General features: G+C 63.2%; 47 protein-coding genes. 32 read left to right on the top strand and 15 right to left on the bottom strand.

Going from position 1 to position 57671, the window contains the following annotated elements; translation table 11 throughout:
- The first annotated feature begins 352 nt into the window (after window positions 1–352).
- From BN2476_RS28560 to BN2476_RS47300, 3 genes are all read left to right on the top strand, one after another.
- Entirely contained in the window at window positions 353–1459 is a 1107-nt protein-coding gene (locus BN2476_RS28560; RefSeq protein ID WP_087737601.1) for an ABC transporter substrate-binding protein, read from the top strand.
- Window positions 1459–3288: a diguanylate cyclase domain-containing protein gene (locus BN2476_RS28555; RefSeq protein WP_087737602.1), complete on the top strand. Its 1830-nt coding sequence runs from the start codon at window positions 1459–1461 to the stop codon at window positions 3286–3288. The genes BN2476_RS28560 and BN2476_RS28555 overlap by 1 nt, the downstream gene beginning before the upstream one ends.
- A 107-nt stretch (window positions 3289–3395) precedes the next feature.
- Complete coding sequence (locus BN2476_RS47300; protein ID WP_162849270.1) at window positions 3396–3569, top strand: hypothetical protein; 174 nt, start codon at window positions 3396–3398, stop codon at window positions 3567–3569.
- Here BN2476_RS47300 and BN2476_RS45760 read toward each other — a convergent pair.
- On the bottom strand, window positions 3564–3755 hold the full coding sequence (locus BN2476_RS45760) for a hypothetical protein (protein ID WP_143326067.1): 192 nt from the start codon (window positions 3753–3755) through the stop codon (window positions 3564–3566). The two genes, BN2476_RS47300 and BN2476_RS45760, sit on opposite strands and share 6 nt — an antisense overlap.
- Before the next feature lie 41 nt (window positions 3756–3796).
- Here BN2476_RS45760 and BN2476_RS28550 point away from each other — a divergent pair, with 41 nt between their 5' ends.
- The 11 genes from BN2476_RS28550 to BN2476_RS28495 all read left to right on the top strand — a co-directional run bounded on the left by BN2476_RS28550 (window position 3797) and on the right by BN2476_RS28495 (window position 15733).
- Window positions 3797–4879 (top strand): hypothetical protein, encoded by a 1083-nt coding sequence (locus tag BN2476_RS28550; RefSeq protein ID WP_087737600.1) that lies wholly within the window; start codon window positions 3797–3799, stop codon window positions 4877–4879.
- Window positions 4880–5302: 423 nt separating this feature from the next.
- The gene (locus BN2476_RS28545) at window positions 5303–6625 is read left to right on the top strand and encodes a GH1 family beta-glucosidase (protein ID WP_235851002.1); all 1323 of its coding nucleotides are present in this window, start codon (window positions 5303–5305) and stop codon (window positions 6623–6625) included.
- A 124-nt stretch (window positions 6626–6749) separates the two neighbouring features.
- Complete coding sequence (locus BN2476_RS28540) at window positions 6750–7994, top strand: ABC transporter substrate-binding protein (protein ID WP_087737575.1); 1245 nt, start codon at window positions 6750–6752, stop codon at window positions 7992–7994.
- A gap of 6 nt (window positions 7995–8000) precedes the next feature.
- Window positions 8001–8975: a carbohydrate ABC transporter permease gene (locus BN2476_RS28535; protein WP_087737574.1), complete on the top strand. Its 975-nt coding sequence runs from the start codon at window positions 8001–8003 to the stop codon at window positions 8973–8975.
- The gene (locus BN2476_RS28530; RefSeq protein ID WP_087737573.1) at window positions 8975–9883 is read left to right on the top strand and encodes a carbohydrate ABC transporter permease; all 909 of its coding nucleotides are present in this window, start codon (window positions 8975–8977) and stop codon (window positions 9881–9883) included. Before BN2476_RS28535 ends, BN2476_RS28530 begins: the two co-directional genes overlap by 1 nt.
- Window positions 9884–9902: 19 nt before the next feature.
- Entirely contained in the window at window positions 9903–11024 is a 1122-nt protein-coding gene (locus BN2476_RS28525) for an ABC transporter ATP-binding protein (protein WP_328590409.1), read from the top strand.
- Window positions 11025–11060: 36 nt separating this feature from the next.
- A complete protein-coding gene (locus BN2476_RS28520; protein WP_087737572.1) occupies window positions 11061–12074 on the top strand; it encodes a LacI family DNA-binding transcriptional regulator in 1014 nt (337 codons plus the stop codon).
- A 100-nt stretch (window positions 12075–12174) separates the two neighbouring features.
- Window positions 12175–12555: a PaaI family thioesterase gene (locus tag BN2476_RS28515; RefSeq protein ID WP_087737571.1), complete on the top strand. Its 381-nt coding sequence runs from the start codon at window positions 12175–12177 to the stop codon at window positions 12553–12555.
- Between the two features lie 206 nt (window positions 12556–12761).
- The gene (locus tag BN2476_RS28510) at window positions 12762–14210 is read left to right on the top strand and encodes an NAD-dependent succinate-semialdehyde dehydrogenase (RefSeq protein ID WP_087737570.1); all 1449 of its coding nucleotides are present in this window, start codon (window positions 12762–12764) and stop codon (window positions 14208–14210) included.
- 529 nt (window positions 14211–14739) lie between these two features.
- A complete protein-coding gene (locus tag BN2476_RS28500) occupies window positions 14740–15228 on the top strand; it encodes a hypothetical protein (protein ID WP_087737568.1) in 489 nt (162 codons plus the stop codon).
- 73 nt (window positions 15229–15301) lie between these two features.
- Window positions 15302–15733, top strand: a complete 432-nt coding sequence (locus tag BN2476_RS28495) for a DUF302 domain-containing protein (protein ID WP_087737567.1) — start codon at window positions 15302–15304, stop codon at window positions 15731–15733.
- 75 nt (window positions 15734–15808) lie between these two features.
- On the opposite strand, the gene BN2476_RS28490 is transcribed toward BN2476_RS28495, so the two are convergent.
- Window positions 15809–16744 carry a LysR family transcriptional regulator gene (locus BN2476_RS28490; protein ID WP_087737566.1) on the bottom strand — a complete coding sequence of 312 codons (936 nt, stop codon included), beginning with the start codon at window positions 16742–16744 and terminating at the stop codon, window positions 15809–15811.
- Between the two features lie 160 nt (window positions 16745–16904).
- Here BN2476_RS28490 and BN2476_RS28485 point away from each other — a divergent pair, with 160 nt between their 5' ends.
- Genes BN2476_RS28485 through BN2476_RS28470 form a run of 4 tightly spaced genes read left to right on the top strand, consistent with a single transcriptional unit; the run spans window position 16905 to window position 21144 of the window.
- Window positions 16905–18113, top strand: coding sequence for an amino acid aminotransferase (locus BN2476_RS28485; RefSeq protein ID WP_087737565.1), 1209 nt, complete (start codon window positions 16905–16907; stop codon window positions 18111–18113).
- A gap of 22 nt (window positions 18114–18135) precedes the next feature.
- Window positions 18136–18918: a class II aldolase/adducin family protein gene (locus BN2476_RS28480; RefSeq protein ID WP_087737564.1), complete on the top strand. Its 783-nt coding sequence runs from the start codon at window positions 18136–18138 to the stop codon at window positions 18916–18918.
- Between the two features lie 12 nt (window positions 18919–18930).
- Entirely contained in the window at window positions 18931–19914 is a 984-nt protein-coding gene (locus tag BN2476_RS28475) for a 2-dehydropantoate 2-reductase (protein ID WP_087737563.1), read from the top strand.
- Between the two features lie 30 nt (window positions 19915–19944).
- A complete protein-coding gene (locus tag BN2476_RS28470; protein ID WP_087737562.1) occupies window positions 19945–21144 on the top strand; it encodes a cytochrome P450 in 1200 nt (399 codons plus the stop codon).
- A gap of 64 nt (window positions 21145–21208) precedes the next feature.
- On the opposite strand, the gene BN2476_RS28465 is transcribed toward BN2476_RS28470, so the two are convergent.
- The 5 genes from BN2476_RS28465 to BN2476_RS28445 all read right to left on the bottom strand — a co-directional run bounded on the left by BN2476_RS28465 (window position 21209) and on the right by BN2476_RS28445 (window position 26110).
- Window positions 21209–22129: a serine/threonine dehydratase family protein gene (locus BN2476_RS28465; RefSeq protein WP_087737561.1), complete on the bottom strand. Its 921-nt coding sequence runs from the start codon at window positions 22127–22129 to the stop codon at window positions 21209–21211.
- A gap of 235 nt (window positions 22130–22364) precedes the next feature.
- Entirely contained in the window at window positions 22365–22943 is a 579-nt protein-coding gene (locus BN2476_RS28460; protein ID WP_143811063.1) for a hypothetical protein, read from the bottom strand.
- On the bottom strand, window positions 22940–23575 hold the full coding sequence (locus BN2476_RS28455) for a hypothetical protein (RefSeq protein ID WP_087737559.1): 636 nt from the start codon (window positions 23573–23575) through the stop codon (window positions 22940–22942). The genes BN2476_RS28460 and BN2476_RS28455 overlap by 4 nt, the downstream gene beginning before the upstream one ends.
- Complete coding sequence (locus BN2476_RS28450) at window positions 23576–24049, bottom strand: Hcp family type VI secretion system effector (RefSeq protein WP_087737558.1); 474 nt, start codon at window positions 24047–24049, stop codon at window positions 23576–23578.
- Between the two features lie 183 nt (window positions 24050–24232).
- On the bottom strand, window positions 24233–26110 hold the full coding sequence (locus BN2476_RS28445; protein WP_087737557.1) for an ABC transporter ATP-binding protein: 1878 nt from the start codon (window positions 26108–26110) through the stop codon (window positions 24233–24235).
- A gap of 500 nt (window positions 26111–26610) precedes the next feature.
- Between BN2476_RS28445 and BN2476_RS28440 the strand changes: the two genes are divergently transcribed.
- From BN2476_RS28440 to BN2476_RS28420, 5 genes are all read left to right on the top strand, one after another.
- Complete coding sequence (locus BN2476_RS28440; RefSeq protein WP_087737556.1) at window positions 26611–27666, top strand: phytoene/squalene synthase family protein; 1056 nt, start codon at window positions 26611–26613, stop codon at window positions 27664–27666.
- Window positions 27667–27766: 100 nt separating this feature from the next.
- Window positions 27767–28105, top strand: coding sequence for a DOPA 4,5-dioxygenase family protein (locus BN2476_RS28435; protein WP_087737555.1), 339 nt, complete (start codon window positions 27767–27769; stop codon window positions 28103–28105).
- An 81-nt stretch (window positions 28106–28186) separates the two neighbouring features.
- Window positions 28187–28918 carry an FprA family A-type flavoprotein gene (locus tag BN2476_RS28430; RefSeq protein ID WP_087737597.1) on the top strand — a complete coding sequence of 244 codons (732 nt, stop codon included), beginning with the start codon at window positions 28187–28189 and terminating at the stop codon, window positions 28916–28918.
- A 194-nt stretch (window positions 28919–29112) separates the two neighbouring features.
- The gene (locus tag BN2476_RS28425) at window positions 29113–29766 is read left to right on the top strand and encodes a glutathione S-transferase family protein (protein WP_087737554.1); all 654 of its coding nucleotides are present in this window, start codon (window positions 29113–29115) and stop codon (window positions 29764–29766) included.
- A gap of 73 nt (window positions 29767–29839) precedes the next feature.
- Window positions 29840–30550, top strand: a complete 711-nt coding sequence (locus tag BN2476_RS28420; RefSeq protein WP_087737553.1) for a DUF899 family protein — start codon at window positions 29840–29842, stop codon at window positions 30548–30550.
- Window positions 30551–30650: 100 nt separating this feature from the next.
- Here BN2476_RS28420 and BN2476_RS28415 read toward each other — a convergent pair whose 3' ends face one another.
- Window positions 30651–31016 (bottom strand): hypothetical protein, encoded by a 366-nt coding sequence (locus tag BN2476_RS28415; protein ID WP_087737552.1) that lies wholly within the window; start codon window positions 31014–31016, stop codon window positions 30651–30653.
- Window positions 31017–31245: 229 nt separating this feature from the next.
- Entirely contained in the window at window positions 31246–32382 is a 1137-nt protein-coding gene (locus BN2476_RS28410) for an MBL fold metallo-hydrolase (protein ID WP_087737596.1), read from the bottom strand.
- Window positions 32383–32855: 473 nt separating this feature from the next.
- Here BN2476_RS28410 and BN2476_RS28405 point away from each other — a divergent pair, with 473 nt between their 5' ends.
- The 8 genes from BN2476_RS28405 (at window position 32856) to BN2476_RS28370 (ending at window position 47838) form a co-directional block, all read left to right on the top strand.
- Entirely contained in the window at window positions 32856–35099 is a 2244-nt protein-coding gene (locus BN2476_RS28405) for an NADP-dependent isocitrate dehydrogenase (RefSeq protein ID WP_087737551.1), read from the top strand.
- 124 nt (window positions 35100–35223) lie between these two features.
- On the top strand, window positions 35224–36462 hold the full coding sequence (locus BN2476_RS28400) for an MFS transporter (RefSeq protein WP_087737550.1): 1239 nt from the start codon (window positions 35224–35226) through the stop codon (window positions 36460–36462).
- Between the two features lie 55 nt (window positions 36463–36517).
- The gene (locus BN2476_RS28395; protein ID WP_087737549.1) at window positions 36518–37348 is read left to right on the top strand and encodes an alpha/beta fold hydrolase; all 831 of its coding nucleotides are present in this window, start codon (window positions 36518–36520) and stop codon (window positions 37346–37348) included.
- A gap of 906 nt (window positions 37349–38254) precedes the next feature.
- The gene (locus BN2476_RS28390; protein ID WP_143811062.1) at window positions 38255–38578 is read left to right on the top strand and encodes a hypothetical protein; all 324 of its coding nucleotides are present in this window, start codon (window positions 38255–38257) and stop codon (window positions 38576–38578) included.
- Window positions 38579–38963: 385 nt separating this feature from the next.
- Complete coding sequence (locus tag BN2476_RS47590; protein WP_175607937.1) at window positions 38964–42752, top strand: T-complex 10 C-terminal domain-containing protein; 3789 nt, start codon at window positions 38964–38966, stop codon at window positions 42750–42752.
- An 87-nt stretch (window positions 42753–42839) separates the two neighbouring features.
- Window positions 42840–44990, top strand: coding sequence for a type I secretion system permease/ATPase (locus BN2476_RS28380; protein WP_160111766.1), 2151 nt, complete (start codon window positions 42840–42842; stop codon window positions 44988–44990).
- A gap of 18 nt (window positions 44991–45008) precedes the next feature.
- Window positions 45009–46430: an HlyD family type I secretion periplasmic adaptor subunit gene (locus BN2476_RS28375; RefSeq protein WP_087737545.1), complete on the top strand. Its 1422-nt coding sequence runs from the start codon at window positions 45009–45011 to the stop codon at window positions 46428–46430.
- Window positions 46420–47838, top strand: a complete 1419-nt coding sequence (locus tag BN2476_RS28370) for a TolC family protein (RefSeq protein ID WP_087737544.1) — start codon at window positions 46420–46422, stop codon at window positions 47836–47838. Before BN2476_RS28375 ends, BN2476_RS28370 begins: the two co-directional genes overlap by 11 nt.
- Window positions 47839–48210: 372 nt before the next feature.
- On the opposite strand, the gene BN2476_RS28365 is transcribed toward BN2476_RS28370, so the two are convergent.
- From BN2476_RS28365 to BN2476_RS28345, 5 genes are read right to left on the bottom strand one after another with little or no spacing between them, the layout of a single operon-like run.
- A complete protein-coding gene (locus BN2476_RS28365; protein ID WP_087737543.1) occupies window positions 48211–49695 on the bottom strand; it encodes an efflux transporter outer membrane subunit in 1485 nt (494 codons plus the stop codon).
- Window positions 49692–50720 carry an efflux RND transporter periplasmic adaptor subunit gene (locus BN2476_RS28360; protein WP_087737542.1) on the bottom strand — a complete coding sequence of 343 codons (1029 nt, stop codon included), beginning with the start codon at window positions 50718–50720 and terminating at the stop codon, window positions 49692–49694. The genes BN2476_RS28365 and BN2476_RS28360 overlap by 4 nt, the downstream gene beginning before the upstream one ends.
- Window positions 50717–50926 (bottom strand): DUF1656 domain-containing protein, encoded by a 210-nt coding sequence (locus BN2476_RS28355; RefSeq protein WP_087737541.1) that lies wholly within the window; start codon window positions 50924–50926, stop codon window positions 50717–50719. The genes BN2476_RS28360 and BN2476_RS28355 overlap by 4 nt, the downstream gene beginning before the upstream one ends.
- 34 nt (window positions 50927–50960) lie before the next feature.
- Window positions 50961–53114 carry an FUSC family protein gene (locus BN2476_RS28350; RefSeq protein WP_087737540.1) on the bottom strand — a complete coding sequence of 718 codons (2154 nt, stop codon included), beginning with the start codon at window positions 53112–53114 and terminating at the stop codon, window positions 50961–50963.
- Between the two features lie 5 nt (window positions 53115–53119).
- On the bottom strand, window positions 53120–53650 hold the full coding sequence (locus BN2476_RS28345) for a MarR family winged helix-turn-helix transcriptional regulator (RefSeq protein WP_235850998.1): 531 nt from the start codon (window positions 53648–53650) through the stop codon (window positions 53120–53122).
- 744 nt (window positions 53651–54394) lie between these two features.
- On the opposite strand from BN2476_RS28345, the gene BN2476_RS28340 reads away from it, so the two are divergent.
- Window positions 54395–56089, top strand: coding sequence for a hypothetical protein (locus tag BN2476_RS28340; RefSeq protein WP_173819679.1), 1695 nt, complete (start codon window positions 54395–54397; stop codon window positions 56087–56089).
- A gap of 399 nt (window positions 56090–56488) precedes the next feature.
- On the opposite strand, the gene BN2476_RS28335 is transcribed toward BN2476_RS28340, so the two are convergent.
- Window positions 56489–57499: an IS110 family RNA-guided transposase gene (locus tag BN2476_RS28335; protein WP_087737539.1), complete on the bottom strand. Its 1011-nt coding sequence runs from the start codon at window positions 57497–57499 to the stop codon at window positions 56489–56491.
- Window positions 57500–57671 lie beyond the last annotated feature (172 nt).

Here is a 57671-nt window from a genome sequence, read left to right as displayed (position 1 = left end):
GTTTAAAACACTCGCGAAATATCGCGCCGTTAAAATCCTCTGAAAATAGCGCTTGAAAAGATGGAGCGCTCTAATCGTTAACGACGGGTTAAAGATGCGCTCGCCTGCGCCGTTATCAGCGTGTAGACGCCGACAAGCCTATTTTTGGCGCGCGCGATTCCGGCTAGACTGCTGTTCCTTCACCTGAAGATTTCGTCATGCGTCGTTCGCAAGCGACGCGACGCCGTGTTCCCTCGACGCTCGCCGGTGCAACGCCGACAACGAGCGCATCGCGTGGGGCCGCGTCGGACGAAAGCCGGTTTGAAGCGTGGTTTGGAGTGCATCGAACACGGATCGCAAAAAGGAAAACGAAATGCGGTGGTGCTACTCATGTGTCTCACGGCGAAGCGTGCCTTCTGGCATCGCATGCCCCGACGCGCATCGAAGGCATTTCATTGACTCCGTCATCCTTTTTGTTTGCAGCTTTCTGCTGATCGCGCACGCGAGCGCCGGCGAGAACGTGCTGCGCGTGCTCGCGTGGCCAGGCTATGCCGATGCCGACGTCGTCAAGGCATTCGAGGACCGCTATCACGCGAAAGTCGAAGTCACGCTCGTCGATTCCGACGAAGCGCTCTGGGACAAGATGCATCAAGGCTCGCAGCCGCAATTCGACGTGCTCGCGGCGAACACGGCCGAAATCCAGCGCTACGCGCACGACAAGCTGCTCGCGCCGCTGGACCTTGCACGCTTGCCGAACACGAGCCGTCAGTTGCCGCGCTTTCGCGCGCTCTCCTCGATCGAAGGGCTCACGAATCAAGGCAACGTCTACGCGATTCCGTTCACGTATTCGACGATGGGCCTCATCTACGACCGCAAGCAGGTGAGCGTCGCGCCGCATTCGATGAACGAATTGTGGAATCCTCGCTATCGCGGCAAGGTGCTCGACTTCAACAGCGCGCAGCACAATTTCTCGTTCACGGCGCTCGCGCTCGGCTATCCGAATCCGTTCCAGCTGAACGGCGCGCAGATCCAGAACATCACCCGAAAGCTGGTCGATCTGCGGCGCAATCTGCTCACCTACTACAACCTGCCCGAGGAAGCCGCCGCGTATTTCGTGCAGCACAAGGCCGCGCTGATGTTCGGCAACTACGGCACGCAGCAGGTCGAGCTGCTGCGCCGCGCGGGCGCGGACGTCGGCTATGTGATTCCCGACGAAGGCGTGCTCGCATGGCTCGACTGCTGGTCGATGACGAGCGCGGCCGCGAACCGGCCGCTCGCGCTCGCGTGGATCAACTACATGATCGAGCCCGGCGTCAGCCAGTTGCTGACGCAGCGCCAGGGGCTCGCGAACACACTCACTGAGCCGCCCGAGAGCACAGGCAAGAGCCACATCATCTGGATCGAGCCCGTCGAGGACATCCAGAAGCGCGAGGCGCTGTGGAGCCGCATCGTATCGGGCGACCGCCCGGAGCGTTTCTGATCATGCGCCAGGGCCTCACGTTCAAGCTCTCGGTGCTGCTCGCGCTGATCGGCGTGCTCGCGTCGGGCACGACGGGCTTCTACGCGTATCAGGCGAACCGCACGATGCTCGTGCGCGAAGCCGAGCGCAGCCTGCTCACGTCGACGGAACTGCTCGGCCAGCGCTTCACGGTGGCCATCAGCGACATCGCCGCCGATGCGCTGGTGCTGTCAACGATGCCATCGGCGGCGGCCGTCGCGATCAGCGACGACGGCACGTCACCGGAAAACCCGATGCGCGACCGGCTCGCGCAGGTATTCACGAGCTTCATCGCGCAGCATCCCGAATATCTGCAAGTGCGGCTCATCGCGCGCAATCACTTCGGGCTGGAGCTGATCCGCATCGACCGCGAAGCGGGCGGCACCGTGCGCGTGCAGGAAAGCGCGCTACAGGAAAAAGGCCAGTTCGCGTATGTGTTCGATACGCTCGCGCTGACGCCGGGGCGCATCTACATTTCGCCGATCGCCGTGAATCACGAGCACGGCGCGCATGCGGCCGAGGGCAAGCCGACGCTGCGGGTCGGCACGCCCGTCGCCGATCCGCATGGCGACGTGGTCGGCGCAGTGGTGATCGACGTCGATCTTGCGAGCCTGCTGCGGCTCTCGCAGGCCGATCTGCCCGCCGACTATCAGGTGTATCTCGCGAACGAGTGGGGCGATTTCCTCGTGCATCCCGACCCGTCGCAAACCTTCGGCTTCGACAAGGGCCGGCGCGTGTTCATGCAGGACAGCTTTGCGGCGACGAAACCGCTATTCGATCAGTCGACACAGCCCGTGCTGATGAACGGCCTGTCGCAGCCGAAAGAAGCGCATGGACATGTCTATGCATTCGTGCGCCGGCCGTTCGGCGAATCGCAGGGCAACCGCTTCATCGTGCTCGGACTCGCGAAGCCGCTGCACCACGTGCTGACGGGCGCGAACATGCTCGGCGACAGCATCGTGCGCATGGTGCTGATCTTCAGCGCGTTCGCGATCCTGCTCGCGATTCTCTTTGCGCGTGCGCTGACGCGGCCGCTGCATCTGCTCGCGGATGCGGCGACACACTTCTTCTCCGAGCACGCGATGGTGGCGCTGCCGCTCAAGCGCACCGACGAAATCGGCGTGCTCGCGCGCTGCTTCGACCGGATGCGGCGCGAAATCCACTTGCAGATGGACGAGCTGCACAGCAAGCAGCACGAGCTGACGCATCTCGCGAGTCACGACGGACTCACGGGGCTACCGAACCGGATGCTGTTCATGCAGAAGCTGCAGGAAGCGATCGACGAGGCGAGGGCGAACGGCAGCGAGCGGCTCGCCGTGCTGTTTATCGATCTGAACCGCTTCAAGCAGATCAACGATCAGTACGGCCACTCGGTCGGCGACGACGTGCTCGCAATCGTCGCGCGGCGTTTGCAGCATGTGCTGTATAGCGGCGATATGGTCGCGCGGCTGGGCGGCGACGAGTTCATCGTGCTCGTGAAGGGCGAGCGCTCGGCCGACGCGGCGCCCGCGATCGCAGCCCGCATCGTGCGCACGCTCGACGACGAAGTGATGGTCGGCGATCGGCAGATGGCCGTCGGCGCGAGCATCGGCATCAGCCAGTTTCCGACGGACGGCGATTCGGCCGAAACACTCCTGCTCAACGCGGATGCCGCGATGTACGCGGCGAAATCGGGCGGCTCGGGCGCATGGATCTCGTATCAGGAAGTGCTCGCGCTGCAGCGCGCGCGAGCCGGCCGCGACATGTCTCCTGGCCAGAGCGAGCCCGCCAGGGCCGAGCGCGCCGCAGACGGGGCTGACGTGATCGCTTGAGCCTTTGCTCGAGCCCTTGCACGGCGTAAATCACGGAATCTCCGCTCCGCCTTGCGGCACGCTTCTTGCGAAAACGCCTGCATGTCGAAGCGAAAAGGAGAACCCGGATGACCCTGGTCATTTATCTGATCGGCTGGCTGATTTTTATTGGCGGCGTCTCGTGGGCTCTCATCACCATGCACGTCGCGCAACATTACGTCGCGATCGTCGACGTTATCCTGCTGGGCATCGGCGTCGTCACGGGCGCGACCCGCGCGCGCGGACGCGACCGCTCTTCATAGCGCGACGATTTTCACAGCCTTTTTAAAGCCTTTTTCACGCGCCGACGCGCGCGAGTCCATTGATGTCGCGGCGGTCACGACGGCCACCGCGCGCGGGCAGTTTTTGCACGCCGCCATGACATTTTTCGACATAGTTTTTGAACTGACTCGGCGGGCAGGTTCTCCTACAGTTTCATCCGTCGCCACGCTGCATCTGCGAAGTGGCCCGAACCGTGAAGGACACCGCCGTGAAAATCCGCTCGCAAGTCTTCTCCTCGTTTTCTGATCTGCTGAAGCGCTCGTCGTCCGCGACGATGGCGCGCGGCGTGTCGCGGCGCATCGCGTTCGCGGCGGCCGCCGCCGTGGTCGGCGCAAGCGCATCGCTCGTCAGCGTGCCGGCGTGGGCAGGATGGTACGGCCACGGCACGGCGTACACGTCGCACGGCACGTATAGCGGCGCGCATGCGGCGTCGTGCGGCGGCGGCACCTGCAACCATGCAGGCGGCGTAATGGGTCCGTACGGCGGCATCGCGAGCAACTCGGGCAGCGTCACACGCACGGCGCCTGGCCAGTTCAGCAACTCGGGCACGGCCTACGGTCCGAACGGACGCTCGGTCCAGCATTCCGGCGACACCAGTTGCGCGAGCGGCAGTTGCTCGCATACGGGCTCGATGACGGGCTCGGACGGCAGAACGGCCTCGACATCCGGTGATGTCACGCGCACGGCTCCCGGCCAGTACACATCGTCGGGCACGGTGACGGGCGGCAACGGCAACACGTACAACCACTCGGCGTCGACGAACTGCGCCGGCTGGACCTGCTCGCGCTCGGGCACCGTGACGGGCAGCAACGGCGGCACGGTCACGCATTCGGGCAGCGCGACGAGCGTCGCATCGGGCGTCGTCGTCACATCGGGCAGCGCAACGGGCACGCACGGCAACACGGTGACGACGAGCGGCACGGTCGTGCATGGCGGCACCGTCACGACGGGCGGAACGACGGTGGTGACGGGCACCACGACCACGGTCGGCGCGGCTGTCGTCGTCCCGCCGCCCGCCGTAGTGCCCGTTGTAGTGCCGCCTTCGACGTCGACCGTGGTCGTCGCGGCTCCCGTTCCGGCTCCCGCGCCTGTCGTCGTCGCGCCGCCGCCGCCGCCCGCCGTCGTGGTCGCGCCGGCTCCCATCGTGGTTCCGCCGCCTGCGCCGCATGTCGTCGTGGCTGTGCCGCCGCCCGCGCCGCATGTCGTCTACGTTGCGCCGAAGCCGCGTCCCGCTGTTTGGATTCCGGGGCATTGGGTCGGCCGCGTATGGGTGCCCGCGCACTGGGCATAACGAACGCTTGCTTCGAGAGACGAACGACGAACGGCGCGACAGGCGCCGTTCGTCTTTTCGTGTTTTCACCGTTTGCGCCTGTCTCTTCAGCGGCTTCGCAGAGATCCGCGATGCGCCATCGATGTCCTTCACATGGCGCTTCGCGACAGCCTTGGCCCGCTCCAGACAAACCCTGATTGCTGCGCTGAAAGCGCCGCTGCTATCGTGCGCGGGTCATGTGTGGAAGCGCTTCCACGCGATGCTTCCACACGGTCCAGTCGACCAGTCCAAACGACCGATCCAATCCGTTCAGCGAGAGGGGGTTCCGTGGCATACGACGCAGTGACATCCCGCAACCGTGATCAGCGCGACACTCATCGGGACACGAACACAAGCTCCCGCAGCGATTCTCTCGACGAACCCTTCACGCCGCCGCCCGATTCCGTGCTGTGGCGCAAAGACTTCCTGCTCGGCGCGGCGACGGCTTCGTATCAGATCGAAGGCGCAGTCGACGAGGACGACCGTCTGCCGTCGATCTGGGACACCTTTTCGGCGACGCCCGGCAAGGTGCTCGCGGGCGACACGGGCGCGGTGGCCTGCGATCACTATCACCGCTGGGAAAGCGATCTCGATCTGCTCACGCGGCTCAACTTCGAAGCGTACCGGCTGTCGATCGCATGGCCGCGCGTGATGGACGAAGCGGGCCGTCCCAACGCGAAGGGCATCGGCTTTTACAAGCGTCTGCTCGACAAGCTCAAGGACAAGGGCTTGCAGACCTTCGTCACGCTTTATCACTGGGATTTGCCGCAGCATCTGGAGGATCGCGGCGGCTGGCTCAACCGCGAGACCGTCTATCGCTTCGCCGATTACGCGGACCTGATGAGCCGCGAACTGTCGGGCCACGTCGATGCGTGGATGACGCTCAACGAGCCGTGGTGCTCGGCATTTCTCGGCTATGGCAACGGTCATCACGCGCCGGGCCGCGCGAACGTGCGTTACGCGACGCAGGCGATGCATCATCTGCTGCTCGCGCATGGTCATGGCATGCAGGCGCTGCGCACGAACGATCCCGCGTCGATGAAGGGCATCGTCGCGAACGTCGGGCGCGGCACGCCGGCGTCGGCGAGCGAAGCGGACGTGCGCGCCGCGCATCTGTTCGAAGTGCAGCACAACGCGTGGATTCTGGACCCGCTGCTCAAGGGCGACTATCCTGCGGACCTGTGGAAGTTGTGGCCCGGCGCCGAGCCGCTCGTGCTCGAAGGCGATCTGCAAACCATAGCGACACCGCTCGACTTCCTCGGCATCAACTATTATTTCCGCACCAACGTGAAGAGCGACGGCGCGCGCGGCTTCGTCGACGTGCCGCTGCCCGATGTCGAACGCACGCAGATGGGCTGGGAAGTGTGTCCGGACGGACTGCGCGATCTGCTGACGGGCTTCGATCGCGCGTATCCGAACCTGCCGCCCATTTACATCACCGAGAACGGCATGGCTTCGGACGACAAGGTGCGCGACGGCCGCGTCGAGGACACGCAACGCATCGCGTACCTCAGGCGGCATCTGGCCGCCGTCGATCAGGCCGTCAAGCAGGGCGTCGACGTTCGCGGCTACTTCGTGTGGTCGCTGCTGGACAACTTCGAATGGGCGTTCGGTTACGAGCGGCGCTTCGGCGTCGTGCATGTCGATTACGCGACGCAGCAGCGCACGGTCAAGCGCAGCGGCGAGCTGATCGCGAAGTTCATCAGGCAGCGCAGCGAGAAGAACTGACGCAATAGAATCGCCCTGAAGATCGACCCAAAGCGTTGACCGAAAAGAATGACGCATGGCCGCGTCAAGCTGCCTGGTTCGCGGTCGACCCGATAAATCGGACCTCGAGCCCGAAGGAGACGGAATGAACAGCACGAAGCAGTGGGGGTTGAAAAGCGCTGTCGCGCTCGCACTGGCCATCGCGGGCGTCGTCGCGCACGCCGAGCCGCTGAAGGCCAATGTGATCCACTGGTGGACCTCGGGCGGCGAGTCGGCGGCCATCCGCCAGTTTGCCGACGCGTACAACCAGGCGGGCGGCCAATGGGTCGACAACGCGGTGGCGGGCGCGGACCAGGCGCGCGCGACCGCGATCAACCGCATCGTCGGCGGCGATCCGCCCACGGCTGCGCAGTTCAACACGTCGAAGCAGTTTCATGACCTGATCGATCAGGGCCTGCTCAACAACGTCGATGCCGTCGCCGCGAAAGAGAACTGGGCGGCCATCTTCCCGCAATCGATACTCGACAGCATCAAGGTCAACGGCCACTACTACGCGGCGCCCGTCGACATCCACATGCCCGCATGGTTCTTCTATTCGAAGCCCGTGTTCGCGAAGGCGGGCATTGCCGGCGACCCGAAGAGCTTCGACGAATTTCTCTCCGATCTGGACAGGCTGAAGAGGGCGGGCGTGATACCGCTCGCGCTCGGCGGCCAGCCGTGGCAGGAGAAGATCACGTTCGACGCCGTGTTCGCCGATGTCGGCGGGCCCGATCTCTATCTGAAGGTGTATCGCGACCGCGATGCGAACGCCGTCAACTCCGACGCGTTCAAAAAGGTGCTCGCGTCGTTCAAGAAGCTGCACGACTATGTCGACCCGGGCTCGCCGGGCCGCAACTGGAACGATGCGACGGCGCTCGTGATCTCGGGCAAGGCGGGCGTGCAGATCATGGGCGACTGGGCGAAGGGCGAGTTCTCGGCGGCGAAGCAGTTGCCGGGCAAGGACTTCGGCTGCTTCCCGGGCTTCGGTCCGCACTCGCCGTATCTTGTGGCGGGCGACGTGTTCGTGTTCCCGAAGACGGACAACGCGAATTCGATCAAGGCGCAGAACCTGCTCGCCACCGTGATGACGTCGCCGCAGGCGCAGGTCGCGTTCAGCGCGAAGAAGGGCTCGATTCCGATCAGGCCCGACGTCGACGTGAATCAGCTCGACATGTGCGCGAAGGAGGGCATCGCGATCATGAAGGACAAGTCGCGTCAGCTGCCGAATCCGGAGATGCTCGTGTCGCCGGACTTGCAGGGCGCGTTGACGGACGTCATCACGAACTTCTGGAACAAGAACCAGTCGATCGACGACGCGCAAAAGGCCTTTGCGAGCGCACTGAAGGGCTGACGCACGATGGGAACGCTCAAGTCGCAAGCGTTGCCGGAGGTGGCCGCGAAGGGCGCGAATGGCATAAAGGGCGCGCCCGTCGCGAGAACGCGCGCGCGGCCGTTGCGCAAGCGCTGGCCGCTCGCCGCGTGGATCGCGCTGATCCCGATGATGCTGACGGTCGTCTTCGCGTATCTGGGCACGATGCTGTGGACGGCGCGCGTGTCGCTCAGCAACTCGCACACGTTCCCGTCGACTGACTTCGCCGGCTTCACGCAATACGCGCGGCTCTTTCATAACGACCGGTGGCTCGTGTCGCTGCAGCACATCGCGATCTATGGCGTGTGCTTCATCGTCGCGTGCCTCGCGATCGGCACGCTGCTCGCGATTTTCATCGATCAGCGCGTGATGGCGGAAGGCGTGTTGCGCACGGTGTTCCTGTATCCGTACGCGATGTCGTTCGTCGCGACGGGCCTCGTGTGGCAATGGATACTCAATCCCGAGCTGGGTGCGCAGTCGCTGCTGCACAAGTTGGGCTTCGCGCATGCGCGCTTCGACTGGATCGTCGATCAGGACTGGGTGATCTACACGATCGTGATCGCGACCGTGTGGCAGGCGTCGGGGCTCGTGATGGCGGTGATGCTCGCAGGCCTGCGCGGCATCGACGACGAATTGTGGAAGGCTGCGCGCATCGACGGCATTCCGCGCTGGCGCGTCTACGTGAGCATCGTGATACCGATGCTCGGCCCGTCGATATCGACGGCTTTCGTGCTGCTGTTCGTCGCCGTGGTGAAGCTGTTCGACGCCGTCGTCGCGATGACGCAAGGCGGTCCCGGCACCGCGAGCGAAGTGCCCGCGAAGTTCATCATGGACTATCTGTTCGGGCGCGCGAACATCGGTCTCGCGTCGGCGGCGTCGATCCTGCTGCTCTCGACGGTGCTCGCGATTCTTGCGCCGTTCCTGTATGCGCGCAGCCGCGCTTCATTGCGCAAGGAGCTGTGATGAGCGCGACGCTTGAGCCTTCCGCGCACACGCAGCGCCGCCGCCATGCGCGCAGAAAGCGCCTTTCTCCCGCGCGGCTGGGCGTGTACGGGTTTCTGATCGTCGCTGCGCTCTTCTTCCTGTTGCCGCTTTATGTGATGCTCGTGACGTCGGTGAAGCCGATGAGCGAGATACGTCTGGGCAATCTGCTCGCGCTGCCGATGCACTTCACGCTGCAACCGTGGGGCGACGCCTGGCAGTCGGCGTGCACGGGGCTCGATTGCAACGGCATCCGCGTAGGCTTCTGGAACTCGGTGCGCATCGTCGTGCCGAGCACGGTGTTCTCGATCGTGATCGGCGCGATCAACGGTTACGCGCTGTCGTTCTGGCGGCCGCGCGGCGCGGGGCTCTTCTTCGGCGTGCTGCTGCTCGGCGCGTTCATTCCGTATCAGGTGATGATCTATCCGATGGTGCGTGTGCTCGCGAGCGTGCATCTGTTCAGCTCGTTGCCCGGCATCGTGATCATCCATACGATCTTCGGCATGCCCGTGATGACGCTACTGTTCCGCAACTACTACGCAGGCATTCCGCTGGAGCTGTTCAAGGCCGCGCGCATCGACGGCGGCGGTTTCTGGCGCATCTTCTTTCAGCTGATGCTGCCGATGTCGCTGCCCATCATCGTCGTCGCGATGATCCTGCAGGTGACGAACATCTGGAACGACTACCTGCTCGGCCTCGTGTTCGCGGGCACGAAGAATCTGCCGATGACGGTGCAACTCAACAACATCATCAACACGACGACGGGCGAGAAGATCTACAACGTCAACATGGCGGCGACCATTCTGACGTCGATCGTGCCGCTTGCCGTGTATTTCGTGTCGGGCCGCTGGTTCGTGCGCGGCATCGCGACGGGCGCAGTGAAGGGCTAGAGCAGAGATTGAGACTGATATGGCAACCGATATGGCAACCGGTATTGCAACGGCAGCGAACATGGCCAACGTCGCGGTCCGCGACCTGAAGATCCAGCTTGGCGCGAACACGGTGATCGACGCGCTCGATCTCGACGTGCGCGCGGGCGAATTCGTCGTGCTGCTCGGCCCATCGGGTTGCGGCAAGTCGACGTTGCTTCATAGCATCGCGGGCCTGATCGACGTGACGGAAGGCAGCATCGAAATAGGCGGCGAGGACATGACGTGGGCCGATCCGAAAGACCGGCGCGTCGCGCTCGTGTTCCAGTCGTATGCGCTTTATCCGACGATGAGCGTCGAGCGCAATCTGTCGTTCGCGCTGCGCATCAACGGCACGCCGAAGGCGGAAATCGAGCGGCGCGTCGCGCGCGCATCCGACATGCTGCAACTGGGCCCGCTGCTCAAGCGCAAGCCCTCGCAACTGTCGGGCGGGCAGCGGCAGCGCGTCGCGATCGGACGCGCGATCGTGCGCGAAGCCGATGTGTTCCTGTTCGACGAGCCGCTGTCGAATCTCGACGCGAAGCTGCGCACGGAATTGCGCCGCGAACTGAAGCAGCTGCATCAGCGCCTGGGCGCGACGATGATCTACGTGACGCACGATCAGGTCGAAGCGATGACACTCGCCACGCGCATGGCCGTGATGAAGAGCGGCGTGATCCAGCAGTTCGGCACGCCCGCCGAAGTGTACGCACGGCCCGCAAATCTCTTCGTCGCGACCTTCCTGGGTTCGCCGTCGATGAACCTGCTCGACGGCAGGCTCGCGGTGCAGGGTGGCAGCGTGCGCTTCGCGGGCGCGAAGCTCGACGTCGACGTGTCGCGCTACGCGTTCGGCGCGCAGCCCTCGCATGGCCAGCCGTGCGTGCTCGGCGTGCGGCCCGAGGACGTGCGCGTGCGGATCGGCGCGGACTCGGATCAGCGTGGACAAGTGTCGCTTATCGAACCAATGGGCAACCACTGCGTTGTCTGGCTCGATTATCATGGCATCCAGATCGCGTCGATTGATCAGGAGAAAACGCCCGTTGCCGTGGGCGATTCCATCGCGTTTGCGATCGACGACGCGCATATATCGCTGTTCGACGAGGCTGGCGGCGCGCGCCTCTGAGCAGCACGCGCAACAACACAAGCGGACGGAGATACCGTGGCGACTCTCAAGGATGTCGCGGAGCTGGCGGGTGTGGGGCTGTCGACGGCCTCGCGCGCCATTTCCGGCAAAGGACCTGTATCGGCCGATGCGGCCGCGCGAGTGAAGGCCGCGATTGCCGAGCTCAACTTCCGGCCTTCCTCGATCGGCCGCGCGATGGCCACGCAGCAGCTCGGCATCATCGGCCTGTTCGTGCCGACGTTCTTCGGCTCGTACTACGGCACGATCCTCAAGCAGACCGATCTCGAACTGCGCGCGGTGCATCGGCATGTGGTCGTGGCGACGGGCTGCGGGCAATCGTCGCCGCGCGAGCAGGCGCTCGAAGCCGTGCGTTTTCTGATCGGGCGCGATTGCGACGGCGTCGTCGTCATCAGCCACGACCTGCATGACGAAGACCTCGACGAGCTGCACCGGATGCATCCGAAGATGGTCTTTCTCAATCGTTCATTCGAGCAGTTGCCCGATGCGTCGTTCTGCGCGGACCATCGGCGCGGCGGCGAACTGGCGGCGGCAACGCTGCTCGAGCACGGGCACCGGCAAATCTCCGTGATCTCCGGGCCGTTTACGGCATCCGACAACGTCGAGCGGCTCGACGGCTTCTTCGACGAGCTCGCGCGTCACGGCATCGCGCGCGACACGGTGCCGTTGATCGAATCCGACTTCTCGCCCGAAGGCGGCTATGCGGCGACGTGCCAGCTGCTCGACTCGAAGGTGCCGTTCACGGGGCTCTTCTGCGCGAACGACATGATGGCCGTCAGCGCGCTCGCGCGTTTTCATCAAGTCGGCATCTCGGTGCCGGGCGATGTCTCCGTGATCGGCTACGACGACGACTACTCGGCCGTCTACGCCGCGCCCGCGTTGACGTCCGTGCACATTCCGACCGCGCAGCTCACGCAGAACGCGGTGCGCTGGCTCGTCAACCAGTGCTATGGCACGAAGTGGGAAATCTTCCGCGAGTTTCCGGTGACGGTGACGATGCGAGCGTCGGTGGGGCGGCCGAAAGCGGCGTGATCCCGTGCGGCTCGGCGGCGGCCAGATACGCTGAAAGCGCAGGCCGTTTCCCGCTGCGCGCGCGGCTGCATTAGGATTGGAGGCTCACCAGGAGCCCGTCATGCAGCGACCCACTCTCGACAATCCCTTTCTCGAATCGCTGTCGGTCGAACTGACCGAATGGAAAAACGGCTACGCCGAACTCACCATGCCGATCCGGCCCGCAACGCTCAACCGCCAGCGCGTGCTGCAAGGCGGCGCGATCGCCACGCTGCTCGATGCGGCTGCGGGCTACTCAGGCCTCTATAGCGACGGCGATCCGATTCATGCGTTCACGCTGTCGCTGACCATTAGCTATCTCGACAAGGGCCTCGGAGAAAACGTGATCGGCAAGGGCTTTCTCGAACGCCGCGGCCGTTCGGTGTTCTTTGCGCGCGCCGAAGCGTGGGTCGATCACAAGGTGCTGATCGCCAGTGCGCAGGGCGTGTTCAAGTACGCGTGACGCCGCGCCACCCCCTTCGATGACGATGCAACCTTGCCGCTCCATGCGTTGTGACCGGTAACTTTTTCGGGCTTCGCGCGGCAGGCGGGCGGGCGGCCCGCAGGTAAGGTTTCGCGCAATCGGCTAAGATCGACGTTCCCAGCAGCCCGATCCGGACCGCGTGCAGCGCTCGCGGCCCGGCGTCTTTCCACTTTCAGGAATACAGCATGGTCACATCCAGCAGCTACACCGATACCCGTCTGTTGATCAACAACGAGTGGTGCGACGCCGCCAGCGGCAAGACCCTCGACGTCATCAATCCCGCGACGGGCAAGCCGATCGGCAAGGTCGCGCACGCGGGCAAGGCCGATCTGGACCGCGCGCTGGAAGCTGCGCAAAAGGGCTTCGAAGCGTGGCGCAAGGTTCCCGCGAACGAGCGCGCCGCGACGATGCGCAAGGCAGCCGCGTTCGTGCGCGAGCGCGCCGAAAGCATCGCGCGCCTGATGACGCAGGAGCAGGGCAAGCCGTTCGCCGAAGCGCGCATCGAAGTGCTGTCGGCCGCCGACATCATCGAGTGGTTCGCCGACGAAGGCCGCCGCGTCTATGGCCGCATCGTGCCGTCGCGCAACCTGAATGCGCAGTCGCTCGTGATCAAGGAGCCGATCGGTCCTGTCGCCGCATTCACGCCGTGGAATTTCCCGGTCAACCAGGTCGTCCGCAAGCTGAGCGCCGCGCTCGCAAGCGGCTGCTCGTTCCTCGTGAAAGCGCCTGAAGAAACGCCCGCATCGCCCGCGGGCCTGCTGCAGGCATTCGTCGATGCAGGCGTGCCTCCCGGCACCGTCGGCCTCGTGTTCGGCGACCCGGCCGAAATTTCGAGCTATCTGATTCCGCATCCCGTGATCCGCAAGGTCACGTTCACGGGCTCGACGCCTGTCGGCAAGCAACTGGCCGCGATGGCCGGCCAGCACATGAAGCGCGCGACGATGGAACTGGGTGGCCACGCGCCCGTGATCGTCGCGGAAGATGCGGACGTCGCGCTCGCCGTCAAGGCAGCGGGCGCCGCGAAGTTTCGCAACGCCGGCCAGGTCTGCATTTCGCCGACGCGCTTTCTCGTGCACAACAGCATCCGCGAGGAATTCGCGGCAGCCCTCATCAAGCACGCCGAAGGCCTGAAGATCGGCGACGGTCTTGCCGAAGGCACGCAACTCGGGCCGCTCGCGAACGCACGCCGTTTGACGGCGATGGCGAGCATCGTCGAGAACGCACGCGCAACGGGCGCGACGATCGCGACGGGCGGCGAGCGCGTCGGCTCGGAGGGCAACTTCTTCGCGCCGACGGTGCTCACCAACGTGTCGCTCGAAGCCGATGTGTTCAACAACGAGCCGTTCGGCCCGGTCGCGGCGATTCGCGGCTTCGACAAGCTCGAAGACGCGATCGCCGAAGCGAACCGCCTGCCGTATGGTCTCGCAGGCTATGCGTTCACGAAGTCGTTCCGCAACGTGCATCTGCTGTCGCAGAACCTCGAAGTCGGCATGCTGTGGATCAACCAGCCAGCCACGCCGACGCCGGAAATGCCGTTCGGCGGCGTGAAGGATTCGGGCTATGGCTCGGAAGGCGGACCGGAGGCGATGGAAGCCTATCTGGTGACGAAGGCCGTGACGGTGATGGCCGTCTAACGTCTTCACAAACGTCGCATGCCGCCCGCTGCAACGGCGGGCGGTTTTCGTTATCGTCAGTCATCAAGCGTCCATCGGCTATCCACGAACGCGCGCGAAAGCGGTTCGTCGGACAAATCGAAAGGCGTTGGTAAAACTCCCGATTGGTCGCGTCGCGATGCGCTTCTAGCATGGCGATCGATGCAGCGTGCCCGCGATTCCTGCCATGCGATGTTCAGACAAACGGCATCGAAGGGTCGGCGGCTCGTCTGGATCGCATTGCTCATACCGTTGCCGTCTTTTCAAACGCGACAAGCCGGCCCCGTTCTCGTCGTATTGCTCACTGATCTCTGAATGGTTCGCTGCAGGCGAGGCGCATGCAGCAGCCCTCGACATCGCCCGTGCCGCGCGCGTGAAAACAAAAACGAAAACGCACGACGCAGAGGACATCGGGCGCCCGCGCGTGCAATCGTCGCGCGGATCTCGAGACCGTCTTTGCGCCTGAGTGTCGTTCAACATAATTCACTGCACGATTCACTGGAGAGCTTCGATGATCTTTCACGCGTCCATTCCCACGCACAACCCCGAGCGCGTCGCGCGCACGCTCGCCGAATTGTGGGGCGGTTTCGCCGTGCCGTTTTCGGCTTTCGAAGGCGCCTGGATGGCGGTCGCGGGCGACGATCGCGGCACCATCATCGAGACCTATCCGAGCGATCTCACGCTCACGCCCGGCGACACGCAGGAGCCGCTTGCTTCGACGATGGGCACGCGTGCGCAATACAGCGGCTTCCATATGGCCGTCGCGACGCCGCTTTCCGAGCAGGAAGTGATCGCGATCGGCGAGCGTGAAGGCTGGCGCGCGGTGCGCTGCACGCGCGGCAACAACTTCTTCGACGTGATCGAGTTGTGGATCGAGAACGGCACGCTGATCGAACTGCTGACGCCCGAAATGCAGGCGCAGTATCGCAGCTTCGCGACGCCCGAGCATTTCCGCGCACTCGCCGCACAAGCCCAAACCCAGGCCCACGCACAGGCTTGATCTTTTGCTTGCGCGCTTCTGTTGTCGCGATGCAATGGCTACACTGCGGTGAATGCCATCACAGGGGTGTGCGATGACTGAAGCTACGAATCCTTACGCAGGGAAAACTCCCGCGTCGGTTGCGACGTTCAAGAGTGCGCATGGATTTTCCGTGACGGTCGCGCGATTGCGCGGTCTGCTCGCCGACAAGGGCATGACGATCTTCGTCGATATCGATCAGGCCGACGCCGCCGCCGAGGTCGGCATGACGCTGCGCCCGACGCGCCTGATCGTGTTCGGCAACCCGAAGGGCGGTACGCCCGTGATGCAGGCGAATCCGTGCGCGGCGCTGCTGTTGCCGTTGAAGGCGCTCGTGTGGGAGGACGATGCGCGCGCCACCTGGCTTGCTATCGACGACGTGACGGATGCGCTCGTCGACGGGTATGGGCTCGACGCGTCGATCGTCGAGCCAATTGCGAAGGCGAAGGGGCTGATCGAGATGGTCGCTGCGCGTGAACCGGCTTGAGCCATGCGTTCGTACAGGGCCTTCGAGCCGCAGCGCTGCATGCCATTGCAACCACGCATCCAACGCAGCGCTTTGTCACCTTGACGCGGCCACGCCCTGGGTCTTGCGGTCCCACGTCCTCAGGCAAACGCCGAGAAACTCCGCGAAGCCATCGGCGGACGGCGACAGCGAACGATCGACGGGGCGATAGATGCACACTTCGCGGATCGTCTCCGGTTCGACGACGCGCCGCATCGCGAGGCCGAACGTCTGCGCGAGCGGCTTCACGTAAGCGGGCGCGAGCGTGACGGCAAGACCCTGTGCGGCGAGACCGAACGCCGTCGTCACGTTGTCGACGACTTCGACGGGCGCGATCCGCGCATCCGATGGCTGATCGGCCAGCATCTGCGCGACGCTCGCTTCGTGATCGCGGCCCGTCGCGACAATGGGCGTGCCGCGCAGATCGTGCCAGCGCAAGCGCCGCCGACGCGCAAGCGGGTGATCGCCCGCGCACCACAACACCCACGGGCTGCGGAAAATCGCTTCGCGCCGCACGCGGTCGCCCGTCGCGCGATCGGGGCCGACGGCCAGATCGACATCGCCGCTCGCGACGCGCTCCACTAGCTGCTCGACATCCGTATCCACCACGCGCACGACGACCTTCGGCTTCTGCGCCGCGTAGCCGGCGATCGCGTACGGCAGCGCCGTGCTCGCGAGCACGAGCGGCGCGCCGACGCGCACGATGCCCGCCGCGCGATTGCGGATATCGCTCGCCGTCTGCTCGGCCGCGCGCAGATGACGCAGCACCGATTCCGCCGAAGACAGGAAGTCGCGGCCCGCCGTCGACAGGCTCACGCGCCGCGTCGTGCGGTCGAACAGACGAAAGCCCAGTTCGCGCTCCAGCTCCGCCAGCAACTGGCTGACGGCGGACGACGTGAGCCCCAGCCGTTCCGCCGCCGCGGCAATGCCGTTCTGATCGACAATCGCTAGAAACGCCTCGAATTGGCGTATGGTGATGCGTGTGAGGGCCATCGGGCGATTCTAAAGCTAAACTTACGAATCATCCAAAATCGATTGATTGTGATGAAGCGCGCTTTTAGCGACACTGTTGCGATGCGCCGGTTCGTGCGGCCTCGGTTCATGCAACCTGTCGCACCGTCGAGCCAACATCAACACAGATAGAGACAATGCCATGTTCGAACACATTCCAGCCTACCCCGGCGATCCCATCCTGAGCCTCAACGAAGACTTCCAGCGCGATCCGCGCACGAACAAGGTCAATCTGAGCATCGGCATCTACTTCGACGAAAACGGCACGCTGCCCGTGATGTCGGCTGTGCGCGAAGCCGAGGCGGCCGTCGTCGCGCTGGGCACGCCGCGTTCGTATCTGCCGATGGCGGGGCTGCCCGCCTACCGCGATGCCGCGCAGGCGCTCGTGTTCGGCGCCGATAGCGAAGCGCGCGCGGCGGGCCGCATCGCGACGGTCCAGACGGTCGGCGGATCGGGCGCGCTCAGAGTAGGCGCGGACTTTCTCAAGCGCCATTTCGCTGGCTCGCAGGTGTGGCTCTCCGATCCGAGCTGGGAGAATCACCGCGTCGTGTTCGAAGCGGCAGGGCATACCGTGAACACGTACCCGTACTACGACGACGCAACGGGCGGTCTGCGCTTCGACGCGATGCGCGACACGATCGACGCGCTGCCCGAACGCAGCATCGTGTTGCTGCATGCGTGCTGCCACAACCCGACGGGCGTCGACCTGACGACGGAGCAATGGCGCGAACTGGTGCCCGTGCTGCAGCGTCGCAAGCTGATCGCGTTCGTCGACATGGCCTATCAGGGCTTCGGCGACGGCCTCGAAGAAGATGCGGCATGCGTGCGGATGCTGGCATCGGCGGACGTGCCGCTGATCGTCGCGAACTCGTTCTCGAAGAACTTCTCGCTGTATGGCGAACGCTGCGGCGCGCTGAGCGTCGTCTGCAAGGACGCCGCCGAAGCGCAGCGCGTGCTCGGCCAGTTGACCTTCATGATCCGCGCGAACTACAGCAACCCGCCGATGCACGGCGCGCGACTCGTCGCGGGCGTGCTCGGCGACGCGAAGCTGCGTGCGTCGTGGGACGACGAGCTGCGCGTGATGCGCGACCGCATTCATGAAATGCGTCATGCGATTCACGATGGCCTCGCTGGACGCGTCGATGAAGTGATGCGCGCGCGTTATGTCGCGCAGGTCGGCATGTTCACGTACACGGGCTTGAGCGCCGCTCAGGTCGAAACGCTGCGCAACGAGCACGGCATCTATCTGCTGCGCTCGGGCCGCATGTGCGTCGCGGGCCTCAATCGCAGCAACGTCGGCTATGTGGCGTCGGCGATCGCGACCGTCGCGGGCCCTGGTGTGCGCGAGTAACGAGCGCGGTGAGGAGACACACATGGAGATTCTGGAGCGAGACAAAGAGGCTGCGCCGGCGATGCATCCCGACGAATGGCAGGCGCGCGTTCAATTGGCCGCCTGCTATCGCGTCTTCGATATGCTGGGCTGGACCGAGCTGATCTACAACCACATCACCGTGCGTTTGCCCGAAAGCGTGGCGGGCGGCGCGAAGCAATTCCTGATCAACCCGTTCGGCCTGCACTACAGCGAAGTGACCGCGCGAAATCTGGTGAAGATCGACGCGCAAGGGCGCATCCTCGACGGCTCAGCCTACCCGGTGAACCCGGCGGGCTTCACCGTGCACGCAGCGCTGCACGAGGGCATCGCCGATGCGCATTGCGTGATGCATACGCACACGACGGCGGGCGTTGCCGTCGCGTGCTCGGAGGGCGGCTTGCAGCAGACAAACTTCTACAGCGCGCAGTTGCACGAGCGCATTGCGTATCACGACTTCGAAGGCATCACGATTCATGCCGAAGAAGGGCCGCGCCTCGTCGAGCATATCGGCGACCGGCAGGCGGTGATCCTGCGCAATCACGGGCTGCTGTCGTGGGGCAAGACGCTGCCGCAAGCGTTCGCGTATCTGTGGACGCTGAACCGCGCGTGCGAGATCCAGGTCGCGACGTTTGCGATGGGCCCGGCGCGCGCGGTGCCCGAAGCGATCGCCGCGCGGTGCTCGCGCGATGCGCTGCAATTCGACGTGCGCTACGGCGCGGGACAGGATGTGTTCGACGCGCTGGTGCGCAAGGTCGACAGGATCGACGCCGGCTACAAGCACTGAGGAAGAAGAACGATGAAGGCATGCATTTACGGCGCGGGCGCGATCGGCGGATGGATGGGCGTGAAGCTCGCGCAAGCAGGCTGCGACGTGAGCGTGGTCGCGCGCGGCGCGACGCTCGACGCGTTGCGCGAACACGGCTTGCGCCTCGTCGAAAACGGCGAGACGCATGCAGTTCAAGTGAAGGCGAGCGAACAGGCCGAAGCGCTCGGCGTGCAGGATCTTGTGATCGTCGCCGTGAAGGCGCCGGCCATGGCCGACGTCGCGCGGCATATCGGACCGCTTCTCGGCGCGAACACAATGGTGCTGACGGCGATGAACGGCGTGCCGTGGTGGTTCTGCGACGGCCTGCAAGGCGAGTTCGCGGGCGCGCGTCTCGCGTCCGTCGATCCCGATGGCTCGATCGCCGCCGCGATTTCCGCCGCGCGCACGTTGGGCTGCGTCGTGCACGCGAGTTGCCGCGTCGATGCACCTGGCGTCGTCGCGCATCATCAGGGGCGCGGGTTGATCGTCGGCGAGGCGACGGGGCGCGCAAGCGAGCGCGTGACGTCGCTGGTCGAGCTGCTGCGCAAGGCGGGCTTCGATGCCACCGCATCCGGGCAGATCCAGCGCGACGTCTGGTACAAGCTGTGGGGCAACATGACGATGAACCCCGTGAGCGCGATCACGGGCGCGACCACCGACAAGATTCTCAGCGACCCGCTCGCACGCGATTTCGTCACGCGCGTGATGCTGGAAGCGAAGGAGATCGGCGCGCGCTTCGGCATACCCATCGATCAGGCGCCCGAGGATCGTCACGCCGTCACGCTGAAGCTCGGCGCGATGCGCACGTCGATGCTGCAGGACGTCGAAGCGGGCAAGGCGGTCGAACTCGATGCGCTCGTCGGCGCGGTCTGCGAACTCGGTGCACTGACGGACGTCGAAACACCCTATGCGAACGCGCTGTTCGGGCTCGCGCGGCTACATGCCCGCGCGCGCGGACTGTATCCTCAAGCTTGAGCACACGTTTTCAACTTCGCGGCATCGAGCATGAAATTCACCGATCTTTCGTCGCCGGCGTACTTCGACAATCCATATCCGTTCTACGAGGACATCCGGCGCGCGGGCGCTTTCGTGCCGCTCGCGCCCAACGTGATGTTGACGGGGCGGCACGCCGTCATCGACGCGCTGTTGCCCGATCGCCGAATGGGCAAGACGTATATGCCGAGCGTGGTCGCGCGTTATGGCGAGGCCGCGCGCGGGCAGCCGGTGTTTCAGGCGCTCGACCGCACGTTGCTGATGATGAATCCGCCCGTGCACACGCGTCTGCGCACGCTGCTGATGAAGGCGTTCAACGCGCGGCAGATCGAAACGCTGCGCCGGATCGTCGAAGAGACGACGGACAGTCTGATCGACGCGATGCAGGGCAAGCGTGAAGCCGATCTGGTCAAGGAATTCGCGTTGCCGCTGCCGTTGCAGATCATCTGCCGGCTGCTCGATGTGCCCGTCGACGAAGGGCAACGGCTCGGCGATGCGGCGGGCCTGCTCGTCTCCACGTTCGACCTCGCGCCGCTTTCGGCCGATGCGCTCGCGCGCGCGAATCAGGCGGCGCTCGATCTCGAACAGTACTTCGGCGCCGTGGTCGCGCGACGGCGCGCCGCGCCCGGCGGCGATATCGTCTCGTCGCTGATTCAGGCGGAAGAGGGCGGCGAGCGGCTGTCGGAGGAGGAGATCGTGTCGAACGCGATTCTGCTCTTCGTCGCGGGGCACGAGACCACGTCGAACATGCTCGGCAACGCGCTGATCGCGCTGCACCGGCATCCGTCGCAACTCGCGCGTCTGCTTTCGGAGCCGTCGCTGATGTCGAAGGCCGTCGCCGAATGCGCGCGCTACGACACGGCCGTGCAGATGGTCGTGCGCACCGCGTTCGACGATATCGAAGTGGAGGGAGAGACGCTTGCACGCGGCTCGATCGTGTTCATGCTGCTCGGCTCGGCGAATCGTGACCCCGAGCGCTTCGAGCGGCCCAATACGCTCGATATCGAACGCGAGCCGTCAGGCCATCTGCTGACATTCGGCGCGGGCATTCACTATTGCCTCGGCGCCCGCCTCGCGTTGATGGAACTCGAGATCGCGCTGCGCAAACTGATGACGCGCTTGCCGCAGATGCGCGTCACGAATCTCGATGCGCTCGTATGGCACAGGCGGAACAATCTGCGCGGCGTCGAATCGCTGATGGCCGCGCTTTGATCCTGCCTTGGTCCTGCTTTGACCCTGGCTTGATCGGGCCGCATGGAGCCTGACTGATGCAGGTTCAGGCCATCTCGCGATGCCAGCGCTCCAGTTGCTCGATCGTCGTCCCCGCGCCGCCGCATACGATCACGAGCACGCTATCGAAGCGCTGTAGCGCTTGCGTCGGCCGATAGGCGAGCGCGAGGCTCGCGCCGCATGCGGGCTCGACCAGCACGCGGTGATCGTCGACGAAGCGGCGCGACGCGGTGACGGCTTCCGCATCGGACACCACGATACATTCGACGGGATGCGTCTGCGTCAGCGTGAAGGCCTGCTCGCAGACCTGCTTCGCGCCCAGCGACGTCGCGACGCTCGTGATGCCCGGCAATTCGATCCGCTTGCCCGCGCGCACCGATTGCGCGAGCGACGACGCGCCTTCCGTTTCGACGGCGATCACCGGCACGTTGCCGAGGCCGTTGCGCCGCAAGCCCTCGATCACGCCCGCCATCAGGCCGCCGCCGCCCACCGACAGCACGACGGCATCGAATTTCGCGCCGGTGCGCGCGACTTCGTCGATCATCGAAGCATGGCCCTGCCAGAGGAGCGGATCGTCGAACGGGTGGATGAACGCGTCGTCGGGGCCAGCCTCTTCGAGCGCGAACGCGTTGGCTTCCTGCCAGGTCGCGCCGTGCACGATCACGTCCGCGCCCTGCATGCGGATCAGTTCCTTAGCGCGCTCGCCTGTGCTTTGCGGCACGACGACCGCGACGGGTATCGACAGCGCACGGCCCGCATACGCGACCGCAATGCCCGCATTGCCGCCCGACGAGGACACGAACCGCCGCTTGCCGGCCTTCGCATGCTCTTCGCACGCGTAGCCGATGCCGCGAATCTTGAACGAGCCGGGCGGTTGCAGCGCGTCCATCTTGAGCAGCACGCGGCGGCCAAGCGCGCGGCTGAGCGGTTGCGATTCGAGTAGGGGAGTATCGATGTGCAGTGTCATGATGAAGGTGCCTGCGGCGTCGCGATGAAGGGTGTTTCGCGGAGTCGTTAATGATAGCAAGTGGTGGAGGATCGGGCTTGGGGCGGGTGAGGGCTTTTGCCTCGGTTCGCTATCGCTTTCCGCAGGAATTCGCAGTTGCGCGCCGGCGCGGTGCGGCTGCGATCAATCCTCGTGCCCGCGGATTGCGCACGCCGACTTCGGAAATGAATCTTTGTCAGCGCTCGCGCATAGGCATTCAGTTTCCCGCACGGAGACACCGTAGCAACCTCGTCCACCGTCCTGTAGGTCCGTGCGCCGCTCTTTGCACAAACAGACCATCCAAACGAATTTGCGCCAAGGTGTCATCGCTCATCACACCAAGTGCCAGGGACGGAGCAACCGCATACCAAGCTGTTGCCTCGCTCCACGACAGATAGAGCGTGCCGCGAAGTGGCTCGTAGTAGGTATCTGGCTCACCCATATCCTCGGCGCGTCCGTTTCTATCGAACACCGTGTCGATTATTGGCGTTGCTGGCGTTGCGTCCGCAAATGGTAGTGTGTACTCGGTCCATCGCGCGGGGTTGGTGTATATGTCCCAATCCTTGATTCGTTTCTGCGAATCAAGCGCCATCGAAAACATCCCCCCGGTTATGAAATAAGTGGGGGCGGTGATATTGAATTGCCGGTCTATTTCATCGCGCAATGTTGTCCTATTTTCTTCAGGCGCTGCGGCATACTCTATATCACAAGACACAGTGGAGCTCTCTGCGTCCCAATGTGCGCTGACACAGGGCTGAAAGGTGCGCGCAGCCCGATGAACAGTGATGAGGCTCATTGCAGTGGCTTGTAAACAAAATGCAGGACCGTGTAGTCGCTATCTCGGACCAGTACTTCAAGCATATATGCCTTGCCATCGCGAGCAATTGGATGGGTGTACATGAATATACCTGCTTTGCCTCTTGGGTCCGGGGTGCGTTCCCCGTACTTTATGACAAGACGAAGAATATGAACGGGCACATAGCGCCCTGAATTCTTCATATGCATAAGCGGCTTGGGTGCGAAGCGCAACGGCCGCTGCATTAGTGCATAGTACCGCGACCGCAGACCGAACAGAGTTGCTCGCTCAAGAGACGCGCCTACCGCTTTTACCCCCCAGTCTGTCAGGCCGCGAACCCCTACCCTCCAGATGCCGCCAACCATAAACAACACGTCGAGTGGATCGAGCAGCGGGGCCTCCAGTGGCTTTTCACTTACCGATATGTCTCCGTCCAACGTGTAAATTCGAAATACTCCCGCATTTTCCTTTTGATACCCAATGATGCAATCCAGGTCTGCGTCATAAATGGGCTTCGCATCAATCGGCACGCTTGGCGGACGCATATCGAACAAACCAGCAGCTCTGGGTTTCCGGGTAGCATCCCACGCAAACGACGGCTCATCTCCTGTGTATGACAGCGGTGTAGACATTCAGGCCGCCTGGTTTGCCTTAATATCGATAATGCTCGTGATCGTGCCTTTGCTACTGCCAAGGGCACTTTGCAGGATGTACTCCTGTTTCATTCGTGCAAACGACAACGCAACGTGCTCCAGCGCCGAGCCGTCCCCGGCAACCGGTTCAACATGGGAAATAATCACGTCGTACATCGTAACCTTGAAGTACTCCAAAGGTGTTCCCCCGGCCTTGCGCATAGTAAGCACGGCTTGGGGAATATGCTGCCCGCGAAAGCAGTAACCGGCAAGATTCGGGGTTGCTCGGTCTATCGCATGGATAAAACGTAAATCCGACGCGGTGGCCTTTGCTGCCCCACCTCCTGAACCGGAATGCATACTGGAACGCTGCGTAATCGTCCAATTCCAATTGAGGACTTCGATTTCATCGGCATGTGTTGCATCCTGCGACTCGCCAGTGATACCGTCAATCTTGATAAAAATATCCGCCATTACGATTTCAGTCGTGTGTTAGGGGACCACCAGCGTACTCTGTATTTCCGGGTAAATTTGCAAAATTGAGTCAAATAATGTGGTGTTATTCCAATGTCATCACATCAAGGATCACTAACAAATAGTTGCGCGATGAGAGCCGACGGAAAAAGCCATCGGCAGACGTAATAGCAAGCAAAACAATTACTTCCCCGCAATCAAACTCGGATCGCCGGAAAACCGCTCGCCGCCACGCACGGGCCCGTCATCGAGCAGCCCTTTCGTCAGCTCCAGCGCCTGGCGCTCGAACAACCGGCGATACACGCCATTGTCGAGACGGATCAGCTGTTCATGGCTGCCTTCCTCGACGACGCGCCCCTTGTCGAGCACGAGCAAGCGGTCCAAGGCGCGCACCGTCGACAACCGGTGCGCAACCACGAGCGTCGTGCGTCCGACCATCAGGCGCTCCATCGCCTGCTGGATCAGCACTTCGCTTTCGCTGTCGAGACTCGACGTCGCTTCGTCGAAGATCAGGACAGGCGCATCCGCGAGGAACGCGCGCGCGATCGCGACCCGCTGACGCTCGCCGCCCGACAGCTTCACGCCGCGCTCGCCGACGAGCGTGTCGTATCCGAGCGGCAGTGCGCTGATGAACTCGTGCGCGCTCGCGAGCTTCGCGGCCTGCACGATCTCGTCGAGCGTAGCGCCGGGGCGCGCGTACGCGATGTTCTCCGCGAGCGACCGGTGAAACAGGATGGGTTCCTGCTGCACGATCGCAATACGGCGGCGCAACGACGCCTGCTGCACATCGGCGATGTTCTGTCCGTCGATCGTGATGCGGCCTTCGTCGATGTCGTACAGACGCTGGATCAGCTTGATGAACGTCGTCTTGCCCGACCCCGAATGGCCGACGAGCCCGATCCGCTCGCCCGGCGCGATGCGCAGCGAAAAGTCGCGATACAGCGGCGCGCGATGCGCGCCGTAGCGGAACGTCACGTTCTCGAAACGGATCTCGCCCTTGCGGATATCGATGGCGCGCGCGCCCGGCTTGTCTTCAATGCCGAGCGGCTCGCGTTCGAGCGCGACGAGCTCTTCCATGTCGTTGACCGAGCGCTGCAGGTTGCGCACGTGCATGCCGACATCGCGCAGATAGCCTTGCAGCACGAAGAAGGTGGTCAGCGCATACGTGATGTCGCCGACGCTCGCTTCGTCGCGCAGCCACAGCAGCAGCGCCGCGCCGAGTATCGCCGCCTGCATCAGCGCGAGCATGGCGCCCTGCACGCCGCCATTGGTCGTGCCGCGCTGCCACGTGCGGCGCGTGCGCTGACGCCACTTCGCGATCACACGTTCGAGCCGCGACTCTTCGCGCTCTTCCGCGCCGAACGCCTTGACGACGGCATTGCAGCTGACGGCATCGGCGAGCGCGCCGCCCAGGCGCGTGTCCCACAGGTTGCCGAGGCGCGCGGCGGGCGCGACGTAGCCGAGCGACAGCGCGACCGTCACCGAGACATACAGCAACGAACCCAGCCCGACCACGATCCCCATCACGGGCCAGTGAAGGCCGAGCAGCACCGTCGATCCCGCGAGCATCACCAGCGAAGGCAGCAGCGCGATCAGCAGCGTGTCGTTGAGCAGGTCGAGCGCCCAGATGCCGCGCGTGATCTTGCGCACGGTCGAGCCCGCGAAGCTGTTCGCGTGCCAGTCCGTCGAGAAGCGCTGCACGCGATGAAACGCGTTCGCGCAGATCGCGCTCATCATCTTCAGCGTCATCACGATGATGCTGCGATAAACCAGTTGACGCAGCACCGTGCCGCCGATGCCGAGGCCGATCAGCGTGATGAACGCGATCAGCGCCGCGTGCGACGCAGCCGCCTTGCCGCTTGCGCCGCCCGCGCTGCCCGATGTGAGCGCATCGACGAGACGCCCCGCGAACATCGGCGTCAGCACGTCGGCGAACGCGGCCATCAGCGCGAACAGCGCAATGCCGACGATGCGCACCGGTTGCCTGCGCCAGTGATTGAATGTGAAGCCAAGAACGCTTCTGAACGCTTGCGCGCCAAAGTCGAGTTTTTTGCTAGCCATGTGTCACAGCGTGCGGCGCGACGCGCGCATCGCTATCCAGTCAGGAGATTCGGGAGCAGACGGCCGATGCCCGCCAGTTGCGGCAGGGACGAATAAAACCGGTTGTCTGGTAAAAGCGCGGGCCTCTGCGTGCCTACGCTGACGGCGACCTAGCTCGAAGAGCCGATGACGCGTCGTGGAAACCCGCGAGAGACTGCGATGTGCATTGCGTGCATTGAACGCCTCCCTTGGGTGAATGAGTAGATGAAGTACTGCGACTGAGGTGCTCGATTGTAGCAGGAAAGCTTGCGCAAAGTGATCGCGGATTGCCTTGACCCGATGCGAAGTGGTGGCTTTATGCGTGCTTCATCGAGCGTTCGTTGCCCGTTCATCCACAGTTCATCGAAGGACACGTGACGGGGTTTTCAGGGCCCGAAGCGGGTGTGCCGGATACAATGCCGCTGCGCCGAAGCGTCCAGGCTTTGCCCAAACAGCGACCCAACCTGATTCGACCTCAACTCATGTCCAGTTCCACTCGGGCCTTCTTGCTCGGTCCGTTGCTCAAAGGGGTGTCCCGTTCGTTCTATCTGACGTTGCGCATCTTGCCCGCCGGCATGCGCGACCCGATCGGGCTTGCGTATCTGCTCGCGCGCGCCGCCGACACGATCGCCGATACCGCGCTGATCCCGCCCGCGCAACGCCTCGAACTGCTGCTTGCGCTGCGCGAGCAGGTCAACGGCGCGACCGACGACGGCGAACTCGCGCGCCGCCTCGCTGGTGAAGTGGCGGGCCAGCAGGCGCAGTCGGACGAAAAGGTGCTGCTCGAATCGATCGCGCCCGCGCTCGATGTGCTGTCGCAACTCGACGAGGCCGACCGCGTCGCCGTGCGCGCGATCGTCACGACGCTGACGACAGGCATGGAATTCGATCTGCGCACGTTCCCCGACGAGCGTTCGGGCCGGATCGCCGCACTGCGCGAATGGGACGAGCTGGATCGCTATACGTACCTCGTTGCGGGCTGCGTCGGCGAATTCTGGACGAAGATGACGTATGCGCATCTGCCCGGCACGCTGAAGACGGACGCTACGACGATGCTCGATCGCGGCGTGCGCTTCGGCAAGGCATTGCAGATGACGAACGTGCTGCGCGATTGCGGCAAGGATCTGCGGATCGGTCGCTGCTATCTGCCGTCCGCGATGCTCGACCGGTTCGGGCTGAGCCCGGAGCAACTGCTTCAGCTGGAAGCATCGGCGCGCGCGCAGCCGTTGATGCACGAGCTCGTGCGCAAGTCGGTCGATCATTTCCGCGCGGCGCTCGATTACACGCTCGCGATTCCGCGCTTCTCGCTGCGCTTGCGGCTCGCGTGCGTGTGGCCCATCGTGATCGGGCTCGAAACGCTGCTGCTGCTCGTCGACAACGCGCACTGGCTCGAACCGGCGAAAGTATCGAAGATCCAGCGCAAGCAGGTGTACGGGATCATCGCGCGTTCGCTGCCCGTTTCGTTGTCGGATGCGTTGCTGCGCCACTGGATCGAAGGTCTGATCGGCGCGATCGAAGCGCGCGTCGACGTTCGCTGAGCCTCGCTCGTTGCCGCTTCGCCTGGCTGTACGGTAATCGAAAGCCTATGATGAACGTCACACCACTTGCAGTGAAGGGCGGCATCGGCCGCAATCGATCATGACCGATATCGTCGACTGGCACGCTCACGTGTATTTCGATCAGGCGACGCGCGATGCCGCGTGGGCGCTGCGCGAGGCCATCGAGGCCCGCTTCGGCCGCAGGCTTGAAATAGGGCGTTTTCATGAGCGCCTCGTCGGTCCGCATCCGATGTGGTCGTATCAGCTCAAGTTCGGCAGCGAGCTGTTCGCGGAGTTGTTCGAGTGGCTCACGCTCAATCATGGCGCGCTCGATGTCTTCATTCATCCGAACACAGGCGACGCGCTGCGCGATCATCGCGACGCGGCCGCGTGGATCGGGCGCTCTCATCAGTTGAATCTCGCCGCGCTGGGCGGATAGCGCGCTGCGCCCGGCGCACGAATGCGCGCTGTCGCGCGCTGCTGCACATCGTTACGCGCGATCGCGCGCGGAGGTCTCGTCATGACGATCACGAACGCAGTGTCGGGCACCAACGTAGATGAAGTATCGGATGGCGTCTACCGGATCAACACGCCCGTCGTGTTCGAAGGCGGTCCGGGCGGCTTCTCGTTCAACCAGTATCTGATCGCCGACGATGAGCCACTGCTCTTTCATACGGGCCCGCGCAAGATGTTCGCGCTGGTGCGCGAGGCGGTGGCGTCCGTGATTCCTCCCGAGCGGCTGCGCCACATCGCTTTTTCGCACGTCGAAGCGGACGAGTGCGGGTCGCTGAACGAATGGCTCGCCGTCGCGCCCGACGCGCAGCCGCTGTGCGGATCGATCGCCAAGCTGGTGTCCGTCGACGATCTCGCCGACCGTCCGGCGCGCGGCCTCGAAGATGGCGAGGCCGTCGATCTCGGCAAGCACAAGGTACGCTGGCTCGCGACGCCGCATCTGCCGCACGCATGGGAATGCGGAATGCTGATCGAAGAAGCGACGCGCACGCTGCTGTGCAGCGATCTCTTCACGCAACCGGGCAGCGATCATCCTCCCGTCACCGGGTCCGACATCCTCGGTCCGTGCGAAGCGTTCCGGCACAGCATGGACTACTACTCGCACACGAAACACGCCGACGCGATGCTCGACCGGCTCGCCGAGCTCGAGCCGCGCACGCTCGCGTGCATGCACGGCAGCGCGTGGCAGGGCGACTGCGCATCGCTGATCCGCGCGCTGGCGCAGTCGTTGCGCGAGTAGGGCGCTGCTGGTCAAACTGGCGGCGGCGCGAACGCGAATTGCTGGGCGGCCGACGAACGCCGATGCGCGTTCGAACGACGCAGTGCAGCACAACTTTTTCGCGCCGGCGTGTCGATTCGCGTTTCCGCTGTTCGTCGTCAGGTTAAGCGGACCGCTTTCCGCTATGCCGCTACCACACAGCAAGGACGACGACGATGACCTTGAAGCTCTACGCCCATCCGTTTTCTTCGTATTGCCAGAAGGCGCTCACCGCGCTGTACGAGAACGGCACGCCGTTCGAGTACCGCCGTCTCGACGAACCCGGCGCGATGGATGAACTCGCCGCGCGCTGGCCGATCAGGCGCTTTCCGCTGCTCGTCGACGACGACCGCACGATCGTCGAGGCGACCGTGATCATCGAGCATCTCGGGCTGTTTCATCCCGGCCCCGTGCAACTGATACCGGACGATCCGCGCGCCGCGCTCGAAGTGCGCTTCATGGACCGCTTCTTCGACAACTACGTCGCGACGCCGCAGCAGAAGATCGTCTTCGACAGCTTGCGCAGCGAAGGCGAGCGCGACGCGCGCGGCGTCGCCGATGCACGCGCGCAGCTCGAAACCGCGTATGCGTGGCTCGACAAGGCGATGCGAAATCGCGAGTGGGCGGCGGGCGAGCGTTTCAGTCTCGCCGATTGCGCCGCCGCACCGTTCCTGTTCTACGCCGACTGGACGCACCGGATCGACCACAAGTTCGAGCACGTGATCGCGTACCGCCAGCGGCTGCTGAAACGGCCGTCGTTTGCACGCGCCGTCGACGAAGCGCGTCCTTATCGGCACTTCTTTCCGCTCGGCGCGCCGGACCGCGACTGACTTCGACGCATCTTCAGCGGCTGCCCTGCGCATCGGGCAGTCTGCGTCCATGCTTCTTCAACGGAGGCCGACCATGTCTTCTGCATCTACTCTCGTGCCCGCCGCCGAGCTCGTGAAGTGCAACGGCAGACACTATCCGAACGAAAGCGTCGAGTACCGACAGGCGCGCGACGCGCTGCTCGCCGAGGAAATCGAACTGCGCCGGCAGATCGAACGCGTCGCCGAGCTACGTCGCGCATTGCCGCCGGGCGGCGAAGTGACGGGCGACTACCGTTTCGTCGGCGAAGCGGGACCCGTCGATTTCGCAGGACTGTTCGGCGACAAGGACACGCTCGTCATCTACAGCTATATGTTCGGGCCGCAGCGCGAGCGGCCGTGCCCGATGTGCACGGCGCTGCTGAGCGCATGGGACGGCGAGGCGCGCGACATCGAGCAGCGCATCGCGCTGGCCGTCGTCGCGCGCTCGCCGATCGGGCGGCTCGTCGCGTTCAAGAAGGAGCGCGGCTGGCGCGATCTGAAGCTGTATTCGGACGTCAACGGCGAGTACAGCCGCGACTTCGGCGCGATCGGCACCGAGGGCGGCGACGAGCCGGCGTTCCAGGTGTTCACGCGCCGCAGCGGCACGGTCCGGCATTTCTACGCGGCCGAGATGGGCTTTCCGACGGCGGACCCGGGCCAGGACCCGCGCGGCGCGCCGGATCTGATGCCGATGTGGACGATCTTCGACATGACGCCGGAAGGGCGCGATCCGAACTGGTATCCGAAGCTCGATTACGCGAAGTGAAGGGCGGGTGTCGAATGGCGCGCCGTGGCTGGCGTGGTCGATGGCGCGAACGCACTCGCGCCGCCTTCGGCGCGGGTGTGCGTTGGTCCCGCGTGATCGCTTAGTCCGCGATGCGCCGGTCGGCGAGTGCGCGTTCGCAGTCGCCGAGCACAGCGATCACGAGACGCGCCTGTGAATCGAGTTCGTCGGTATCGAGGATTTCTTCGACGGCGTCGCGCGCCCAGTCGGCTTCGACAAACGAGGCGTGGCGCTGCGCGATGTCGAGTGCGATGGCCGACAGCTTCGCGATGCACAGCCAGTCCGCTGTGCGGCTATGCCTGTCGAGCCACTTGTGCGCGGCCTCCACATGAAAAGCCGGCGAAGGCCAGGCTTCGTTCAGATACCAGGCACCGAGGCTCCCGCATGTGAGCCAGCAAAGCAGCTCCACGCGGTCGCGTTGGCTCAGAAGGTGGCGTACATCACTCATGGCGACGCTCGCGAAGGTAACGGATATGACGTGAGTTCCGCGTAGCAAAGCTCGAACCCGTGTGTGTACGACAATATCACGAGGTTGTGCCGTGCACGACAGGGTTTAACCGGATGTGTGCTCTCTCGCGCGCGCCCGAACGTGTGCTGGCCGACGATCGCGTGCGCTTTCCGATGCTCTCCGTGGCAATTGCACGGACGCAGTGCAGCGCGAACGCTCGATGCGCCTGTCAGCGTGAACAGGCGTCGCGCGGATCGCCGGGATCATCGAGCGCGATCATCTGACCATGATGCAGGACCGTGAACGCGTCGTCGGGCAGACCAGCTTCGCGGGTCGCTTCGGCGAGTTTTTTCGGCGGTTCGTCGAGCGGCTCGTCGGTCAACTCGAACGTGCCCCAGTGAACGCCGATAGCCTTCTTTGCATGCACGTCCTCGAAAACCTGCACGGCCTGCTGCGGATCGAGGTGCGGCGGCCCCATGAACCAGCGCGGCGCATACCCGCCGATCGGAATCAGCGCGAGGTCGAAACAGCCGAAGGCTGCGCCGATCCGCTTTGCATCGGCCGAATAGCCGGTGTCTCCCGCGAAATACAGCGAGTACGGATGCGTGGCGCGTTCGGGTGTCTTCACGACCCAGCCGCCCCATAGCGTCTCGTTGCCGTCGGTGAGCGTGCGCGCGGACCAGTGCGTCGCGGGCACGAACCAGAAGTCGAGGCCCGCCGCGTCCGTTTCATCGCCCCAGTCGAGTTCGCGCGCGTTCGTGATGCCCCTCTTCGCGAGCCAGTCCTTGATCCCGAGCGGCACGAGAAAGAGGGGCGGGCCACCGGGCTGTCCGTTCAGCGCTTCGACGCTCTCCGTATCCAGATGGTCGTAGTGGCTGTGCGAGATCAGCACGACGTCGATGTGCGGCAACTGGCCGAGCGTCAAGCCGGGCGGCACGCGCCGCTTCGGTCCGAGAAACGTGAACGGCGACGCGCGCTCTGAAAACACAGGGTCGATCAGGATGTTGGCGCCGTCGATCTGCAGCAGCGTGCTCGCGTGGCCAATCCACGTCATCGTGTTTTCGCTGCGGTTCGCCTTGATCCATTCGACGTCAGGGTGCTCGACGGGAAACGCGTAGCCGTTCGCGGGCGGCGGGGGCAAGCCGTGGATCAGACGGTTCCAGCGCCACTTCCAGAACGAGCCGCGCACAAGCGGCCCGTCGTTGTTCTCGAAGCCGTGCTCCGTGCGCGGCGCGTGATGGATGCCCGCGGCCGCGAGGCGCCCCGGCGATGGCTCGGGCTCCTGCGCACCGGCGACGCAAGGCGCCGTCGCCGCATGCACGGCGAGGGCGGCGCACAGCAAAACCAGGCGAGACGGGCGTGGCATCGTCAATGGCTCGTGGCGCGAAGCGCTCGAACGGCGCGAAGCGGTCGACGGCGAAAGCCGGGCAGTGGACGGTGCATCAGTGTAGACGGACACTGTTTTCTTCGCCGAAGCGGCGACAACATGTTCGGCGCGAGCGGCTGCAATCCGGTTCATCGGCTCGCCATATCCGGCGAGCAAGGTTGAATTCCGGGTCGAAGCGCCGGTATTTCGCCGGCATTCGTCGCGTGCACCGAGCGGCCCGCGCACCGGAAAAATTGTGCCTGCAACGGAATGCAGATATGAAGTGAAATGCCGTTCGCCCTCGATAAAGGGAACGAATATGGCTCAAATCGTGCAATTTTTTTCCGAAACGCCGTGCTGACTGGCCCGATTCAAACCGTCAAAATTGAAAATAAGGCAAAATTCGGGGCATTCGCGTCGGCCTTGGCACCGCCGGCGGCATTTCCCAACCTTTCTCGACCGAGAGCAAAGCGATGAGTAACAAGCAACCTACGATCATCTACACCCTGACCGACGAAGCCCCGCTGCTCGCGACGAGTGCCTTTCTGCCGATCATCCGTACGTTTACCGCACCCGCTGGCGTCAATGTCGAGACCAGCGATATCTCCGTGGCCGGCCGCATTCTCGGCGAGTTTCCGGAGTTCCTGACGGAAGAACAGCGCGTGCCGGACAACCTGGCCGAGCTGGGCCGCCTCACGCAAATGCCGGACACGAACATCATCAAGCTGCCGAACATCAGCGCGTCGGTGCCGCAGCTCGTCAACGCGATCAAGGAACTGCAGGCGAAGGGCTTCAAGGTGCCGGACTATCCGGAAGACCCGAAGACCGACGAAGAAAAGGCGATCCAGAAGCGCTACTCGAAATGCCTCGGCAGCGCCGTGAACCCGGTTCTGCGCGAAGGCAACTCGGACCGCCGCGCGCCTGCCGCCGTCAAGAACTACGCCCGCAAGCACCCGCACAGCATGGGCGAGTGGAGCATGGCCTCGCGCACGCACGTCGCGCACATGAAGCACGGCGACTTCTACCACGGCGAAAAGTCGATCACGCTCGACCGCGCGCGTGACGTCCGCATGGAGCTCGTCACGAAGAGCGGCGAGACGATCGTGCTGAAGCCGAAGGTTTCGCTGCAGGACGGCGAGATCATCGACAGCATGTTCATGAGCAAGAAGGCGCTGGTCGCGTTCTACGAAGACCAGATGGAAGACGCGCGCAAGACGGGCGTGATGCTGTCGCTGCACGTGAAGGCGACGATGATGAAGATCTCGCATCCGATCGTCTTCGGCCACGCGGTCAAGGTGTTCTACAAGGATGCGTTCGCGAAGCACCAGAAGCTCTTCGACGAACTGGGCGTGAACGTCAACAACGGCCTCGTCGATCTGTACACGAAGATCGAAGCGCTGCCGGAATCGAAGCGTGAAGAAGTGATCCGCGACATGCACGCGTGCCACGAGCACCGCCCGGCGCTGGCGATGGTCGATTCGGCGAAGGGCATCTCGAACCTGCACGCGCCGAACGACGTGATCGTCGACGCATCGATGCCCGCGATGATCCGCGCAGGCGGCAAGATGTGGGGCGCCGACGGTCGTCCCGCCGACACGAAGTGCGTGATCCCGGAAAGCACGTTCGCGCGCATCTACCAGGAAATCATCAACTTCTGCAAGACCAACGGCGCGTTCGATCCGAAGACGATGGGCACGGTGCCGAACGTCGGTCTGATGGCGCAGAAGGCCGAAGAGTACGGCTCGCACGACAAGACCTTCGAGATTCCCGCAGACGGCGAAGCGCGCATCGTCGACATCGCGACGGGCGAAGTGCTGAGCGCGCTCACGCAGCAGGTCGAGAAGGGCGACATCTGGCGCATGTGCCAGGTGAAGGACGCGCCGATCCGCGACTGGGTCAAGCTCGCCGTCGCGCGCGCGCGCAACTCAGGCATGCCGGCGGTGTTCTGGCTCGACCCGTACCGTCCGCACGAAGCCGAGCTGATCAAGAAGGTCGACGTGTATCTGAAGGATCACGACACGTCGGGTCTCGACATCCAGATCATGTCGCAGGTCCGCGCGATGCGTTACTCGCTGGAGCGCGTGATTCGCGGTCTGGACACGATCTCGGTGACGGGCAACATCCTGCGCGACTACCTGACCGACCTGTTCCCGATCATGGAACTGGGCACGTCCGCGAAGATGCTGTCGATCGTCCCGCTGATGGCTGGCGGCGGCATGTACGAAACGGGCGCGGGCGGCTCGGCGCCGAAGCACGTGAAGCAACTGGTCGAAGAGAATCACCTGCGCTGGGATTCGCTGGGCGAGTTCCTCGCGCTGGCCGTGTCGCTGGAAGAGCTCGGCATCAAGTCGGGCAACGAGAAGGCGAAGATCCTCGCGAAGACGCTCGACGCGGCAACGGGCAAGCTGCTCGACAACAACAAGAGCCCTTCGCCGAAGACGGGCGATCTCGACAATCGCGGCAGCCAGTTCTACCTCGCGATGTACTGGGCGCAGGAGCTGGCCGCGCAGACGCAAGACGCGGAACTCGCTGCGAAGTTCGCGCCGCTCGCGAAGGTGCTGACGGAAAACGAGAAGACGATCGTCGGCGAACTGTCGGACGTGCAGGGCAAGGAAGCCGACATCGGCGGCTATTACAAGCCCGACTACGCGAAGCTGGATGGCGTGATGCGTCCGAGCAAGACGCTCAACGCCGCGCTGGCCGCCGTGACGGCCTGAGCCGCCGCAGCGTAGCGATGTGAACGAAGCCCGCGCATTACGATGCGCGGGCTTTTTTCTTGCAGCGACTGCTATGGCCGACACCGCCGCTGCGAACGCGCGAACCCACTGACTCCATAGCCGCATGCGCGCACACCATCAAGCGTTCTTCGCATCGCTGTTCTTCTCGCGGCTCGCGGATCAAATACTGCTGTTCCTCGTCCCGCTCGTCGTCTTCCAGACCACGCAAAAGGCGACATGGTCGGGGATCGCGTTCTTCATCGAGGCGTTCCCGCGCTACATCGTCTTTCCCGTGTGCGGCGCGTTGTGCGATCGCATGCCGCCCGTCAATGTGTTGCGCGCGAGCCAGCGCTTTCGCGCGATCGCGTGCGTTGCGGGGATTGCGGGCTTTGGCGTGGCAGGAGGAATCGGCTGGCTGATCGCGCTCTCCGCCGTCTGCGGCGCGTTGACGAGCCAGGGGCTCGTCGCGCGCGAAGTGCTGCTGCCGCAGGTCTTTACTTCTGAGCGCTTCGAGAAGGTGCTGTCGTATGCGCAGATCGCGGATCAGGTCGGCGTCGTGCTCGGTCCGATGCTCGCGGGCCTGCTGCTCGGCCGGTGGCGCTGGGAGATCGTCGTCGGTGTGGCGGCCTTGCTGTTTTTCGCCGCCGATGGCGCGACGCTGCTGTGGCAGCGCGTGAGCCGCTTCGAATGGAAGATGACGGAAAGCGCGCCCGTCGAATGGTTCGCGCCCGCGAAGACGGCGCTCTCGCATGTCGTGAGTCTGCCTGGCCTCGGCAGGCTGGTCGCGCTGGCCGCCGCCGAAAATCTCGTGATCGGCGTGACGCTCGCGACATCGGCGGCGATGGTGACGGGTCTGCATCGCCGGCCGGACGCGTTCTATGCATTCGTGCAGACGGCGGGCGCCGTCGCGACGATCGTCATTCTGCTGTTGATCGCGAGGGTGCGCATTCCGCGCAAAACGCTAGGCGTCGTATCGTTTCTCGCGATTCTCGCGGGTGGATTGCTCGCGGGTTCGAGTCCGTCCGTATGGGGCTACGTCGCGGGTTTTCTGCTTATCGTGGGCTTCGACAAGATGTTCAGCATCTACATTCGCAGCGTGCGTCAGGCGATCATTCCCGCGAAGGATTACGGCAAGACGCTCGGTGTCGTCATCATGCTCAACAATCTGACGCAGCCGCTGGCGGGCCTTCTCGTCGGTCTCTTTTCGGGCAACGGACGGATCAGCGCCGTCGTGGTCGCGATCTCGCTCGGCATGGGCGTGCTCGGCGCGGCGGCCGTGCTTGCGGGCACGCTCAACGAACGACGGCGCGCCGCATCGCGCGTGAACCCACTGCGCGACCGCTCGCCCAACAGCGCCGAATGAACACGCCGATGGCACAATCACGCGTTCATTCGATGCGCCACGGAGCACCACCGACATGGAATCCGACGACGACCTGAAACACTTCGCATTGCACGGCGCCGCGCCGCTGCCCGCTGCTGTCGACGAAGGCTTCGTGGACAACGACGGCGCGCGCATCGCGTGGTCGACATATGGCACGGGCAACCAGCCCGTGATGGGCCAGCCCGTCGTGCTGCTGCATGGCGGCCTCGGGCATCGCGGCAACTGGGGCTATCAGGTGCCCGCGCTCGTCGGTGCCGGCTACCGCGCGATCCTGATCGACAGCCGCGGGCACGGGCGCAGCACGCGCGACGTGCGACCCTACAGCTACGAGCTGATGGCCTCCGATGTGCTCGCCGTGCTCGATGCGCTGCATGTGCAGAAGGCCGCATTCGTCGGCTGGAGCGACGGCGCGTGCACCGCGCTGGTCCTGGCCCGGCGCGCGCCCGAGCGCGTCGCGGGCGTGTTCTTTTTCGCGTGCAACATGGACCCCAGCGGCGCAAAGGAATTCGTGCCGACGCCCGTGATCGAACGCTGCTTCAAGCGGCATCGGGAAGACTACGAGACGCTGTCCGCGACACCCGACGATTTCGATGCGTTCGTCGCCGCCGTCAGCGAGATGCAGCGCACGCAGCCCAACTACTCGGCCGACGATCTCGCGCGAATCGGCGTGCGCGTCGTCGTGGCGATTGGCGAGAACGATGAGTTCATCAGGCAGGAGCACGCCGCGTATCTAGCGCAGACCATCCCCGACGCCGAACTGATCGTGCTGCCGAATGTCACCCATTTCGCGCCGCTGCAAAGACCAGCGCTATTCAACGGCGTGATCGAGCGCTTCGCGGGAACAATAGTCGAAGCGGGGGGCTGAGTGCTGCTGGGTGCTCGTCGGCGAGGTGCCTCGTTGGTACGCTTCGGGAAACGGAAAATAAAACACGTTTAGCGCGCTGACATCCGCAGTGCCGCTCACGCTGGACGCGCTCAAGCCCTACGCGGGCAGTTCAGATTTCGGTCTGGGTACGATGCCGCATGGTTGTTCCTATTCCGAGCCCCACGCCCGCGTCGCGGTCGGATCAATCGAAAGCCGTGAATCTCCAGCAATTCACGCGCGGCGCCAAGGCGCACGCGCGTTAGCCGATCCGCTGATGTCATGTCAGTCGTTGCCTCAAACCGGCGCTGGAACGGTCGCGCGCTCATCGCTGCCACCTGATGCATGCCTAAGCTCAAATTGTGCGCCGTTGGCGCTCCTGATCGGGCCACGACTCGATGAGACCGCAGTACTCGAAGGCCTTCTGTCAACGCGATAAAGCGATTTGCTTGACCAAACACAAGAAAGAACATTGCTTACCATCCAATCCTTTCTTTTCTATTCGCATAGAGGACAGTTGTTGTCAGATCGAAAGTAATTTTCAAATTAATTTGATTGCGAGCCCGCCATGCCATACCAGAATATCTTTTTCATTGTGATCTAGCTCTCAATACACGGCCAAGCCCAACAAGGGAGTGACGCGGAGCCGCATCGAAAAATTTTGCAGTATGCCGGACTAGCTCGTTGTGATACGACCGGCATCAGTTTCTCCAAAGAACTATCGAACTAAAACCAACAATAGGTGCTGAACTTGCAAGACCCGCAAGTGCGATGACTTGAAACAATGAAAACATGCGCTCAGATGTTCTTCCGTTGCTGGTTTGTTGCCCTGATAAGCGTTGTTGCATATGCGCTTACTTCGACTACAGTTAATCCGGAGTCCTTCGATTTGAGTGCCTCGAAACTCGAATGTTGGATTATTTCTACCGGGTTCTCGCATTGGCAACGACGTGCGATATTTGTTGGTTTGCCGTGGACATCAACGTTGAGACTGCTCGGTCAATTAACGGATATGCTGATATTGCTTTCACTTCTGTTCTGGGTAATCCAGATTGCCCATGGATTCATTCAATGGTCCGCAAACAAAGTGCGCAGAGAAAGGCTGTCGGCACTGATCAAATCACAGTCTATCGAAACATGGCTTTCTCAGATGACTTTAGCTCTCTTTCTGATGGCCGCCTGTGTGTATTTTCTGTTCAAGGCGACTGTTTCGTCCGAACCTATCTTTATTAGCAACCCGAGATCTCTTGCCCTAAATACATTTATTCTATCTTCGTCCCTTTTCTGTGCAATATCTGTCGGCATCTATTTTATCGCGAGTGTGTTTGTTCGCTTCAAATAGCTGACGACAAGTTAACGCACAGCCTTTGATAACAAGAGAATAACTAAATGCTAAATCAAACACCAGGCGAACTCAATATCCTTGTCACGGGAAAACCAGCCGATCCGACTCCAGCCGGTTCTTCGGGAAATTCGTTTTTGTCGAATTTTGTGCCCGGACTGGTAGATTACGAAAGCGCGATAGCGACCTCCTACAGTACTTTGCTGAATAAGCTGGCCACGGCAAGTCAAATGGGAGCGCAACTGGGAAAGCACGAAAAGTGCTTATGCATGGGGTGTGGATTTTCCCATTTTCGCCGTACCGTTCATGCTAGCGGACGCTGCAGAGGGTTACGCGGACGCGGGCGTATGGGGAGCGATGAAATCCGCGATCAGTGACATCGAGGGCTATCTTGCGACCGGTGCGTTCTTGGACTCGACGGTGGGCGAAGCACTCACGGCGGCTTTAGTAGCGCTCGATACTCCCGCAGGTATCCCCGCGGTGGCATTGACATCCTTGGCAATTATTGGTGGATACGTTGTCAATAAGATGGTCGGTGCAGGGCTCGACTACGTGGCAAATACTAGGGGTGTGGCAAACGAAGACGGGCAACTGGTGTTTCCAGACGGTACCGTCCAAACGATTTTGCGGAATGGAGACACTCAGTATGTTTTCAGTAATGGTGTTACTTATGTCGTCCACGCTGACGGAACGTCGAGTGCCACTTTAAATGGCGACACATATCATTACGATGAAGCTGAAAACGTCACTGGTTCATCATTTTCAAACGGCTTCAAGGCCGACTTTGACACGGAAGGTGCAAATGCAATTCTCACAGATACAAACGGCATCACGACCGATTTACGTGTTAGCAGAGCCAGTGACGGAAGTTCAACGGTGTATGTTTCAGGAAGTGGCACCGCAACATCGATCGCCTTGAATGTCGATTCAAACGGTCAAGTCACTGTTAGCGACAATGGCGATCAATACAAGTTTTCCTTGGCAACTGATTCAGCCGGCGATATGGATGTGTTGGTCAACAACGTTGACTCTGGAGCGTCCTACGATGAACTGATGGCAGCGGACGGTGGCGTCGTTAGCACACGCTACAACGCGGACGGCTCGACGACGATTTTTAACGAATCGGCAAGCGGCATCATCACCAGCATCCAAAATTTTGATGTCGGCGGCAATGAAACTGGCTCGTTGCAGATGACGTACAACAGCAACGACCAGTTGACGGGCGAGACGGTGTTGGCAAACGGCCTGCGAACGGACATGTTGGCGTTCGATCCCAACAGTGGGTTTGAGACGAAGGATACGTCGTACTTCGTCGGCACCAACCAGGTGAGCGGTTCTATCATCTATACCAACGGTGTCAAATCGTCGGAAATCGACTATTACCGCAGTGGATTGGAGTCGGATCAGAAATTCTTTGACAACGAAGGTAATCTGTCGGGCGAAGCGGTGTTCAACCAGCACCTGGAGCAGACCGACTACCTGGTGTTCAACACGTCCACGGGCGAGCTTGAACAAGACCGCGAAATTGACCCCAACACGCACAAGCAAACCGAGACCTTGCTCTACCAGGACGGTGTCGAAGTAGGCGTAGCGGACTACGCCACTGGCAGCGATGGAAAACTCTACCAGTCGGACTACAAGTCCATTGATTCGCAGACGGGGAACATGTCATCGGAAATTTTTCTCGACGAGAGTGGCAACCGCATCGGGTATGAAGCATTCGACACCCAGACAAGCAAGTTGACAGGCGAAGCCGACTTTGTTGATGGCCAGCAGGTCGACTACAAGTTCATCGATGAGCAGTCGGGCAATGTGAGCGGCGAGAACGTCCTTGACAATCGCGGCAATCGCATTGAGCACAAGGTCTTCGACGTCGGCACGGGCGATATGACTCAGGATACCCTGTACGACGCGTCGAGTGGTGATCCGTTGGTCAGCTATGTCTACCAAAACAACCAGAAGGTCGGCCAGGCGGACTATGCCGATGGTAACGAGATCGAATATCAGGTCATCGATCCGACCCGTGGAGACATGACGGAGGACGAAATCCGTGATCCGGCGTCGGGAATCTGGACGCAGTATGACTTCTACCAGAACAACGAGTTGACCCAGGAGCGCAACTACAATGCCGCAACCGGGGCGCTGATGGACTACGTCAACTACAACGATGGCACGAAGACCGACCAGATCGACTTCGTGAACAACAACGAGGTTGACCACCAGTATTTCACCAACGACGTTCTGACCTCCGAAGCATTTTACAATTCCAAGCTGCAGCAGACTGGTTACGCGACCTATGATCCGACAAGCGGAGACATGACAGAGGATGAGATCCGCGATCCCAACTCGGGTATCTGGACGCAACTGGACTTCTACCAGAATAACGAGCTGACTCAAGAACGGGACTTCAATACCGTTACCGGCGCGCTAATGGACTACGTCAATTACAACGCCGGCACGAGAACCGATCAGATCGACTTTGTGAACAATAACGAGGTCGACCGCCAGTATTTCACCAACGACGTTCTGACCTCCGAAGCATTTTTCAATTCCCGGCTCCAGCAGACCGGTTACGCGACCTATGATCCGACAAGCGGAGACATGACAGAGAATGAAATCCGCGACCCCAACTCAGGAATCTGGACGCAACTGGACTTCTACCAGAACAACCAGCTGACCCAAGAACGGGATTTCAATACCGTTACCGGCGCGCTGATCGACTACGTCGATTACAGCAACGGCACGAAGACCAACCAGATCGACTTCGTGAACAACAGTGAGGTCGACTGCCAGTACTTCACCAATGGCGTACGGACCTCCGAAGCATTTTTCAATTCCCAGCTCCAGCAGACCGGTTACGCACTCTACGATCCGGCGAGCGGCGACATGACGGAGAATGAGATCCGTGATCCGGCCTCGGGCGTCTGGACGCAGTATGACTTCTACCAGAACAACGAGTTGACCCAGGAGCGCGACTACAATGCCACGACGGGCGCGCTGGTGGACTACGTCAGTTTCAGCAACGGCACGAAGACCGACGAGTACACGTTCGACGCATCGACGGGTGTCCAGACTGCGGCCCTCCACTACAGCGACGGCGAGCTCTCGACCGAAGCGACGTTTGCCGATGTCGATGGCGCAGCCGTACAAAACGGCTATTTCTCGTTCAACCAGCAACAGCAGGTGACCGGTCAGGCCACCTTCGACGCCAATGGCCAGCAGAACGGCTATATAGGCGTCGATCCGTCAACCGAAGTGGTGACCTCTGTAGCGTCGGTCCAGAACGGCGTACAGACTGGCGCAATCTTCTACAACGATGATCCGAATAACCATTACATCACGGAAATTGTTGTCGGCAATGGCCCGGGCCTCGCGTCGGGATGGGCTACGTTCGACTCGACAGGCAAGTGTACGGAGTTCTCCGGCGGCTCGGACTTCATCAAGAATTTGTTGACCTCCATTTCAGTCATGAACCTCGATGGCGTGGTGCAGGCGGGAGGGGAGGCCGCTGGTGCGGCAACACAGGATGCAATCGCAGGTCTGGTCGGGGTTCCGCTGCCGGACCTCAGCGACGTTGGTAACATCGACCCCGACGCAATCACCGACTCCGTCGATGGCTTCGTTGGCGCTGGCGGGCTCCCGACCCCGAGCCCGGCCCCAGACCCGAGCTCCGACCCGGACCCGGACCCGAGCTCGGTCCCAGACCCGAGCCCGGCACCGCCCTCCGATCCGATGCCGGCGCCGCCCCCGGAACCGGACCCAGTTGGTGCAACCCGGTCTCCTGGCGTCATGCTCGGCAGCTCTACTCCAGTCAGCACTGCTGTAGCCAGTGCGCAGGCGACGGGAGCCGTCTCGGCAACCCATTCGGTAACTGCATCTACTCAGCAGGACGCGCTTGCTGCCCAGCTCTCGTCATGCGGCAACGACGCGTCCGCTGTCATGCCATTGGCCGATCCTGTGCTGACCCAGATGATCCAGGCCATGGCCAGCTACGACGTTCCGGTTGGCGTCCTTTTGACGCCAACCGGGCTTGCAACGAACCAGCCACAACTGCTCGCTGCATAAGCGTTCCCTGACGCGAGTCAGCCCTCCTGCCCCGACGTGTGCGTTGTGCGCACGCCGGGGCTTGTCCGTCGATACAGCACACATGCCATGGCTATCGACCTTCTTCAGCTCCATATGGGCACCAACGAACAACAGAATCTCGCTGACGCGGGCGTCTCGGCACTCGTCAGCATTGCGCGCTTTCATGGCATTGCCGCCGACGCGGCGCAGTTACGGCATGCGGCCGCCGTGGGCGATGCCCCCTTCGACCAGGATACGCTCGTCCTGTGTGCCCGTTCGCTCGGCTTGCGCACACGTCTCGTCCCGTTGAAGCTGGAGCGACTCGGCCGCGCCCCCCTGCCTGCGCTTGCACTCGATCGCGACGGCAGACATTTCATCGTGCTTCGCAGTGACGGCACCACGGCGCTGGTCCTGGAAGCCGGTGCTTCGACGCCGGTCGTGCTTCCACTCGCCACGGTGGCCGAGCGCACGACGGGCTCGATGATCCTCTTCGCGTCACGTGCCTCGCTCGCCGGTGAACTGGCGCGCTTTGATTTCACCTGGTTCATCCCGGCGGTCGTGCGCTACCGGCGGCTGCTGCTCGAAACGCTTACCATCTCGTTCATCCTGCAGCTATTCGGGCCGGTCTCACCACTGATGTTCCAGGTGGTAATGGACAAGGTGCTGGTAAACCGCACCTACAGCACGCTCGCGGTTGTGGGCGTGGCGCTGTTCATCAGCTCGACTTTCGAGATCGTGCTCACTGGGCTGCGCAACTACGTCTTTTCCCACACGACCAACCGCATCGATGTTGAGCTTGGCGCGCGCCTGTTCCGGCATCTGGTCGCTCTGCCGCTGAGCTACTTTACCGCGCGGCGCGTGGGCGACACGGTCGCGCGCGTGCGTGAGCTGGAGAACATCCGCAGTTTCCTCACCGGCCAGGGCCTGACTGCCGTGATCGACCTCTTCTTCTCGATCGTGTTCCTCTCGGTCATGTGCATCTACAGCGTCTGGCTCTCGCTGATCGTCGTTGTGTCGCTGCCGGTCTATGCAGGCATCTCGACAATGCTGGTCCCAGTTTTGCACCAGCGCCTGAACGAGAAGTTCGCACGCGGCGCCGACAACCAGGCCTTTCTCGTCGAAACGGTCTCCGGCGTCGAGACGGTGAAATCGCTCGCCGTCGAACCGCAATTCACGAAGAAGTGGGAAACCCAGTTGGCCGCTTACGTCGCATCAGGATTTCGGGTCACAACGCTGGGCAATGTCGGCCAGCAACTGATCCAGTATGTCGGCAAGCTGGTGTCGCTCGCCACGCTGCTGCTCGGCGCGAAGCTCGTAATCGACGGTCGCCTCACGGTGGGCGGCCTGATTGCGTTCAACATGATGTCGCAGCGGGTGGCTGCGCCGGTGCTGCGCCTGGCGCAACTATGGCAGGACTTCCAGCAGGTCGGCATCTCGATGAGCCGGCTCGGCGACATTCTGAACACGCGCACAGAGCTCGTACAGAGCCGCCAAGCCCAGCCGCCGATCCGCGGTGCGATCAGTTTCGAGAACATCCGCTTCCGCTATCGGCCGGACGGCGCGCCGATTCTCGACGGCGTGTCGCTCGACATCCGCCCTGGCGAGGTCATCGGCGTTGTCGGCCGCTCTGGGTCCGGCAAGAGCACGCTCACGAAACTGCTGCAGCGTCTCTATGTCGCCGAGCAGGGCACCGTACGCATCGATGGCGCCGACCTAGCACTCGCCGATCCAGCCTGGCTGCGCAGGCAGATCGGCGTTGTGCTCCAGGAAAACCGCCTCTTTAACCGGCCGGTGCGCGAGAACATCGCACTGACCGATCCCGGTGCACCGATGGCGGCCATCATCCGCGCAGCCCAGCTTGCCGGGGCACACGACTTCATCTGCGAGTTGAAGGAAGGCTATGACACGGTCGTGGGTGAGCACGGGGCGAACCTTTCTGGTGGACAGCGCCAGCGGCTCGCCATTGCCAGGGCGCTGCTGACCAACCCGCGCATTCTCATCTTCGACGAGGCGACCAGCGCACTCGACTTCGAGACTGAGCGCGTCATCCAGAACAACATGAAGGCCATGTGCGCAGGCCGTACGGTGATCGTCATCGCTCATCGACTCACGGCCGTGCGCCATGCCGACCAGATCATCGCGATGGATCGCGGCAGGATTGTCGAACGGGGCAACCATGACGAACTGCTCGCACTGGGTGGCTACTACGCACACCTTTGCTCCTTGCAGAACGGTTAAGAACGGAAACACGGTTTCATGCAGATTCACTTTCAGGCGCTGGGAGATCTCCTGCGCCGCTATCTTTCGGTCGGGCGAGCAGCATGGGCGATCCGCAGGGAGCTTGATCTACCGGAACGGACCGGTTACGAGCTGGCTTTCCAGCCTGCACACCTGGAACTGGTCGAGACGCCGGTTCATCCGGCGCCGCGCTGGACGGCGCGTATCATTATGATCCTCGCGCTGCTCGTACTGCTCATGAGCCTCATCGGCCGTCTCGACATTGTCGCGACGGCGAAAGGCCGGCTGGTGCCCGATGAACGCGTGAAGGTCATCCAGCCCGCGATCACGGGTGTGGTGCGCGAGATCGCGGTGAGCGATGGCGACCGCGTTGCCGCCGGCCAGCTGCTGATGAAGCTTGATACGACCCAGGCGGCCGCCGACGAAGACAAGGCTAAGGCGTCGCGCATGGACGCCGCGTTCGCGGCCGCTCGCGCGCAGGCGCTGCTCGATGCGCTTGACGCGCCAGCCGCACTGCTGAATGTCAAACCGGTTGTCGGCGCGCAGCCAGAGCGTCAGCAGGAAGTCCAGCGGCAGGTCCAGGGCGCGTGGCTCGAGTACCGCGACAAGCTCGCCTCGGCGAAAGCGGAGCTGACAAAACGCGCGGCCGACCTCGACAGCACACGAGCCGAGGTCGCCAAGCTCGAGGCAATCGCACCGCTCGCTCGCGCGCAGGCAGACGACTACCGGGCGTTGTCCGCCGACCAGTACGTGGCGAAAGACGACTACCGACAAAAGGAACAAACGGCGCTTGAGCAGGAACACGAACTCGCGGCGCAGCGCAGTCACGCACGCGAACTCTCGGCAGCCGTCAGCCAGCAGAATGCGGAGATCGCCAGCATCCAGTCGCAGTTTCGACGCGAGCAGCTTGATGCACTGGAGAAAGGCACCGAAGCGCTGACGCAGAGCCGCAACGACGAGACCAAGGCACACACGCGCGAAACGCTGATGAGCCTCTCTGCCCCGGTCGCCGGTACTGTGCAGCAGCTTGCGGTGCATACGAACGGTGGTGTCGTGACTACCGCCCAGACGGTGATGGAGATCGTGCCCAACGATGCGCTGGAAGTGGAGGCGACTATCGAAAACCGGGATATCGGCTTCGTGAAGGTCGGGCAGCGGGCAGCCGTGAAGGTGGAAGCATTCCCATATACGCGGTACGGGTTACTCGAAGGCGAAGTCGTATCGGTCGCCAATGATGCTGCACAGGACAAAAAACAGGGACTGGTATTTACCGCCCGCATCCGCCTGAAGGCCAACGGGATTCGTGTCGACGCAAGGTGGATACCGCTGACACCCGGCATGACCATCACCGCCGACATCGCGACCGGACGCCAGAGTGTCGCGCAGTATTTCCTCGGCCCGATCATCGAAGGCGTACAGGAGAGCATGCGTGAACGCTAAACGTTTCGCTGCCTTGCTGGCTGTGGTCCTGACCGCGAGTCCTGCATTCGCCTTCGATCCGCTTTTTGCCGAACACAGCGTACCGGATGGTGCAGCGGCAGCGCTGCTGCCGGGACCATGTGTGGCAGGATCACCGGCGAATCCACTCGGTCTCGCCGAGGCAGTTTCGCGCGCGCTCTGTTACAACCCGAAAACCCGCGACGCGTGGGCCAACGTGAAAGCACAGGCGGCAGCGGTCGGCGCAGCGCGCGCGGCCTTCCTGCCAACCATGTCGGCAAGCTGGCAGGGTGTACGGGACAATGCGGAAACGGACGTGGCGAGCCACCCGAATCTAAGCTCCCGAACGGATGCGACGGTACGCTCGACGGGCATCAGCGCGGACTGGGTTCTGTTTGATTTCGGCGCGCGTAACGCCGCACTGCGTAACGCCAACGCGCTGCTTGTCGCCGCGCGCGCGACACAGGACGCGACTCTGCAAGATACTTTTGCGACGGTCGCGAAAGACTACGATGCGACACAGGCTGCGCGCGCCGCGCTCGATACGGCACGCGAAATCGAGCGTATGACGGGTGACAGTGCGGCCGTGGCGCAGAAACGTGTCGATCATGGCGTCGCACCCATCTCGGACGCGCTGCAGGCGCAGACGCAGCATGAACAGGCGGTTGCCGCCGTGACAAAAGGCGAAGGCGACCTGCAGGCCGCGCTCGGCGTGCTGGCCACTGACATGGGTCTACGCCCCGATGAGCCCCTCGATGTGCCGTCGGTCCTGACGGACCCCGAACCGGATCGTGCATGGCAGGACTCCATCGGTGGCCTGATCACCGAGGTACGGCTCGCGCACCCGGCCGTGCTGGCCGCCGAAGCACAGTACGAGGCCGCCCGCGCGAAGGTTACGCAGACGCGCGCCGAAGGCTTGCCGAGCATCAGCTTGGTGGCGAAGTACAGCACCAACAATCAGCCAGCGAGCCTTGGCCTGGGTATCCCGACCTATCCCGCGACGGGCCATGACGCCTACGTCGGGATTCAGGTGAGCTTCCCGTTCTTCGAGGGTTTCGAGCGGCACTACCAGGTGCATCAGGCCGAAGCGCAGGCCGAACGCGTGCAAAATGCGCTAGAGGGCACGCGCGATCAGGTCGCGCTTGACGTCTGGAAGGCGTGGCAGGCCCTGCAGTCCGCGACTGCCAGTGTTGATCAGTACGGGAAGCTGCTTGTCATTGCGCAGCGCGCGTTCGAGGCGGCCCAGCATCGCTACTATGCAGGCGTGGGCGACATTCTCGAACTGCTCAATACCCAGGCGGCGCTGGCGAACGCGCGGCAGCGACGCATCCAGGCGCTCACCGAATGGCACGATGCGCGCATCGAACTTGGGGCGAAACTCGGGCAGCTCGGAGCGCCAGATCTCCAGTGACGATGACGGGTATCGCGCGAGAAGTTTTACATTCGACGAAACCCGACCCTGTTGGCAACTTACTGCGGACAGGGAAGTTAACTGCGCCTATGAATCGACGTCCTTAGTAATTTGGGGGTGGCAGTTGCGTGGTGACAGTGCCGCAATCCCATGCAGCGAGACGCGCCCTGACGGTCACGCGTGGCGGGTGGCCGTCATCAGGCGGGGAAGGTCAAGTGCTGCCGGATCGAGCAGAAGCAGGATACAGAGTGACGAAGTCAGACGCTACCTGCGTATGGATGGGACGTTAGCCGCACGATAACTGGATACCTAAGCAGGTGGAGTTCACGCGCTAAACGTGCTTTGTTTTCTTCTGCCCCCCAAGTTCATCGACTACTCGTTCTTCGCGGCCGCCGCCACGTCCTCGTCTCTCTCCCATCCGCCGCCGAGCGCGAGGAACAGGTTCACCTGATCGATCGCCACCTGACCGTCGGCGGCCGCCACCTGCGAAGCGACGCTCGTGAGCGTGCGCGTCGCGTCGAGATCGTCGATGAACGACTCGCGGCCCGCGGCATACAGCCGGTGCGTTTCGTCCGCCGACTGCACGGCCGATTTGTACGCGGTGCGCAACGCATCGGCGCGCGTCGTATCGGACGCGTAAGTGGACAGGCTCGTCTGTGTTTCGCGTAGCGCGTTCAGCACGACGCCGTCGAAGTGCGCAAGCGCGCCGCCCGTCGATGCCTCGGCTTCATGCACGCGCGCCCGCTGTCCGTTGATCGGGAAAGTCCAGCTGATCAATGGCCCGAATGCCCAGCGGTTCGTCGTCGCGCCCAACAGGTCTTCCGCGACGCCGACCGAGCCCACCGAAGCGCCGAAGCTCACAGACGGATACAGCGCCGCCGTCGCGACGCCGATGCGCGCCGTCGACGACGCCAGTTGCCGCTCGGCCTGGCGCACGTCGGGGCGTCGTTTGAGCAGCGCGGCGCCGTCGCCGACGGGAATCGGCTGCGTCAGATGCGGCACCTTGTTGCAGGCGAGGGCGGCGGGCGGCAGATCCGACGGCGCGCGCGCGAGCAGCATCGCGAGCCGGTACTGCGCCGCGCGGCGGCGCGCGACGAAGCGCGGGATCTCGGCGGCGAGCGTGTCGACCTGCGTCTGTCCGCGCGTGACGTCCGGCTGGTTGCCGCGCCCCGCGTCGCGCAGCCGCTGCGTGAGCTTGACCCGTTGCCTCTGCAACGACAGTGACTGCTGGGCAATCTTCAGTTCGTCGGCGGCCGAACACGATTCGACATACGCGCGCACGACATCCGCGACGACCGTGATGCGCGCGAGATCGCTCGCGGCTTCGACGGCTTCGTCGTCGGCCTTCGCGGCCTCTACGCCGCGCCGCAGCTTGCCGAACAGATCGAATTCATACGACACGCTCAGGTCGAGCGCGCCCTCAGTGACGACGGGAATCTTCTCCGTCAGCAGAAACTGTTCGGCCGATTCCTGCGCGCGCTGGAAAGCCGCCGACGTCTTGCCGGAGAAGCCGCCCTGTTCGTTCGCGAAATCGACTTGCGCACGCGAGCGCGCGAGATTGGCGGCCGCGACGCGCAAATCGGTATTCGACGCCAGCGCCTGCGTAACCAGTTGATCGAGCACGGGGTCGTCGTACAGACGCCACCACTTCGACGGCACGGGCTGTTGCGTGACAGGCGCCGTGTCCGCGCCGTCGATGGCCGCGTTCGCATAGGGCGCGTTGACCATTGCGTTGTCGGGCAGCTTGTAGTTCGGGCCGACCGTCATGCAGCCGCTCAGCGCCAGCGCGACGGGAAGCAGGGCGGGCAGCCACGCACGGCCGGCGCGCGCTGCCGTCATGAACGGATTGCGTTTCATCGTGATGCGCCCGAAGCAGGTTGCGTTGCACTGGACGGCGACGCGCCGGCGACGGCCGCGCTCGCCGTCGATGCGCCCGCGCCAGCGGAGGCCGATGCCGATGCGCCAGGCTCCGAAGCAGCAACGGCATCCGAAGCCGCATGTCTTCCAATCGACGGCCCGAGGCCGCGCACCGACACCGTTGCCGTGCGGCCCGCGATCATGCGGAAGTCGGCGGGAATCTCGTCGAGCGCGACGCGCACGGGAATGCGCTGCGCCAGACGCACCCAGCTGAACGCCGGATTCACGTTCGGCAGCAGGTTGGGGCTTTGCTGGCGGTCGCGGTCCTCGATCGCGGCGACGATGCTCTGCACGTGTCCGCGCAATACATTCGGCTCGCCCATCACCTTGATGTCGACGGGCTGGCCGATGTCGATGCCGTGCAGCTTGGTTTCCTCGAAGTAGCCGTCGACGCGGAACGAGTGCATGTCCACCACCGACAGCACCGCGCGTCCCGACGACACGAACTCGCCGGCGCGCGGCGCGCGGTCGTTCAGATAGCCGTCGACGGGGCTCACGATCACCGTGCGCTGCAGGTTCAAACGCGCCGTGTCGATCGCGACTTCGGCATCGGCGAGCGCGGCGGCCGCCTGCTCGACCCGCGAGTGCGTCTCCTCGACGGACTCGCGCGCGACGAGATTGCCGAGTGTGCGGTTGCGCGCGTCTTCGCGACGCGCCTGATCGAGCGTCGCGCGGCGCTGCTGCGCGGTCGCCTGCGCGTTGCGCAGCGCAAGCTCGTAGCGCGCCTGATCGATCACGAAGAGGACATCGCCGCGCTTGACCTCCTGGTTGTCGACGACCTTCACTTGCGTGATCAGCCCGGATACGTCGGGCGCGACCTGGATCACGTCGGCGCGCACGTGGCCGTCGCGCGTCCACGGCGCGAACATGTAGTAGTCGACCAGCTTCCACAGCACGGCGGCCGCGATCGCGACGACGATGAGAGTGAGCAGGATCTGCCCGACGGAGAACCAGGTTTTTTTCACGTTATGAGCCGGTGCGAAACGATGACGACAAGCCCCAGCACCAGTACATAAATGCCGAGGTCGAAAATGGAACGGTGCCAGATGAAGCGATACACGCCGATGCGCGCGAGCACGGTGCGGATCGCCAGATTCAGCAGATAGGCGATGAACATCAGCACCAGCACGGCGGGCACGAATACGCCGAGAACGTCGATTTCGCCGATCATGTGCGTCGACAGAATGAAAAGGGTTGAGTGGCCATCAGGCGGGCGTCTCCTCTTGCACGGGCGGATTGCCGCCGGGCGCCGTGTGCGGCGGATGCAGCGACAGGCGCATGCCGACGAGCGCATGCAGCGTGTCGCGCAGCCAGCGTTCGGCGGACGGAGCATTGCGGCTGTGCCCCGGGTCTTGCGCAGGTTCCTGGCCTGGTTGCGCCGGTCGTGACTCACCCTGCGCCTCTTCGATGCCGCGCGCCGTCACGCGCGCGACGGCGGCATCGATCGTTTCGATCAGCGCGGGCGGCACCGGCTGCCGCGCGCGCCGCGCGATGCATTGCTCGAAATACTGCCGCACGCCTGAGAGCACGTCATCGATGGTGTCCTGCAAGTCGGCTGTCAGCTTGCGGCGCGTGCGCCGAAGGTCCAGCGCGTTCAACGCGACGCGGAAATCGCGGAAGCTTTCGATCGACGGATGACGGTGCGAATCGGTCGCGGCGTGACGCGGCAGCAGTTGCATCAGGCGATCGAGCATGCGCGCGTACAGATTGCGCTGGTCCTCGATCGCGGCCGTCGAAGCGCTCACCACGACATCGGACCACGCCGAGCGCGTGAGCCGCGCGGCCGCGAGCTCCGCGCCGAAAGGACGCGTCGCGCGCGTCCAGATGAACGCGAACAGCAAGCCGCCGACGCCCGCCAGGTTGCTGTTCAGAAACACGAAGAAGTCGGCTTCGTAAGCGCTTTGAATGCTGATGAACGTGGCCGTGTTGACGGCGACGAGCATCGTCACGAGATTGAACTGCGGGCGCGGAATCAGCGTGCCGATGATAAGGAAAGGCCCGGCGAAGATCACGACCAGCATCGCGAAGTCGTGCACGTGCGGCAGCACCGCGAACACGTACAGGCCCGCGAACACGACGCTCGCGCAGGTCGAGAGAAAGAACTTGAAGACAGCGGGCGCGGGCTCGTCGAGCGCGGCAAAGAAGCAGCACGACACGGCTGCGAGCGTCACCGCGCCCGCGCCGTCGTTCCAGCCCGACGTGATCCACAGTCCGCACGCGACGATGATCGCGCCGACGGCGGACGCCGTGGAAAACAGCATCATCCCGCGATCGAAGAAGCGCTCGGTGCCGCCCAGGCGCCAGTGACGAAAGCGCGGCCGCCACTGCGCCGTCTCGTGGACGATGCCCGCGCGCAGACTGCGAACGTCGTGCCACACGTCGATGACCTGGCCCAGACGCCAGAGCGCGTTCGACAGCAACGCGACATGCCAGCTTGCAAGCGATGCCGCGGGCGGCTTCATCGCGGCGATGCGCTCGCGCAGCGCTTCTGCCTCGCGATCGGTTTCGTCGGCGTGCTTCGCTTCGAGCGCGGGCGAGCGAATCCACTGCGCGACATCCGCGAGCAGCGCTGCAACTTCAGGCGGATGCGTGCCGCTCTCTCGCATCAGTTCGATCAGCGGATCGGCCATCGACGAAATCAGCGGCAGGAAGATCTGCATGCGCCCTTGCAACGCACGCGCGCGGCGCACGATGTCGGGACGCGTGTGGTCGTAGGTCAACTGGCTCAACGGGAATTCGAGGCCGTTGACGGTCGCCGCGAGCCGCTGGCGCGAAGCCGAAATCGACCCACCCGCGATGTGTCCGGACAGCGTCTCGCTTGCGTAGAACGCGGCATCGCGGAACCACGCGTCGGTGCGCTCGATCAGCGTCGGCGCGAGGCGGCTCGGAAACACGACGCTGCCCACGATGCTCGCGACCACGATGCCAAGCAGGATCTCTTCGGTACGCGTGATCGCGAGATCGAAGACGGTCGTCGGATTGGTGACGGCGGGCAGCGCAATCAACGGCAGCGTGTAGCCGGCGAGCAGGAACACATAGCTGCGCGCCGTGCGGTCGTTCATCGACAGATAGAGCAGGGTGCCCGTCCACAACGCGACGATCACGCTGAACAGGAACGGCGACTCGACGAACGGCGGCACGATCAGCACGGCGCCCGCCGCGCCGATCGCCGTGCCGAGCGCGCGATACAGCGCCTTCGAGCGCGTCGCGCCGACGAACGGATTCGACACGATGTAGACGGTCGCCATCGCCCAGTACGGGCGCGGCAATTCGAGCGCAAGGCCGATGTACAGCGCGATCATCGCAGCCGCGAACGTCTTGGCGGAGAACAGCCAGTCGCGAAGTGATGGATAGGCCATGGCGCTTACGCTTTGCCTTTGCTGCCGGAGCGGCCCGGCGCGCGGGCGGATGTGCCGTCGTCGCCGGTCGTGAGGTTGCCGGATGCGGGCGGCGTCGTGGCTGCATCCAGCGATGCGTTGAACGCATTCAACACGCGCAGCGTCGTCTCCAGATCCTTGCGGGTCACGCCTTTGAGCACGCGCGCCCGCAGATCCATCAGGCGCTCTTCCATGCGCGCGGTGACTGCGCGGCCTTCGTCGGTGAGCGTGATGGTTTTCGCGCGCTTGTCGTCGGGGTCTTCGTCGCGGCGCACGAGACCCGCCGCGCATAGCTGGTCGAGCAGACGCACGAGCGATGGCCCTTCGATACCGACCTGTTCTGCGAGCGTCACCTGGCGCACGGCCTCGCCGAGACGGTTGGCCGTCAGCAGCGGACCCGCGCAGGCCTCCGACACGTTGTACGCGGACAGCACGCTATGGCTCGTGCGGCGCCAGCGGCGCGCGGCGACGACAAGCGCGCTGCTGACGGAGCGGCGCAGGAGATGGAGATTAGCCATGGGGCGGGATTGTATGTCGGTTTTTATTCGTTAGCATCCTATCGACCCATAACTTTTAAGGAAATGCTTCAAAATTTTCTCCGTATGGTTCGAGGCGCTGAAGCGCGCGGGCGGGGGCGTTCAGAGGGGCGTTAGCCGGGATTCTGGCATCTGCATGTGACGCGCGCTGTGCCAGTGTCGCGCGCGGCTGCCGGCTTCGTCGCAGCGGAAAGCATTGCCTGCTGCCCACGCAAACAGGGTACTAACGAGGAAGTTATTCTTTGGCTTCATCGCGTTGCACAGGCGCTTGCGGGCGTTTGCTGTTGCTGCTGATACGCGAGTTCCTTCCGTCATGCCAGTCGCTTCGCACGGGTTGATACGCTGCTCGATCCCTGCGATGCGCAACGCGCGACGTTCGCTGACAAAAGCGAATCATTTCTACGCCGCGCGCACTTTCGAAAGAATCGTTTTTATTTCAGACGGTCACTGCGCAAACGACGCGCGCCTGCCGATATCCAGCCAGTAGATCACCACTGATGCAAGTGGAAAGAACTACAGCATCGTTCCCGTATTGAACTCCCGTCAATCGACGCGCGGATGCGCCCACTCGACGGCGCGCCGTCGATGAGGCGATAGCGATAGATCGGATGTCGTTCATCAGGATGACGAAACGTATCGAACGACCCATCGATTTTTCATCACGCACGCTGCACTCACACATCAAAGCTTTTCGCCGGGCGCGACCCGGCAGTGGATTTTTTTGTCATGGTCAAACGACGTCAATTCCTCGGCTTACTGACCGCGCTCGGCGGCGCTCACGTGCTGAGCGCATGCGGCGGGGGCGGGGGCGGGGGCTCGGGAGGCGGCGAGGGCGGCGCCGGCGTTAGCGCCAACAGCACGACGACAACTAGCGCAGGCGTGACGGCGGCGGCCGGGAACGGCAAGACGCCGCCTTCGACGAACGGCGCAACGGCGGGATCGGCGAACGGAAAGGGTTCAGGCTCATCCAGCGGAACGAATAAGGGTTCATCGGGCGATACGTCGACGGGATCGGCGAACGGCACGTCGATTCCGCCTGCCGTTTCGATCACCGACAATCAGGCTGCCGTCTGGACGCTCGTCAACGGATCGGTCTACCGGAACGGCGTGGCAGCGGGCAATACGTACAACGTGACGCTGCTGCTGTGGTACGGCGGCGTCATCTATCACCAGGGCACGGGCGGGCAGTTCTACGGATGGAACGGCTCGACCTGGCTCGCATGCAACGATCCGCGCCTTGGCGGCACGTCCGCGGACGGTACGACGATTCCCGCGTCGCCGTACATCATCGACAAGGTCGGCGCACTGTGGACGGTGGCAAACGGCATCGTCCTTCGCAACAACGCTGCCGTCGGCGCGACATCGAACGCGTCGATGCTGCTGTGGTACGGCGGCAAGCTCTGGTATCAGTCGACGGACGGACAGTTCCATGTCTGCAGCGATCTCGACCAGTGGATGCCGTGCAGCGATCCGCGCATCCCCGTCGCGGCGACGAGCGGCACGTTCCACGGCATCAACGGGCATTACGACTATCGCTATACGCCGGCCCAGATCGTGACGATCATGCGCAACATGGGCTGCTCGACCTATCGCGTCGGATGCATAGACGATCCGACGTCGCTCGGCGCCGTCGTCAGTCTCGCGCAGGCGTTCCAGGCGGCGGGGCTGACGTTGTTCGTGCTGGTGAACCTCGGCGTCCGCGATTCGAACGGCTTGCCGTTCGCGAGCGAATCTGTGGCGTACAACCGTGGATATTCATGCGGCGCGACAGTGGCGCGCGCGCTCGCGCCGTATGGTGTCGTGATGTACGAGTGCGGAAACGAATTGACGCGCGATGACGCGATCATTCTCGACCCGACCAATGCAGGGACGAAGGCGGTCGACTTCAGCAACGTCAACTGGCCGATCATGCGCGGCGTGATGAGCGGGATGATCGACGGCGTGAAGTCGGCACAACCCAATGCGAAATGCGGGATCAACTTCTGCGTCGCGGACACGGGCGCCGCCGATGCGTTGTGGGACGGCAAGCAGCCGGACGGCACGAGCGGCCATCCGGTGGTGCGATGGGACCTGACGACGTGGCACAACTACGAGGTGTACGGCGACATCTTCGATATCGGCTCGGACGGTTCGGGTCCCGGCTTCGATCTGCCGACGTACTGCAAGGCGCGTTATGGCGTGCCGTTCCTGCTGACCGAGTGGAACACCGGGCCGGAGAAGAGCCAGTCGTATCGCGCCGACTACATCACGTCGCGGTATGCGACTTACTATCAGGCGAGAAAGACGAAGAATATCCAGTCCGTGATGTACTACGTGCTCGATAGCGGCGATACGACGTACGGCCTCATGATCGACGGTGCGCCGGTGAATCTGCCGTATAACGCGTTTGTCGGGTTTGTCGCGGGGCATCCGGATAGCTAGCGTGTTTGTGGCGTCGATTTGAGGATCGGCATTGGTTGTTTTTGATTTTGCATAAACCTGACCAGCGGCACTCGCATGCATGCAGAGAGCCGCCAGCTTGCCAGCAACGACAAAACACGACATTTCTATTTAGCGGAAACCCGACATTTCTTATATGGTCGCCTCCCATTTGCAAGGCGATTGTGCATGGCGAGGAGGGTGGTTGCGGACTTATATCCGGACTCGATCGCGGGCATGCCCGCCGGCCCCGATGGATTTCGCCGCAAAGGTCCTAATCTAACTGACGGACTCGAGATCCGAGAAATGTCTCAGGCTTGCCTTTGCGCGGTCCAACCTGTCTTGCCATCGTTCAATTCACCTGTGCAACCGTGAATGGCTAAAGTGTGTGCGAGGCGGTAGTCACTGTGCCGGTGTCGGCTGATACGTTCGGCCATACGCCAGCAGCGCCCAGATCGTTCGCGCCATCTTGTTGGCGAGTGCAACGGCAACGACGTTCGTGGGTCGTCGCATCAGCAAGGCACGTACTCTCTCTGGCAAATGCTTCGAGGCCGCGATGACTGACCGGGCGCCGTGGATCAGCAGCGTGCGCAGATACACATCGCCGCGTTTGCTGATGCCGCACAGCTTTGTCTTGCCGCCGGAGCTGTTCTGTCGTGGCACCAGGCCGAGGTAGGCGGCAAACTCGCGGCCCGACCTGAACGTCTTTGCCTGTCCGATCACGGAGACCGCTGCCGTGGCGGTGAGTACGCCAACGCCGGGTATCTCGGAGATGCGTCTGCATGCGTCATCGTTACGGCGCCATTCGAGAATGCGCTGTTCGACGCGAGCGATCTGCTCGTCGAGTTCACGAAGTCGCGAGAGCTGGTCCTGCAGGCTGTCTGCCAGCATGGCGGGCAACTGGTTGGCCAGTGATGCCAGCGCGACTTTGGCAGCTTCGATCGAGGCCCGTCGACCTTGCGGCAGGACAACGCCGAATTCGTAGAGCAATCCGCGAAGCTGGTTGACCTGCATGACGCGAATGCGGACCAGTTGCTGACGGATACGGTGCATTGCCAGCATCGCCTGTTGATCCTCCGTCTTCACGGCCACGAAGCGCATGCCGGGACGCTGGGCGGCTTCCCAGATTGCTGCGGCGTCGGCGGCATCGTTCTTGTTGGACTTCACGAACGGCCGCACGAACTGGGCTGCGATGAGGCGTACGTCGTGACCAGACCGCGCCAGAACCCGGGCCCAGTGATGGGCGCTGCCACAGGCTTCCATGACGATGCGGCTCGCCGGCCGGTTGGCGAAAAACGGCACGAGTTGCGCGCGTTTGAGAGCCTTGCTGTGGATTGCGCCAGTCTTGGGCTCGACATAGTGAATCTGGAAAACGCGTTTGGCCAGGTCGATGGCAATGGTCGTGGGTTCCATCTGGTTCTCCTTGGCGGCAGAGACTGCCGAACCGGCAATGTCGCACGCTCAAGACGCGCGAGCCTGCGGCGTTCGACGGCCCGTTAAGCCGAAGTTCCAGTAGCAGAGGGACGAGTTTGTCCTTGTCCCATAGGCAGTTGGGGTGAAATCGGCGTTGCGGTTTCTGTCTACG

It is taken from the genome of Paraburkholderia piptadeniae, from assembly GCF_900007165.1.
In the GTDB taxonomy this organism is placed as follows: Bacteria; Pseudomonadota; Gammaproteobacteria; order Burkholderiales; family Burkholderiaceae; genus Paraburkholderia; species Paraburkholderia piptadeniae.
This window is presented reverse-complemented; position numbering and strand designations above follow the sequence as displayed.

Bases quoted from the DNA above. Each gene is read 5' to 3' on its own strand.
- BN2476_RS28560 (WP_087737601.1), top strand. From the start codon at position 353: ATGCGGTGGTGCTACTCATGTGTCTCACGGCGAAGCGTGCCTTCTGGC.
- BN2476_RS47300 (WP_162849270.1), top strand. From the start codon at position 3,396: ATGACCCTGGTCATTTATCTGATCGGCTGGCTGATTTTTATTGGCGGC.
- BN2476_RS28540 (WP_087737575.1), top strand. From the start codon at position 6,750: ATGAACAGCACGAAGCAGTGGGGGTTGAAAAGCGCTGTCGCGCTCGCA.
- BN2476_RS28535 (WP_087737574.1), top strand. From the start codon at position 8,001: ATGGGAACGCTCAAGTCGCAAGCGTTGCCGGAGGTGGCCGCGAAGGGC.
- BN2476_RS28530 (WP_087737573.1), top strand. From the start codon at position 8,975: ATGAGCGCGACGCTTGAGCCTTCCGCGCACACGCAGCGCCGCCGCCAT.
- BN2476_RS28525 (WP_328590409.1), top strand. From the start codon at position 9,903: ATGGCAACCGATATGGCAACCGGTATTGCAACGGCAGCGAACATGGCC.
- BN2476_RS28515 (WP_087737571.1), top strand. From the start codon at position 12,175: ATGCAGCGACCCACTCTCGACAATCCCTTTCTCGAATCGCTGTCGGTC.
- BN2476_RS28510 (WP_087737570.1), top strand. From the start codon at position 12,762: ATGGTCACATCCAGCAGCTACACCGATACCCGTCTGTTGATCAACAAC.
- BN2476_RS28500 (WP_087737568.1), top strand. From the start codon at position 14,740: ATGATCTTTCACGCGTCCATTCCCACGCACAACCCCGAGCGCGTCGCG.
- BN2476_RS28495 (WP_087737567.1), top strand. From the start codon at position 15,302: ATGACTGAAGCTACGAATCCTTACGCAGGGAAAACTCCCGCGTCGGTT.
- BN2476_RS28490 (WP_087737566.1), bottom strand. From the start codon at position 16,744: ATGGCCCTCACACGCATCACCATACGCCAATTCGAGGCGTTTCTAGCG.
- BN2476_RS28485 (WP_087737565.1), top strand. From the start codon at position 16,905: ATGTTCGAACACATTCCAGCCTACCCCGGCGATCCCATCCTGAGCCTC.
- BN2476_RS28480 (WP_087737564.1), top strand. From the start codon at position 18,136: ATGGAGATTCTGGAGCGAGACAAAGAGGCTGCGCCGGCGATGCATCCC.
- BN2476_RS28475 (WP_087737563.1), top strand. From the start codon at position 18,931: ATGAAGGCATGCATTTACGGCGCGGGCGCGATCGGCGGATGGATGGGC.
- BN2476_RS28470 (WP_087737562.1), top strand. From the start codon at position 19,945: ATGAAATTCACCGATCTTTCGTCGCCGGCGTACTTCGACAATCCATAT.
- BN2476_RS28465 (WP_087737561.1), bottom strand. From the start codon at position 22,129: ATGACACTGCACATCGATACTCCCCTACTCGAATCGCAACCGCTCAGC.
- BN2476_RS28460 (WP_143811063.1), bottom strand. From the start codon at position 22,943: ATGAGCCTCATCACTGTTCATCGGGCTGCGCGCACCTTTCAGCCCTGT.
- BN2476_RS28455 (WP_087737559.1), bottom strand. From the start codon at position 23,575: ATGTCTACACCGCTGTCATACACAGGAGATGAGCCGTCGTTTGCGTGG.
- BN2476_RS28450 (WP_087737558.1), bottom strand. From the start codon at position 24,049: ATGGCGGATATTTTTATCAAGATTGACGGTATCACTGGCGAGTCGCAG.
- BN2476_RS28445 (WP_087737557.1), bottom strand. From the start codon at position 26,110: ATGGCTAGCAAAAAACTCGACTTTGGCGCGCAAGCGTTCAGAAGCGTT.
- BN2476_RS28440 (WP_087737556.1), top strand. From the start codon at position 26,611: ATGTCCAGTTCCACTCGGGCCTTCTTGCTCGGTCCGTTGCTCAAAGGG.
- BN2476_RS28435 (WP_087737555.1), top strand. From the start codon at position 27,767: ATGACCGATATCGTCGACTGGCACGCTCACGTGTATTTCGATCAGGCG.
- BN2476_RS28430 (WP_087737597.1), top strand. From the start codon at position 28,187: ATGACGATCACGAACGCAGTGTCGGGCACCAACGTAGATGAAGTATCG.
- BN2476_RS28425 (WP_087737554.1), top strand. From the start codon at position 29,113: ATGACCTTGAAGCTCTACGCCCATCCGTTTTCTTCGTATTGCCAGAAG.
- BN2476_RS28420 (WP_087737553.1), top strand. From the start codon at position 29,840: ATGTCTTCTGCATCTACTCTCGTGCCCGCCGCCGAGCTCGTGAAGTGC.
- BN2476_RS28415 (WP_087737552.1), bottom strand. From the start codon at position 31,016: ATGAGTGATGTACGCCACCTTCTGAGCCAACGCGACCGCGTGGAGCTG.
- BN2476_RS28410 (WP_087737596.1), bottom strand. From the start codon at position 32,382: ATGCCACGCCCGTCTCGCCTGGTTTTGCTGTGCGCCGCCCTCGCCGTG.
- BN2476_RS28405 (WP_087737551.1), top strand. From the start codon at position 32,856: ATGAGTAACAAGCAACCTACGATCATCTACACCCTGACCGACGAAGCC.
- BN2476_RS28400 (WP_087737550.1), top strand. From the start codon at position 35,224: ATGCGCGCACACCATCAAGCGTTCTTCGCATCGCTGTTCTTCTCGCGG.
- BN2476_RS28395 (WP_087737549.1), top strand. From the start codon at position 36,518: ATGGAATCCGACGACGACCTGAAACACTTCGCATTGCACGGCGCCGCG.
- BN2476_RS28390 (WP_143811062.1), top strand. From the start codon at position 38,255: ATGTTGGATTATTTCTACCGGGTTCTCGCATTGGCAACGACGTGCGAT.
- BN2476_RS28380 (WP_160111766.1), top strand. From the start codon at position 42,840: ATGGCTATCGACCTTCTTCAGCTCCATATGGGCACCAACGAACAACAG.
- BN2476_RS28375 (WP_087737545.1), top strand. From the start codon at position 45,009: ATGCAGATTCACTTTCAGGCGCTGGGAGATCTCCTGCGCCGCTATCTT.
- BN2476_RS28365 (WP_087737543.1), bottom strand. From the start codon at position 49,695: ATGAAACGCAATCCGTTCATGACGGCAGCGCGCGCCGGCCGTGCGTGG.
- BN2476_RS28355 (WP_087737541.1), bottom strand. From the start codon at position 50,926: ATGATCGGCGAAATCGACGTTCTCGGCGTATTCGTGCCCGCCGTGCTG.
- BN2476_RS28350 (WP_087737540.1), bottom strand. From the start codon at position 53,114: ATGGCCTATCCATCACTTCGCGACTGGCTGTTCTCCGCCAAGACGTTC.
- BN2476_RS28345 (WP_235850998.1), bottom strand. From the start codon at position 53,650: ATGGCTAATCTCCATCTCCTGCGCCGCTCCGTCAGCAGCGCGCTTGTC.
- BN2476_RS28340 (WP_173819679.1), top strand. From the start codon at position 54,395: ATGGTCAAACGACGTCAATTCCTCGGCTTACTGACCGCGCTCGGCGGC.
- BN2476_RS28335 (WP_087737539.1), bottom strand. From the start codon at position 57,499: ATGGAACCCACGACCATTGCCATCGACCTGGCCAAACGCGTTTTCCAG.